Genomic DNA, 41,600 nt, shown 5'->3' on the forward strand with positions numbered 1-41,600 from the left:
CGATGATCACGAGCGCGGTCTCCTCGGTGACCGCGGCACGCAGGGCCTCCGCGTCGCCGTACGGGACGTGGGTCACGTCGCCGGGCAGCGGCAGGAAGGGGGTCTGCTTGCCGGGCTGGCCGGTGAGCGCGAGGGCGCCCATGGTCCGGCCGTGGAAACCGCCCTGGGTGGCGACCATGTGGGTGCGGCCGGTGAGCCGGCCGAGCTTGAACGCGGCCTCGTTGGCCTCGGCGCCCGAGTTGCAGAAGAAGACCCGGCCGGGGCGGCCGAAGTGGGAGAGCAGCCGCTCGGCGAGGGCGACGGGCGGCTCGGCGACGAAGAGGTTGGAGACGTGGCCGAGGCTGCGGACCTGGCGGCTCACGGCCTCGACGACCGCCGGGTGGGCGTGGCCGAGCGCGTTGACGGCGATGCCGCCGACGAAGTCCGCGTACTCCTTGCCGTCGGCGTCCCAGACCTTGGCGCCCTCACCGCGGACGAGCGGCAGCTTCGGGGTGCCGTAGTTGTCCATGAGGGAGCCCTGCCACCGCTGGGTCAGCTCCGCGTTGGTCGGGTTGTCGCTCATTTCGCCCCCTGGTCGTCCGGCACGACCATCGTGCCGATGCCCTCGTCGGTGAAGATCTCCAGCAGGATCGAGTGCTGGACGCGGCCGTCGATCACGCGGGCCGTGGTGACCCCGTTCCGTACGGCGTGCAGGCAGCCCTCCATCTTGGGGACCATGCCGCTGGAGAGCTCGGGCAGCAGCTTCTCCAGCTGGCTCGCGGTGAGCCGGCTGATGACCTCGTCGCTGTTCGGCCAGTCCTCGTAGAGGCCCTCGACGTCGGTCAGGACCATCAGCGTTTCGGCGCCCAGCGCCGCAGCGAGTGCCGCAGCCGCCGTATCAGCATTGACGTTGTAGACATGTCCGTCGTCCTGGGAGCGGGCGATGGAGGAGATGACCGGGATCCGGCCGTCCTCGAGGAGCGCCTCTATGGCGCCGGTGTCGATGGCGGTGATCTCGCCGACCCGGCCGATGTCGACCGTCTCGCCGTCGATGACCGGCTGGTGCTTGGTGGCGGTGATGGTGTGCGCGTCCTCGCCGGTGAGGCCGACGGCGAGCGGGCCGTGCTGGTTGAGCAGCCCGACGAGCTCGCGCTGCAGCTGGCCGGCGAGGACCATCCGTACGACGTCCATGGCGTCCTCGGTGGTGACCCGGAGGCCGGCCTTGAACTCGCTGACGATGCCGTGCCGGTCGAGCGCGGCGCTGATCTGCGGGCCGCCGCCGTGCACGACGACCGGCTTGAGGCCGGCGTGGCGCAGGAAGACGACGTCCTGGGCGAAGGCGGCCTTGAGGTCGTCGTCGATCATGGCGTTGCCGCCGAACTTGATGACGACCGTCTTGCCGTGGTGGCGGGTCAGCCAGGGCAGGGCCTCGATGAGGATCTGCGCCTTGGGGAGGGCGGTGTGCTTCCGCGCGGTGTTGGAGTTCGCCTTGTTGTCGGCGTCGTTGTCGTTGTCGTTGTCGCTCATGACGAGTACGCGCTGTTCTCGTGGACGTAGTCGGCGGTCAGGTCGTTCGCCCAGATGACGGCGGACTCGGTGCCGGCGGCGAGGTCGGCGGTGATGGTGACCTCCCGGTAGCGCATGTCGACGAGGTCGCGGTCCTCGCCGACCGAGCCGTTCTTGCAGACCCAGACGCCGTTGATGGCGACGTTGAGCCGGTCCGGCTCGAAGGCGGCCCGGGTGGTGCCGATGGCGGAGAGGACACGGCCCCAGTTGGGGTCCTCGCCGTGGATGGCGCACTTGAGGAGGTTGTTGCGGGCGATGGAGCGGCCCACCTCGACGGCGTCGTCCTCGGTCGCGGCGTTCACGACCTCGATGCGGATGTCCTTGCTGGCGCCCTCGGCGTCGCCGATGAGCTGGCGGGCGAGGTCGTCGCAGACGGCCCGCACGGCCTCGGTGAAGGCGTCCTGCGCGGGCGTGACGCCGGAGGCGCCGGAGGCGAGGAGCAGGACGGTGTCGTTGGTGGACATGCAGCCGTCGGAGTCGACCCGGTCGAAGGTGACGCGGGTGGCGCCCCGGAGCGCGCCGTCGAGGCCCTTGGCGTCGACGTCGGCGTCCGTGGTGAGGACGACGAGCATGGTGGCGAGGCCGGGGGCGAGCATGCCCGCGCCCTTCGCCATGCCGCCGACGGTCCAGCCGTCCCGGGAGACCACGGCGGTCTTGTGGACGGTGTCGGTGGTCTTGATGGCGATGGCGGCCTTCTCGCCGCCGTGCTCGGAGAGCTCGGCCCCGGCCTTCTCGACGCCGGGGAGGAGCTTGTCCATGGGGAGGAGGACGCCGATGAGGCCGGTGGAGGCGACGGCGATCTCGCCGGCGCCGACCTCCGTGCCCAGGCCGGTGAGGACCTCGGCGACCTTCTCGGCGGTGGCGTGGGTGTCCTGGAAGCCCTGCGGGCCGGTGCAGGCGTTGGCTCCGCCGGAGTTGAGGACGACGGCGGTCAGCTCGCCGTCGGCGAGGACCTGCTGGGACCAGACGACGGGGGCGGCCTTGACGCGGTTGGAGGTGAAGACTCCCGCGGCGGCGCGGCGGGGCCCGGTGTTGACCACGAGGGCCAGGTCCGGGTTGCCGTTCTGCTTGATCCCGGCGGCGATGCCCGCCGCCGTGAATCCCTTCGCTGCGGTCACGCTCACGGCGCAACTCCAATCGTGGAAAGTCCGGTGTCCTCAGGGAGGCCCAGGGCGATGTTCATGCTCTGCACCGCACCGCCGGCGGTGCCCTTGGTGAGGTTGTCGATGGCGCTGATGGCGATGATCCGGTTCGCGGCGGCGTCGTACGTGACCTGCACCTGAACGGCGTTGGAACCGTAGACGGACGCCGTCGCCGGCCACTGGCCCTCGGGCAGGAGGTGGACGAAGGGCTCGTCCGCGTACGCCTTCTCGTACGCCGCCCGTACGGCCTCGGCGGTGACGCCCGGCTTCGCGGAGGCGGTGCAGGTGGCGAGGATGCCGCGGGGCATCGGGGCCAGGGTCGGCGTGAAGGAGACGGTGACCCGCTCCCCCGCCGGACCGCTGAGGTTCTGGATCATCTCGGGGGTGTGGCGGTGGCCGCCGCCGACGCCGTACGGGGACATGTTGCCCATGACCTCGCTGCCGAGGAGGTGCGGCTTGGCGGCCTTGCCGGCGCCGGAGGTGCCGGAGGCTGCGACGATGACCGCCTCGGGCTGGGCGAGACCGCTCTCGTACGCCGGGAAGAGCGCGAGCGAGACGGCGGTCGGGTAGCAGCCGGGGACGGCGACGCGCTTGGAGCCCTCCAGGGCGGCGCGGGCGCCGGGCAGTTCGGGGAGGCCGTAGGGCCAGGTGCCGGCGTGCGGGGAGCCGTAGTACGTCTCCCAGTCGGCCGGGTCCTTGAGGCGGAAGTCGGCGCCCATGTCGACGACGAGCACGTCGGGGCCGAGCTGCTCGGCGACGGCGGCCGACTGGCCGTGCGGGAGCGCCAGGAAGACCACGTCGTGCCCCGCGAGCTCCTCGGCCTCGGTCGGCGCGAGGACGCGGTCGGCGAGCGGGAGCAGGTGCGGCTGGAGGGCACCGAGCTTCTGACCGGCGTTGGAGTGACCGGTCAGGGTGCCGATCTCGACGTGGGGGTGGGCGAGGAGCAGACGCAGCAGTTCCCCACCCGCGTACCCGCTCGCACCGGCGACCGCCGCTCGCACCTTCATCGCTTTCGTCTCCGCTGCCATCGAAACCCTCCTCATGGATGGCATGACTATACGTGCATCCGCAGTTTTATGCAACGAACCGTCGATGGCCGCGAAATATGGCCGGATACCCTCTCCGCCACGAAGGAAACGGTCCGGCCGAGGCTGGACCATGGGGAGGGAACAGCACATGTCGGTGACGACGGACGTCGCCCAGGGGGCCGGGAGACAGTGCCCGGAGTGCGGGACGGCGCTGACCGGAGGAGGGCGCTTCGTCGCCTGGTGCGCCTCGTGCGACTGGAACGTCGCCCCGGAGGAAGAGGGCGACGGCCCCGCCGGACGGATCGAACGGATACGACGGACTCTGGCGCGGCGCCACGGGGAGCAGCTCTTCCACGACCTGGGCGCGGGCGACAACGGGGGCACAGGACTCGGCGGAAGCACCGGGAAGCCGCCCCGCGACGTCTCCGGGATGCTCGCCGCCGCCCTCGCGGTCGGCGTGCACGGCGTCACCCTCGCCCTTTTCGCGGGCGGCCTCTGGCTGGCCGTCACGGGCTGGGGCAAGGGTGTCCAGCCCGTACTGGCGGCGTTCCTGCTCCTCCTGGGCTTCCTGCTACGACCCCGGTTCGCCCGCCTCGCGAAGGTCGAGGACCGGCTGCCCGTGCTGCGCCGGGGCGACGCTCCCCGGCTGTTCGCGCTGCTCGACGAGGTCGCCACGAGCGCCGGGACCACGGGCGTACGGGCGGTGGTGATCGACGCCGACGCCAACGCCTCGGTGACGACGTACGGCATCCGCCAGGACCGGGTGCTGCGCCTCGGTCTCGGCCTGTGGCAGACACTGTCCCCGCAGGAGCGGATCGCGCTCCTCGGCCACGAGTTCGGGCATTACGCCCACGGGGACACCCGGCACTCCCTGGTCGTCGGCAACGCCTTCCGCTCGCTGTCCACCTGGCGCTACGCCCTGGCCCCCGAGCACGCCGACAGCCTCATGGGGCACTTCGTGAACCTGATGACCGCGCTGCCCCGGCTCTTCGTGGAGGGCGTCCTCGTCCTCCTCGACCACCTGACCCTGCGGGCCTCGCAGCGCGCCGAGTACCTCGCCGACACGACCGCCGCGCACGCGGGCGGCTCGGAGGCGGCGGCCCGCCTGATGGACCGGCTGCTCGTCGCCGACAGCGTCATGGCGGAACTCCAGCGGGAGGCCGTGGCCGCGCGGACCCGGATCGGCGGGCGGCGCGGCGACGACCCCGCCGAGGGGCTGTGGGAGCGGCTCACCGCCCACGCCGCGTCCGTCCCGGAGAACGAGTACGAACGCCTGCGCCGCGTCGCCGAACTGCGCGGGCACAGCGTGGACTCCACCCACCCGCCCACCCACCTGCGCCACCGCCGCCTCGCCGGGGGAGAACCGCGCGAGGCCGGGATCGTCCTGGACGCGGCGCGGGCGGCGGAGATCGACACGGAACTCGCGGAGGCCCGTCGGGTCATCGCCCGCGAGGTCGTACGGGGATGAGCCGCGCCCCGCGAGGGCTCGTCAACCTGACGTGACGGGGGCGCCCTCGGGGTCGTGTCCGGGGCACGTAAGGGAGAAGCGAGGGTGATCCCCGAGGCGCGGGACGGGGCCGCTCCTCTACCGTCGAGACATGATCATCGATGCACGGAACCACGTACGGATCGCCCGCCCCTCGCGGGACCTCGCCGCCACCGAGCGGTTCTACGTCGACGGGCTCGGCCTCGACGTGCGGTGGCGGACGACGGCTCGGGAGCCGGGCAAGCACGACCTGCTCATGGTCGGGCCGGCGGGCGGCGGCTGGCACTTCGAGCTGACGCGGGATCCGGAGAATCCGGTGGAGCCGGCCCCAACCGTCGAAGACCTGTTCGTCGTCTATCTCGGCGCGCCTGTGGAGGAGGAGCAGGTCGAGAGACTGATAGCCGCCGGGGGGACCCGGGTGGCCGCGCACAACCCGTACTGGGACGAGTTCGGCGTCACCGTGGTCGATCCCGACGGCTATCAGCTCGTGCTCTGCTCGCGCAGCTGGGAGTGACGCCGCCTCGGCCTCAGCGGTCGCGGTCGCGGTCGGGCTGGCGTACGGCCCTGAGGACCACGAACTTCGCGTCGCTCGCCACCAGCTCGCTGTTGCCGAAGATCCGGCGCAGGGTCACGTGGTAGCCGAGGTGGCGGTTGCCGATGACCCAGAGCTCGCCGCCCGGTCGCAGCGCGCGGCGGGCGTCGGTGAACATCCGGCGGGCGGTGCGGTCGGTGGTGGCCTGGTGGCTGTGGAACGGCGGGTTGTTCAGCACCAGGTCGAAGGAGCCGGCGGGCAGCTCGGTGAGGCCGTCGCCGACGTGGAACTCGACGTCGCGGTCGGTGCCGACGTGGGTACGGAAGTTCTCCTTCGCCGAGGCGACCGCCGGGTAGGACTCGTCGGCGAGGACGAGCTCCGCGTCGGGCTCGGAGAGCGCGACGGCGAGGCCGACCACGCCGTTGCCGCAGCCGAGGTCAGCGACGCGGGCCCGGCCCAGGTCACCGGGGAGGTTCTTGAGGAAGAACCGGGTGCCGATGTCGAGGCGGTCGGCGCAGAAGACACCGGCGTGGTTGGTGACGCTCAGCCCGGGGAGGCCCGGCGCGGGGGTGTCCGCCGGCAGGTCGTACCGGTGCGGCCACGGGTTCGCGCCCGGAGTGAGGGCCGGGTCGGGGGTCGCGTGGATCAGCCGGGCCTTCTTCACCGCGAGCGAGGTGCGCGTGGGGCCGATGATCCGCTCGAAGAGGCGGAGGGTGGAGGTGTGGATCTCCTTGACCATGCCGGTGCCGATGACGACGGTGCCCTCGTGCACGGCGGGGGCGAGCCGGTGCAGCTGGTCCTCCAGGAGCGCGAGGCTCTTGGGGACGCGGACGAGGAGCACGTCGATCCGCTCGGGCGGCGGGTCCAACGTGGTCAGCAGGCGTACGGCCCCGGGGGCGGCGCCGGCGCGCGCGAGGTTGGCGCGGGTGGCCTGCTGGCCGAGGTACGAGTCGGTGATCTGGACGACCTCGGCCGGGCCCGCGGCCTGCAGGGCGGTGGCGAGGGCTCCCCAGCGGTCGCCGACGACGGCGACGGTGCCGGAGAGGTCGGTACCGCTCTCGGCCAGGTGGCCCAGGAGGTATTCGTCGGCCGCGTCCCAGGCGCGCAGCTGGTCGCGCGGGTCCTCGGGAAAGCGGGTCAGCGTGAAGGCGCCCCATGACGTGGTCAAACGGTTCATCGTGGTCTCAGGCTAGCCGGTCGCGGTCGGATCCACCGCCGCAGGCGACTCCCCCCGGACCCTCGGGGCGGCTCAGTGCGTGGCCGCGTCGAGCTGGAGGTGCCAGAGGCCCGGGCGGCCGGCGAGGGTGACGGTGGAGAGGGGGCGGACGTCGACGTTCCAGTAGGTGGCCGGCGGGGCCTTGAGGGCGTAGACGAGCGCGGCGCGGACGACGGACGGTTCGGCGACGGCGACGATGGCGCCGTCGTCGGCGGGGCGGGTGTCGAGCCAGTTCCCTATCCGCGTGATGAAGGCGAGGAGGGGTTCGCCGCCGTGCGGGGCGCTGCGGGCGTCGGTGAGCCAGGCGTCGACGGCGGCCGGTTCGAGGGCGGCGACCTCGGCGAGGGTGAGGCCGCGCCAGCGGCCCATGTCGCACTCGCGCAGCGCGGGCTGGACGAGGGGGGCGTAGCCGAGGGCGGTGCCGGTGGCGCGGGCGCGCGGGGTCGGGGAGCAGTAGCGGAGTTCGGCCGCGCCCAGCGGGATGAGCGCGGGCGCGGCGACCTGCACCTCGTACCAGCCGGCCTCGTCGAGCGGCCGGTCGTCGTCGAAGCGTTCGGCGAGCAGGGAGGAGCTGCGCGCCGCTGTGACGAGCGTCACTCGAAGACCCATGGCCGCGATCGTGAGGCCGGTGGCCCGTTCGGTCAAGAGGTCGATTTCCGTGACCGGAGGGGCCTCGGGTCACTGCTGCCCGAGAGCCATCCACTTGTCCGGATTCTGGAGTGGCGTGAAACCGACCTTCTCGTACACGCCGTGGGCGTCGGCGGTGGCGAGCATGATGCGGCGGAGCCCGTACGGCGCCAGGTGGTCGCGGACGGCGGCGACGAGGGCGGTGCCGAGTCCGGTGCCGCGCGCGGGCCGGTCGACGTAGACGTCGCAGAGCCAGGCGAAGGTGGCGTAGTCGGTGACGACCCGGGCGTAGGCGGCGATCTCGCCGGTGTCTTGGCGGTAGGCGCCGAAGTTGAGGGAGCCGGCCATGGCCGCCTCGTGCTTCGCGCGAGGTCGGCCGTGGGCCCAGTAGGAGTCGGTGGAGATCCAGTGGTGGACGCGGTCCACGTCGATCCGCGCGGGGTCGGCTGAGATCTCGTACGCCCCGTGCATGACGGGGCCGGCGGGGAGGGTGGGGGTCGCGGTGTCGCTCATGGCGGGAGGGTCGCAGGACGGCGGGGAGCGTGTCATGCGGTTTTGCCGGAGGCAGGGTCCGGCCGGTGTCGCGGCGGACTCCCGCCCCCGGACGGGGAGGGGCTCAGGCGGTGAGCTCGTCGGCGGCCGCCCGCAGGCGGCGCACGCCCTCCGCGATCTCGACGGGGCCCGCGACACCCGCGAAACTCAGCCGGATGTGCCCGGCGGGGGGTTCCGCGCAGAAGTAGGGGCGGCCGGGGGCCACCGAGACGCCGGTGCGCAGGGCGGCGGCGAGGAGCGCCGCCTCGGGCAGCGCGTCGGGCAGGCGCAGCCAGAGGTGGTACCCGCCGGAGGGCACGCGGGGCAGGGCGAACTCGGGGAGGTGGCGGGCGACGGCGGCCGTCATGACCTCCCGGCGGCTCCTGAGCTCCTGGGAGACGGCCCGCAGGTGGCGGGGCCAGGCCGGGGCGCCGACGAGTTCGAGCGCGGCCTCCTGGAGGGGGCGGGGGACGAAGAAGCTGTCGACGACCTGGATGGCGCGCAGCCGCTGCAGGACGGGACCCCGGGCGGCGAGGGCGCCGACGCGCAGGCTGGGTGAGGTGGGCTTGGTGAGCGAGCAGACGTGGACGACGACGCCGTCGGGGTCGTCGGCGGCGAGCGTCGGCGGCAGCGGTCCGGCGTCCTCGTGGGCCATGCGGCGGGCGAAGTCGTCCTCGACGACGAAGGCTCCGGCGGCCCGGGCGATGCGGACGACCTCGCGGCGCCGCTCGGGAGGGAGCGCGGTGCCCGTCGGGTTCTGGAAGAGCGGCTGGCAGACGAGGACCCGGGCGCCGGTGGCGCGGAAGGCGGCTTCGAGGAGGTCGGGGCGGACGCCGTCGGCGTCGGCCGGCACGGGGACGGGGCGGCAGCCGTGGGCACGGGCGACGGCGAGCATGCCGGGGTAGGTCGGCGACTCGACGAGGACGGGGGTGCCGGGCGGGGCGAGCGCGCGCAGGGCGGTGGTGAGGGCGGACTGCCCGCCCGCGGTGATCAGCACCTCGGCGGCGGTGACGCTGCCGCCGATCTCGCGGGCGAACCAGGCGCGCAGTTCGGGCAGGCCGTCGGCGGGCGGCCGGGTCCAGGCGCCCGGGCGGCGTCCGGCGCGGGCGAGGGCGGCGGCGAGGGCCTGCTCGGGCATGAGGGAGGGGTGCAGATAGCCGCCGTTGAACTCGATCACCCCGGGCGGCGGCGGGGCGAGGGTGACGAGGACGCCGGAGGCGTCGACGGAGCGCGGGACGATCTCGGTGGCGGTGTCGGCGCTGAGCGCCAGCTCCTGCCAGGAGGTGTCCCCGGTGACCGGGGTGGCCGTGCGCGGTTCGGCGCGGAAGGCGCCGGCGCCGGGGCGGGTGACGACGAGGCCCTCGGCGGAGAGCTGGGCGAGGGCCCGGCTGACCGTCACCGGCGAGACGCGGAAGCGCTCGACGAGGGCCCGGCTCGACGGCAGCTTTCCACCAGGAGAGTAGCGGTCGAGTTCCGACCTCAGGGATTCCGCCAATTCAGCGACACTGCTACGCTCATGCATGAGAGCACACGATAGCGCTACTGCCAGCCAGACGATAGCGGTCACCGCGAGCGAGCGAAGCGCCACCACCGCTACCGGGGCCGTCGCGACCGGGGCCGGCACCCCCTCCCGGACGCGCGGCACCCTGCTCGCCCTGCTCGGCGTGATCTCCTTCTCGCTGACCTTCCCGTCGACCGTCTGGGGCCTGGAGAGCTTCGGCCCCTGGTCCCTGGTCGCCGTGCGTTCCACCCTCGCCGCTCTCATCGCCGGCGCGTTCCTCCTCGCCGGCCGGGTGCCGCTGCCGGAGCGCCGCCACTGGGCCGGGCTCGCCGTGGTCGCCGGCGGCGTGGTCGTCGGCTTCCCCCTGCTGACGACCCTGGCGCTGCAGACCTCCACCACCTCCCACGCCGCCGTCGTCGTCGGCCTGCTGCCGCTCACCACGGCGACCCTCGCCGCGATCAGGACCGGCCGCCGCCCGTCCCGTACGTTCTGGTGCGCGGCCGTCGCCGGAGCCGTGGTGGTCATCGCCTTCACGCTCAAGGAGAGCGGCGGCGCGCTGTCCACGGGCGACCTGTACCTCTTCGGCGCGCTGCTCGTCTGCGCCGCCGGCTACACCGAGGGCGGGCGGCTGGCGGCCCTCATGCCGGGCTGGCAGGTCATCGGCTGGGCCCTGGTGTTCTGCCTGCCGCTGATGGTCGCCGCATCTGCGGTCGCACTGTCGGTCGAGCCGGTCCACCTCAACGCCCACGGCGTCATCGGCCTGATCTGGGTGGCCGCCGGTTCCACCTTCTTCGGCCTGTACGTCTGGTACCGGGGCATGGCGGAGATTGGCATCCCCAAGGCGAGCCAGCTCCAGCTGGCCCAGCCGCTCCTGACCCTGTTCTGGTCGGTGTTCCTGCTCGGCGAGACCCTGCCGCTGGCCGCCCCGCTCGCCGCCGTGAGCGTCCTGGTCTGCATCGCGGTCACCCAGCGGGCCAAGGGCTGACCCGCCGGGCGGAGGCCCGTCGCGAGGGCCACAATGGCAGTCAGGGGCCCCGATGAGGTCACGGCTCGTTCGCGAGGAGGTCATCCCGATGCAGGCGAGCGTGGGCGACAAGCTACTGGTGCACGGCCGGACCGTCGGTCACCACGACCGCACGGCGAAGGTCCTTCAGGTACTGGGGGACGACGGCGCTCCCCCGTACCGCGTGAAGTTCGAGGACGACGGTCACGAGGCCCTGATGTCGCCGGGCCCCGACACCGTCGTACGCCATCAGCCGGAGGCGGAGGCCCGCTGAGCCCGGAGACGGAGGCCCGCTGAGCCCGGAGACGGAGGCCGCCGGGCCTCCCCCGCCGGCACCCTCAGGCCCGCCGAGCCTCCCCCGCCGGCGCTCTCAGGCCCGCTGCGCCCTCGTCAACGGCGGACGGACCCTGGTCGCGTAGTGGTCGGCCACCACGGTGGCCATCGCCCCGGTCGTGTCCGCCGCGACCTCGCGCGCCGCGAAGAAGGCGTGCCCGCCGACCGACTGGTAGCGGTGGGCGAGCGCCAGGTGGCGTGACAGTTCCTTCGGGTCCTGCCAGGCCGCGGGCTGGGCGGGGTCGCCCGCCTTGTAGAGCGCCTCGCCGATGTAGAGGTTGACGCCGGTCCCCCGGACGACCGCGTCCCACCAGGGCAGCAGCTTGGCGTAGTCGGCGGCCTCCAGGCCGATGTTCCAGTACAGCTGCGGCACCACGTAGTCGATCCAGCCCCGCTGGATCCACTTCCGCGTGTCGGCGTACAGGTCGTCGTAGGTCTGCACCCCGGCCCGGGAGTCCGAGCCCAGCGGGTCGGTGGTCTTGTTCCGCCAGACACCGAAGGGGCTGATGCCGAAGGACACGCCCTTGCGGGTCGCCTTGATCCGGGTCGCCGTCTCGGAGACCAGCAGGTCGATGTTGTTCCGCCGCCAGGACGCCTTGTCGGGGAAGCCCGCGCCGTGCGCCGCGTAGGCGGCGTCGTCGTCGAAGACCTGGCCGGCGACCGGGTACGGGTAGAAGTAGTCGTCCCAGTGCACGGCGTCGATCGCGTAGCGCCGTACCGCGTCCAGCATCGCGTCCTGGACGAAGCGCCGGACCGCCGGGATGCCGGGGTTGTAGTACAGCTTCCCGCCGTAGGGCACGACCCACTCCGGGTGGAGCCGGGCCGGGTGGTTCGCGGCCAGCCGGGTCGGGTCGGCGTGGTTCGCCACCCGGTACGGGTTGAACCAGGCGTGCAGTTCGAGCCCGCGCGCGTGGGCCTCCGTGACGGCCGTGCTCAGCGGGTCCCAGCCCGGGTCGCGGCCCTGCGTGCCGGTCAAGCACTGCGCCCAGGGCTCGTACGGGGAGGGCCACAGCGCGTCGGCACTCGGCCGGACCTGGAGGATCACCGCGTTGAGCCGCCGCTTGACGGCCGTGTCGAGATGGGCGAGGAGTTCGGCGCGCTGCGCGGCGGCGGTCAGGCCGGGGGCGGAGGGCCAGTCGCGGTTCTGGATCGTGGCCACCCAGACCCCGCGGAAGTCGCCGTGCGGGTACGGTCCCTTCCTCGGCCGGACGCGGTGCGCCCCGTTCAGTGTCCGGGCCACGGTCTGGACGGCGGCAGGGGCCTCCGTCGCCATGGCGGTCGCGGCGAGCGCCACACCCGTGGCCCCCACAACGAATCCCCTTCTCCCGATATGTCCCACTTCGCGCCCTTCCCTGTCGGATACGTCACACGCACCCGGACAGCATGCACGCTCCGGACGATCGATCATCGGTTAATGAGCGGTAACGTCGTGGCGTCGAGGTGGGCGCACCGGAATCACACGGAGCCCGCCGCCAGAGAAGAGCGAAAGGCACGAGGTGACGGACTCCATGGCCGACATTGAGCGCGTCGGAGTGGTGGGCTGCGGCCAGATGGGTGCGGGCATCGCGGAGGTGTGTGCCCGGAGCGGTCTTGAGGTGAAGGTCGCCGAGACCACCGGCGAGGCCCTCGAATTCGGTCGCACCCGGCTCTACAACTCGCTGGCGAAGGCCGCCGAGCGCGGCAAGATCAGCGAGGAGGAGCGGGACGCGACGCTCGCCCGCCTCAGCTTCACGACCGACCTGGGCGAGTTCGCCGACCGCGACCTCGTCATCGAGGCCGTCGTGGAGAACGAGCAGGTCAAGACCGAGATCTTCCAGGTCCTCGACCAGGTGATCACCCGGCCGGACGCCATCCTGGCCTCGAACACCTCCTCCATCCCGCTGGTCAAGCTGGCCGTGGCGACCTCCCGCCCCGACCAGGTCATCGGCATCCACTTCTTCAACCCGGCCCCGGTGCAGAAGCTCGTCGAGCTGATCCCGGCCCTCACCACCTCCGAGGGCACGATCAGCCGCGCCCAGGCCTTCGCCGAGAAGGCCCTCGGCAAGCACGCCATCCGCGCGCAGGACCGCTCGGGCTTCGTCGTCAACGCGCTCCTCGTGCCGTACCTGCTCTCCGCGATCCGGATGTTCGAGTCGGGCATCGCGAGCCGCGAGGACATCGACAACGGCATGGAGTTCGGCTGCGCCCACCCGATGGGCCCGCTGAAGCTCTCGGACCTCATCGGTCTGGACACGATCGCCTCGATCGCCGACTCGATGTACGACGAGTTCAAGGAGCCGCTGTACGCCGCTCCCCCGCTGCTCCAGCGCATGGTGGACGCCGGCCGCCTCGGCCGGAAGACGGGCTCGGGCTTCTACCCGTACGCCTGATCCCTCTGATCCATCCCCCCTGGCCTCACGGCCACCGGACGGCCCGAACCACCGCACAGGTACGGGCCGTCCGGCCTTTCCACGCCCGCTTTCCGCGCCCGCCTTCCGCGCCCGGCTCAGCCGAGGCGCAGGTGGTGGAGCATCAGCAGCCCCGCGGCCATGTTCGCGGCCGGGATCTCGCCCCTGGCGATCATGTCGGGGACCTCTTCGAGCGGGATCCAGGCCCGCCGCGAGGACTCGAAGCCGTCCTGCGGCGGTCCGGTGTACGTGGCCCGCTCGGCCCAGTAGAGGTGGTGACGGGCGTCGGTGAGGCCGTTCGAGGGCTCGACGGTGAGGAGATGGCGCAGCGGCCCCGGCCGCCAGCCGGTCTCCTCCTCCATCTCGCGGGCGGCGGCGGTCTCGACGTCCTCCCCGTCCTCGACGACACCGGCGGCCAGCTCCCAGCCCCAGCTGTCGGTGATGAAGCGGTGGCGCCAGAGCATCAGGACCTCGTCGGCCTCGTTCACGGCCGTCGCGACGGCGACCGGGCGGAGCCGGATCAGATAGTGGTCGAGGTGGCGGCCGTCCGGGAGCTCGACGTCCGCGAGGTTCACCTGGAACCAGCGGTTCTCATAGACCGAGTGTTCACTCAGTTTCGTCCACTGCACGTTCTTGCCACCTTCCAGCTGGTCGGTGCTTGTTTGGTGGCAATATCGCAGCAGTTGGCGGTTCACAGGGGAACGCGGAGAGCCCCGTCCACGATCGTCGCCGCCTCCCTGGCGTCGGCCGACCCGCTCGCGAGGAGATCCTCCCGCACCTGACGCAGCCGGTCCCGCAGCCGCCGCGACTCCATCCCCCGCGCCCGCTCGGTCATCTCCACCGCCGTGCGCGCCGCCCCGTCGGCCTCCCCCTGCCGCAGCTCGACCTGGCACAGCATGGCCAGCCGGTGCACACGCCCCCGGTCGTGCGAGGGCGTCCCCACCGCCGCCGAGGCGTGCGCGTGGGCCGCCGGAAGATCACCCAGTCTGAGCAGGGCCTCCGCGACCTGGACGTTGACGAGGCCCGGCTGGACGTACCCCGTCTCGGCGGGTTCCGCGCCCGGGCTGATCCGTTCCGCCTCGGCCTCGGCCCGCCGGATGCAGGCCAGCGCGGCGGCGCCATCCCCCAGATGGGCGTACGCCTTCGCCTGCATCGCCGTCAGATCGGCGGCGAGCGCCGGGGTGATCCGCTGCCCGGCCGCCCGCAGCGCCGCCTCCGCGAAGGCGACCGCCTGCCGGTACTCCCCCAGGAACAGCGACTGGTTGACGAGCAGGGCGATCACATAGGCACCGAGCCCCCGGTCCCCGCTCGCCTTCGCGAGCCGCAGCGCCTGGTGGAAGTAGCGCTGGGCGAGGCCGTGCGCGTCGGCGTCGTAGGCGCAGATTCCGGCCACCGCCACGAGGCCGCCCGTGGCCCGGTGCAGGCTCCGGCCGAGGGCGTCGCTGTAGACGCCCCGGAGCAGCGGCGCGGTCTCGGCGGTGAGGAAGCCGACGATCCGCGCGCGCGTCGCGATGCCCCCGGCCTTGCGGTACATCTGCTCGTAGTGGGTCCTGGCGGCGCCGAGGACGGCGATGTCGGCGGCCGAGACCGTCGTCCCCCGGCCGTCCCGCGAGACGTCCACGTCCTCCGGAGGGTTCTCCCACTCCCAGACCGGCATCACCGCCGGCGTGCCCGTCACGGCCTGCGCGCCGACGAGATGCGGCCGTTGCTGCTGGTCGGAGCGCCACAGAGCGGCGGCCCGCTCGACGAACCCGGCCAGCGGCGTGCCGAAGGCGGGCGGCGCCCCGCCCGGTACGCCGAGGCCGATGTCGTCCAGGGTGACCTGCCGGCCCAGCCGGGCGGCGAGCACCTCGCAGATCAGGTCGGGCACCTGGCCGCGCGGCCGCTGCCCCTTCAACCAGCGGGCCACGGCGGTGTGTTCGTACCGCAGGGCGAGCCCGCGGGCCCGGCCGGCCCGGTTCACGCGCGCGGCGAGCCCGGCGTGCGAGACGCCCGCCTCGTCGAGCAGGGCGTCGAGCAGGGTGTTGGGCTGCATGCTCCCTCCTGGTGGTTCAGCCTAGGGAAACCGCGAGGCGCGCGTGGCCGAATCCGAGCGGTCGATTTCGCACGGGGTGTGAACGAAGTACCCGTTCCTCCGGTCCGCGTACGCTGCCGGCCCCGGCCCCGCGCCGGTTGACTGTGCTTCTCGCCGCAAGGCGACGGCCGGGCCGCCGGCTCCCCCTCGTACAGTGCGGCCGCCCGGCCCGCGTCGCCCGCCCCGCTGATCTGCCCGACACTCCGTGGCGGGGCGGGCGGCGCCGGCCCCGACCCCTCGCTCACCAGTGGGACGAGGGGGTGGGCCGGGGGCGGCGCAGCCCGGGTTCGGCGGGCTGCGCCGGTACCCGGACACGGTCGTTGCGTACGGCGAGGAGCGCGACGTCGTCCGCGAGGCGGCCGCGCGTGTGGTCGAGGACCGCCGCCTGGACCCGGCGGACCAGCTCCGCCGGAGGCTCGCCGACGGCACCGGTGAGGGCCGCGTCGAGCGCGAAGAACCGGCCGCGGTGGTCCCGGGCCTCCTCGGCGCCGTCGGTGTGGAGGACGAGGGTCTCGCCGGGGAACAGCCGCGACCCGGCGTACGGCGCGAGCACCGCCGGCAGGGGCAGGACCCCGAGCGGTGGCAGCGGGTCCCCGAGCGCGAGCCGCTCGACGCGGCGGCCGATGCGGTACGGGTTCGGGTGGCCGCAGTTGAGGACGGCGAGCCGTCCGTCGGCCGCGACCTCGATGAGGAGCAGGGTGACGAACTCCTCCGCCACCGGATGGTCCGGCGCGGCCCCGCCGAGCGCCGGGTGCTCGTCCCGCGCCCGCTCGCGCAGGTGCCGTTCGAGCGCGCGCTCCAAACGGCGCAGGACACCGCCGAGTTCCGGTTCGTCGTGAGCCGCCTCGCGGAAACTGCCGAGGACGGCGACGACGGCACCCAGCGCGGCGAGCCCGTGGCCCCGGACGTCCCCGACGACGATCCGCACGCCGTACGGGGTGGCCACCGCCTCGTACAGGTCGCCGCCCACGGAGGCGTCACGGGAGGCCGACAACTGCCCGGCGGCGAGCGCGAGTCCGTCGAGACGGGCCGACGGCGGCCGGAGCAGCACCTGCTGGGCGGCGTCCGCGACGGCCCGCACCCGGGCCAGCTCACGGGCGAGCCCCCGCCGCACCCCGAGGACGAGGCCGGTGCCGACGGTCAGGAAGACGACGCTGGTGGCGATCCGCATCGGCAGCCCCGGCTGCCGGGCCAGCGGACAGCCGAACTTCCACGCCACGGCCACCGCGCCCCACGCGGTGGGAAGAGCGAGCGGGGCCAGCCGGCGGAGCCGGGAGCCAGCGGAGACCAACGACCTGGTACGGATCATGCACGGCCCTTCCCGAGCCACCGACAGCGCCCGAGGGCCCTGCGGCCCACAGGTCCGCCCCTGCGGCCGCGTCGATTCTGCCGACCGTACGGGTCACGGGGGAACACCCCCCGGGGATCTCACCCGAAGGAGTGAGCGCCCCGGGCGCGCCGCCGTTCGCCAGGGCTCCGCCAGGCGTACACCAGAGGGGCACCCGCAAGCGTGTGCCCCTCTGGTCGCCGCACGGTCGGCATGACAACCGCTCCCCCGTCCGAGGAGGTCTCCGCCTCAGTCGACCGGTGTCACCCCGTCCATGCCTTCCGCATGTGCTCCCGCGTGTCCCTAGGAGCTGCGAGCCGTTCGAACTCGTTCGGCGCGCGGCGGTACAGGCAATCGATGCCGTAGCGGTGCAGCAGTGCGACGTCCTGATCAGCGGGCCGTTCGGGAAAGAGCCCGCTCAGCCGTTCCGGCGGCTGCGGGCTGTGCGGCGCGTAGTCCAGGAGCTGTCCCAACGCCAGTCGCACGTACTCGTGACCGCTACCGCTCTTGGCCTCGATGACCTCCGTGCCGTCCCCGCTCACGACGTGGAGATCGGTCATGCCGGACGGCGTCCGCAGTCGATCGATCTGCAGCCCCTCCAACGTCGCCCTGTACTCGGTGACCAGAAGGGCTTCGGTGCGCCGGAGCTCTATCTGTCGCTCCTCCCGCACGTACACCGTGGACGACGTGTGCACGCCCTCCACCGGCACGACACTCGTGCGTCGCGCGATGGCCCGCGCCACCTCCGCGTCCTTCGCGAGCTTGCGGCGGAACTCCGTGACGGTGCCGATCCCGAGGCCTTCGAGGATCTCCTCGGCCTTGGTTCCCTCAAGCACCCGCAATCCCATGAAGTTGTCCCCGTGGTTGAAGCTGGGAAGATCCCAGATCTCCTCGTACGGGATGTCCGTCGGCCGGAACGCGATAAGGCTGTAGACGTTCAGCCAGCTGCCCTTCAGCGGGTCGCGGCTCCACATGCTGTCAGCGAAATCGGCGTTCCTGAAGACGAACCCCACTTCTCCGATCCCTCGCACCCTCTTCTTTCCCGTGAACAGGACCACGTCGCCCGTGCGGAGTCGGGACACCTTCTCGTCCTGTACCGAGGTAGCACCCCAGAACCGTGCCTCGCCGGACCCATGAAGCCTCATGAGCTCCTCATACTCGCCAGGCTTCAGAGTGTCCCGGCGAGAACCCGACCCGAAGACGACGTTTTGATCGAGTGTGTCCTCCCAGTGGCGTCTCGCGATCGGATTCCCGTAGGACGGTTGAATCGCTACGCGCGGCATGTCGTCGCTCCCCCCATGAGCACTTCTCCGGCACGCGGACTTCTGCCGGTAGGGCGATGCTGCCACACCGGCCTACCCGATCGGCAGGCTGGACGGTTCGGGGAGGGCGCCCCCGCACCGCGAGTGCCGGAAACGGCGGAGGGCCGCCCCGGGACGGATCCCGGGGCGGCCCTCCTGTGGTGCCGGTGTCGGCGGCCTGGTCAGGCGCCGCGCAGGACGGCGCCCGTGTGCTCGGTGGCCAGGGCGACGGCCGCGTCGCGGGCCGCGGTGGCCTCGTCGACCGTCAGGGTGCGGTCCGTGGCGCGGAACTTCAGCGCGTACGCCAGGGACTTCTTGCCCTCGCCGACCTGGTCGCCGGTGTAGACGTCGAAGAGCCGGACGGACTCCAGGAGTTCACCCGCCCCGCCGGCCAGGTAGTACTCGACCATGGCGGCCGGGACGTCCTTGTCGACGACCAGGGCCACGTCCTGGGTGGCGACCGGGAAGGTGGAGATCCGGGGGGCCTTCACGGCGCCCTGGTTCGCCTGCTCCAGGAGGTCCAGGTCCAGCTCCATCGCGCAGGTGCGGGCCGGGAGGCCGTACGCCTTGACGACGCGCGGGTGGAGCTCGCCGGCGTGGCCGACGAGGACCTTCTCGCCGTCGATCACGACGTGGAACGCGGCGCAGCGGCCCGGGTGCCACGGGGCGTGCTGGTCGGCGTCGATCAGCAGCTCGACACCGGCCTCCGCGGCAATGGTCCGGCCGGCCTCGATCGCGTCCGCCCAGTCGGACGGACGGCCCTTGCCCCACCAGCCGGCCTGCTCGCGGGCACCGGTGAGGACGACGGCGGCGTGGCGCGGCTGCCGGGGCAGGACCGCGTCGAGCCCGGCGATCTGCTCGTCGGACGGACGGCCGTCGGCGGGCAGCCGCACGGCGACGCCCGGCTCGCCCTCGGGACGGAAGACCAGACCGGTCTCGAAGAGCGCCAGGTCGTGGCTGCCGCGGCTGTCGTTGCGACGGAGCGCGCCGAACAGACCGGGGAGCAGCGTCGTACGGAGCGAGGGCTCCTCGTCGGAGAGCGGGTTGACCAGGGTCACGACCCGACGGCGGTCGTCGTCCGCGTCGAGGCCGAGCTGGTCGAGCGCCTGGGCACCGATGAACGGGTAGTTCAGCGCCTCGACGTACCCGGCGCCGGCCAGGGCGCGGCCCACGCGACGGTGGGTGCGCTGGCGCTCGGTGAGGCCGCGGCCCGCCGGGGGCTTCGGCAGCGTGGAGGGCAGGTTCTCGTAGCCCTCCAGGCGGATGACCTCTTCGGCCAGGTCGTTCGGCTCGGAGAGGTCGGGGCGCCACGACGGCACGGTCACGACGAGCTCGTCCTGGCCGTAGACGTCGCAGCCGACCTCCTGGAGGCGGCGGACGACGGTCTCGCGGCCGTACTCCATGCCCGCGACCTTGTCGGGGTGGTTCGCCGGCATGGCGATGGTCCGGGGCGCGGACGGGGCCGCGACCTCGGTGACGCCGGCCTCGGCCGTGCCGCCCGCGAGCAGCACGAGCAGGTCGACCGTGCGCTGCGCGGCCGCCGCGGCGGCCTGCGGGTCGACACCGCGCTCGAAGCGCTTGGACGCCTCGGAGGACAGCTTGTGGCGGCGGGCGGTCCGCGCGATCGAGATCGCGTCGAAGTGCGCGGCCTCGATGACGACCTCGGAGGTGCCGGTGACGAAACCGGTCTCGGGGTCGGTCACCGGGTCGGCGATCTCCGTGTTGGCGCCGCCCATGACACCGGCGAGCCCGATGGGGCCGCGGCTGTCGGTGATGACGAGGTCGGCGGCGTCCAGGACGCGCACGGCACCGTCGAGGGTGGTGATCTTCTCGCCCGCCTCGGCGCGGCGGACCCCGATGGGGCCGTCGAGCCGGGTGCGGTCGTAGGCGTGCAGCGGCTGGCCGAGTTCGAGCATCACGTAGTTGGTGACGTCGACGGCGAGCGAGATCGGGCGCATGCCGGCCTTCTGGAGGCGGCGCTTGAGCCAGATCGGGGAGTGGGCCTCGGGAGCCAGGCCGACGACGGTGCGCGCGGTGAAGCGGTCGCAGCCGACGGGGTCGGAGATCTGGACCGGGTAGCCGTACGAGTTCGGCGCGGGCACGTCGAGGAGCGCCGGGTCGCGCAGGGGCAGCCCGTACGCGGTGGCGGCCTCGCGGGCCACACCGCGCATCGAGAGGCAGTAGCCGCGGTCCGGGGTGACGGCGATGTCGAGGACCTCGTCGTACAGCTCCAGGAGGACGGTGGCGTCGATGCCGATCTCGTGCTCCGGCGGGAGCACGATGATGCCGTGCGTGCCGTCGTCGCCCATGCCCAGCTCGTCGCCGGAGCAGATCATGCCGCGGGAGACGCGGCCGTACGTCTTGCGCTCGGCGATCCGGAAGTCACCGGGGAGGACGGCGCCGGGCAGGGCCACGACGACCTTGTCGCCGACGGCGAAGTTCCGCGCGCCGCAGATGATCTCCTGGGGCTCGCCGGTGCCGTTGGCCTGGCCGACGTCGACGGTGCAGAAGCGGATGGGCTTCTTGAACTCCGTCAGCTCCTCGATGGTGAGGACCTTGCCGACCACCAGCGGGCCGGTCAGGCCGGCACCGAGCTTCTCGACGGCCTCGACCTCGAGGCCGGCCGAAATGAGCTTGGCCTGGACGTCTCGGCCGGTCTCCGTCGCCGGCAGGTCGACGTACTCCCGCAGCCAAGAAAGCGGGACCCGCATCAGATCTCCATCCCGAACGGCCGGGTGAACCGGACGTCACCCTCGACCATGTCTCGCATGTCTTCCACGTTGTGGCGGAACATCAGCATCCGCTCGATGCCGAACCCGAAGGCGAATCCGCTGTACTTCTCGGGGTCCACGCCGCAGGCGATGAGCACCTTCGGGTTGACCATGCCGCAGCCGCCGAGCTCGATCCAGCCCTCGCTGCCGCAGGTGCGGCAGGGGCGGTCGGGGTTGCCGACGGACTCGCCGCGGCAGACGTAGCAGAGCATGTCCATCTCGGCGGACGGCTCGGTGAACGGGAAGAAGTTCGGACGGAGCCGGGTCTTCATGTCCGCGCCGAAGAGCGCCTGGACCATGTGGTCCAGGGTGCCCTTGAGGTCGGCCATGGTGAGGCCCTCGTCGACGGCGAGCAGCTCGATCTGGTGGAAGACCGGGGTGTGCGTGGCGTCGAGCTCGTCGGTCCGGTACACACGGCCGGGGCACACCACGTAGACCGGGGGCTCCCGGTCGATGAGGGTGCGGGCCTGGACCGGCGAGGTGTGCGTGCGGAGCACGACACCGGACTCGTCGCCCGTGGTGACCTTGCCGTCGGCGGTGGTGCCCTGGACGAAGAAGGTGTCCTGGGTCTGGCGCGCCGGGTGGTCGGGGACGAAGTTGAGGGCGTCGAAGTTGAACCACTCCGCCTCGACCTCGGGGCCCTCGGCGATCTCGTACCCCATGGAGACGAAGACGTCGGAGACGCGCTCCATGAGCGTGGTCAGCGGGTGCCGGGCGCCGGCCGGGACGCGGTCGTACGGCAGCGTGACGTCGACGGCCTCCTCGACGAGGACGCGGGCGTCCCGCTCGGCCTCCAGCTCGGTCTGGCGGGCGGCGAGCGCCTTCGAGACCGCGCCGCGGGCCTGGCCCACGATCTTTCCGGCGGCGGCCTTGGCCTGCGGGGGCAGGGCGCCGATCTCGCGGTTGGCGAGCGCCAGCGGCGAGGTTCCGCCGGTGTGCGCGGTCTTCGCGTGCGCGAGCGCGTCGAGGTCGCCCGCGGCGGCGAAGGCGGCGATCGCCTCGTCCCGCATGCGCTCGATCTCTTCCGGTTTCAAGGCCTCGACCTCGACCGGGTCGTACGACTTATTCGGTGCCGACATCTCTTCCCGTGCTTCCGTTGGGCTGGCTGGGCGCGGCCCCGCTCGACGACAAGGGCGCAAACGTGCCAAAGGTCGAGTCTAACGGGGCGCTCGGACGGTGATGAGCCCGTGGGCTGGCCGGGCGATCCCTGAGTCTCTTCCGGATCCGTTCGAAACGGGTCGTGGATCTCGTCAGATGAGATGGGCCGGGGTGCCGACGGGCAGGATAAATCGGAACTCGGCGCCGCCCCGGGGGCCGCGCCCGACGGTGATGGTGCCGCCGTGGGCCTCGACGATGCCCTTGACGATGTAGAGCCCGAGGCCGGTCCCGCCACGTTTGCTGCCCCGCCAGAAGCGGGTGAAGACGCGGCTCATCGACTCCTCGGGGATGCCGGGGCCCTCGTCGCTCACGGTGACCTCCGTCCCCTCTTCGCCGTCGCCGCACGCCGTGGTGGGTGCCACTTCGATGGTGACGGTTCCCTCGCCGTGGCGCACGGCGTTTTCCAGGAGGTTGCCGAGGATCTGGTCGATCTTGTCGGGGTCGGCCCAGAGCGCGGGCAGCTGCGGCCTGATCCGGACGAAGAACCGGTCGGGGGACTGTCCGGCGGTCGTGTGGACCTGGACGTGGCGGCCGACGGCGGCGGCGAGGTCGACGGGCTGGCGGCGTACCTCCAGCCGGCCCGAGTCGATGCGGGAGATGTCGAGGAGCTCGGCGATGAGCCGTTTGATGCGGCCGGCGTCGGCGTCGACGGTCTCCAGCATGAGCCGCTTCTGCTCGTCGTTGAACCGCTCCCACTTGTCGAGCAGCGTCTTGGTGAAGCCCTTGACGGAGGTCAGCGGGGAGCGCAGTTCGTGGGCGACGGTGGCGATGAGCTCGGCGTGGCTGCGCTCGGTGCGGCGGCGGGCCTCGGTGCCCCGCAGGGAGACGACGACGCGCCGGACGGGTCCGGTGGGGCGCTCGCGGACGTACCGGGCGGAGACGAGGACCTCGCGGCCGCCGGGGAGCAGCAGGTTGCGTTCGGGCTGTCCGCGGCGCGTGGCGAGTCCGCCGTACGGGTCGGTCAGCGGCCACCAGCGGCTGCCCTTGAGGTCTTCCAGGGGCAGGGCCTGGTCGAGCGGGAGGCCGAGGGCGCGGTCGCCGGGAACGGCGGTGATGCGGCTGGCGGCGGCGTTGAAGCAGACGACCCTGCCGGTCTCGTCGGCGATGACGAGACCGTCGGGCAGGTCGTCGGGGTGGACCCCGGCGAAGTCGTCCGGCCGGTCCGGGGCGGTGCTCCGTGCCTGTGCGGGACTGTCCGTGCCGAGCGTCATCCCCGTACCCCACCCCTCCGTGTAGCGCAGTGGGCCCCCGAGTGGGTCACTCTACTGGGCGGCGGCGCCGGAATGGGCCGTTCAGCCGGAGGTTCGGGGCCGCTGGGCGCGGGCGGAGGCGTACAGGCAGACGGCGGCCGCGGTGGCGAGGTTGAGGCTCTCGGCCTTGCCGTGGATGGGTACGCGGACGACGGCGTCGGCGAGCGCCCTGGTCTCCTCGGGGAGCCCCCAGGCCTCGTTGCCGAAGACCCAGGCGGTGGGGCCGCCCATGGTGCCGGCGTCCAGCTCGTCGTCCAGGTCGTCCTCGCCCGCCCCGTCGGCGGCGAGGATCCGTACGCCCGCGGCCTTGAGCCCGGCGACGGCCTGCTCCACGGGGACGCCGACGGCGACCGGCAGGTGGAAGAGGGAGCCGACGGAGGCGCGGACCGACTTGGGGTTGTAGAGGTCGACGGAGGCGTCGGTGAGGACGACGGCGTCGGCTCCGGCCGCGTCGGCGCAGCGCAGCACGGTCCCGGCGTTCCCGGGGTCGCGGACGTGGGCGAGGACGGCGACCAGCTTCGGCTTCGCCGCGACGATCTCCTCGAACGGCGAGTCCAGGAAGCGGCAGACGCCGACGATGCCCTGCGGGGTGACGGTCTGCGAGACCTCGGCGAGGACGGCGTCGGAGGCGTGGTGGACCCGGGCGCCGGAGGCGAGGGCGGCCTCGATGATCGGGGCGTACCGCTCGGCGGCCTCGACGGTGGTGAAGAGCTCGACGAGGGTGGGCTCTCCCCCGGCCCCGCGGTGCTCGACGGCCTCGCGCACGGCCTGCGGGCCCTCGGCGATGAAGAGGCGGTCCTTGCCCCGGAAGTTGCGCTTGGCGAGCCGCCGGGCGGCGACGACACGCGGCGAACGCGGGGAGATCAGCTCGGGGGTGACCATGAGGTGCGGCGGTTCTCTCTATCGAGGGGGACGGCGGCGTCGGGGGCGCTTCGGGGGCGGACGCACCCGGACCCGCAGGCGCACGCGCCTGCGGGTCCGGGCAGAAGACTTGCGGCCTGGAAGATCAGGCGGCGGCCTTCGGGGCGTTGACGTCGGCCGGGAGGGCCTTCTGCGCGACCTCGACCAGTGCGGCGAACGCGTTGATGTCGTTGACGGCCAGCTCGGCGAGGATCTTGCGGTCCACCTCGATGTTGGCGGCCTTCAGACCCTGGATGAGGCGGTTGTACGTCATGCCGTTCTGGCGGGCAGCGGCGTTGATGCGCTGGATCCACAGCTGACGGAAGTCGCCCTTGCGCTTCTTGCGGTCGTTGTAGTTGTAGACCAGCGAGTGGGTGACCTGCTCCTTGGCCTTGCGGTACAGGCGCGAACGCTGACCGCGGTAGCCGGAGGCCGCCTCGAGAATCGCCCGGCGCTTCTTGTGGGCGTTGACTGCCCGCTTGACGCGTGCCACTTTTAACTCCTTGTAGCGGGGTCGTGGTGGTCCTCACACGACCCGAAAAACGAATGGATCCCGGTTCTCAGCCGGATGCCCTCGTCAGCCGAGGGCGCGAGATCAAAATCAGATGCCCAGCATCTTCTTGATCTTGGCGCTGTCGCCGGGGGCCATCTCGGCGTTGCCGGTGAGGCGACGCGTCAGCTTGGACGACTTGTGCTCGAGCAGGTGGCGCTTGCCGGCGCGCTCGCGCAGGATCTTGCCGGAGCCGGTGACCTTGAAGCGCTTCTTGGCACCGGAGTGCGTCTTGTTCTTCGGCATCGCGCCGTATCTCCTCGTCAGTGGCGCTCCCGTCCGGTGCGGACACCGGACTTCCGGGAGCGTCAGTTCTTCGTTTGGTGGTTCCGGGCGGGTCCCGGGGCTGCCTGGATGGCAGCCCGTCGGGTCACGCCTCGGGGGTCTCGGCCGGAGCCTCGGGGGCCTCGACCTCGGCGGCCGCGGCCTCGGGGGCCTCGGCGGCCTCGTCGGAGGCGACACCCTGGCGCTCGGCCTTGCGGGCGGCCTGCGCCTCGCGAGCCTCGGCCATGGCCTCGGTCTTCTTCTTGTGCGGGCCGAGAACCATGATCATGTTCCGGCCGTCCTGCTTCGGGTTGGACTCGATGAAGCCAAGCTCCTCGACGTCCGACGCCAGCCGCTGAAGCAGCCGGAAACCAAGCTCGGGGCGGGACTGCTCACGACCACGGAACATGATCGTGATCTTGACCTTGTCGCCCTGCTTGAGGAACCGGACGACGTGACCCTTCTTGGTGTCGTAGTCGTGCGGGTCGATCTTCGGCCGGAGCTTCATCTCCTTGATGACCGTGTGCGCCTGGTTCTTGCGCGCCTCACGGGCCTTCATGGCCGACTCGTACTTGAACTTCCCGTAGTCCATGAGCTTGCACACGGGCGGACGGGCGTTCGCCGCGACCTCGACAAGGTCGAGGTCGTACTCCTGTGCGAGCTCCAGGGCCTTGGCAAGCGGAACAATCCCGACCTGCTCGCCGCTGGGTCCGACAAGTCGCACCTCGGGAACGCGAATCCTGTCGTTGATGCGGGGCTCGGCGCTGATGGATCCTCCTCGGTAGCACTACGCGACCGCCTGGCGGACGGACGCGCAACGTTTGTTCACTGAGACCAACCGCGCCGGAAAGCAGAAAAGCCCCGGACGGGACACAGGCGGGGCTCCACGGAAATACCGGAGCACCGCCGCGGTCAACCGCGGGGCGCACATCGGGCGGCTCCATCGTCCGTACGGAACGATGGTCGCCACCTGACCGGTGACCCGCCACCCGTAGGGTGGTCAGGTGGGAGTACGGAGCCTCCACTTGTGGGCCGGACACACAGATGCCCGGCCGGTCGTTGGTCACAGGTTAACAGGATTCGCCCCCCATACGCGAATGGGGACGGCGGCGACAGGGAGACGCGCCGATCGGCTTATCGTGTGAGGCATGAGCGAGACGCCCCAGAACGAGTCCGCGGACTCCCCCGAGAACCCCGACTTCGACGCCATGACCCGTGACATCGCGGAGGTCCCCGCCGTCGAGGTGATCGTGACGGTCGCCGTGAACCTGATGAGCGCCGCCGCGGTGAAGCTCGGGCTCACGGAGGACGGCGACAAGCACAAGGACCTCGACGAGGCCCGCAAGCTCGTGCACGCCCTCGCGGGTCTGCTCGACGCCGGCGCGACGGAGGTCTCCTCCTTCCACGCCGCTCCCCTGCGGGACGGCCTGAAGTCCCTCCAGCTCGCCTTCCGCGAGGCCTCCCTGATCCCGGACGAGCCGGGTCAGGGTCCGGGCGAGAAGTACACGGGACCCGTGTACGGCTAGTCGCCGGAAAAGCTAGGGCTTTACGTAGAAGGGCTCGCCCGGAGGGGTGGCCGAGGCCGGCAGCAGTGCCAGGTCGAGGCCCCGCACCAGGCGGGCCCTCAGTGTTTCGTCGGCGGCCAGGGCGCGGGCCACGCGCTGGGCGGCCTCCGCCGGGGCGGCGTCCCCGGCGAGGACCAGGGCGAGGGTGCCGTCGGCGGTGCCGGGGCCCAGGTGGGCGCGCAGGACGGCCGGCTCGGCGGCGACGGCCGCCCGTACCGCGTCCCGGACCGCCGGGTCGTCGAGCGGGTCGGCGCTGGACCGGCCCTCGGCGAGGGCGAGCAGCGCGGAACCGGTCACCTGGTACGGAACGGGTCCCGCCATGTCGAGGACGAGGGTGTCGGCCTTCTCGTGGACGAGGGCCGCGAGGGCCTGGTGGAGCGGGACGGCCACGGGGCGGGCCGCCGGGTCCCAGAGCGCCAGCGAGGCGATCGAGGTGAAGGCCGGCAGGGCGCGCCGGTCGCCGGCGGTCAGGGTGGGGACCGCCATGTCGCTGGTCTTCTCCTGCTTGAGCCCGGTCACCGGGTCGATCTCGACCTCGCCGAGGACGGCGACGACGGGGACGAGCAGCCGGGCGTCCTTGAGGGCTTCGAGGACCGGTCCGTGCGCGGTTCTGTCCTCCGCCCAGGCCGCGAGGGCCGCGGTGAGCCGCGGGTCGGCGGTGCCGTCGTCTTCGGAGAAACCGGGGTCCGGGATGTTCTTGAGCGCCACGCGTCGAGCCTAACGGGCGGTGGGGAGTGCCCTGCCCGTCGGGTCGTCAGCGGGCGCGCCGGGCGCGGTGGAGGGCGAGGGCGGCCAGCAGGAAAAGCGCGCCGAGGGCGCCCGCGGCGGGGGCGAGCAGGTCCAGGGGGCGGCTCTCCTCGACGGGCACGGTGGGGCCCTGGCCGAAGTACTGGCCCCGGTAGCCGGAGGTGGCGTTCTTCGGATCGCCGCCCTTGAGCTCCGCCCCGGCCTCGATCGCGGCGGCCGGGTCGACCGTCCCGTACCCCTTGGCGTCGCTGCGGCCGCCCTTCGGGCGGTTCCGCGCGGTGTCGACGAGGAGTCGCTTGACCTGCGCCGGGGTGAGGTCGGGGTGGGCGGAGCGGACGAGGGCGACGGCGCCGGAGACGAACGCGGCGGCGGCGCTGGTGCCCCAGCCCTCGTAGTACTTGCGGTCGGGGTCGGCGATGGCGATGTCGACTCCGGGGGCGCTCACGGTGGCGTACCAGCGGCGGGTGGAGAAGGAGGCGTGGGTGCCGTAGCGGTCGACGGCGGTGACGGCGATGACGCCGGGGTAGGCGGCCGGGTAGGAGATGTGGTCGCCCTTCTCGCCGCCGTTGCCCGCGGACGCGACGACGGAGACGCCCTTCGCGAGGGCGTACTGGACGGCGGCGTCCTCGCCCTCGTCGGGGTGGGCGGACTTGGAGTCGTCGCCGAGGGAGAGGTTGATGACGTCGGCGCCGTGGTCGGCGGCCCAGCGGATGCCCTGGGCGAGGGCGGTGCCGCGGGTCTTGCGGGCCTTGTCGCGGGCCTTGTCGGTGCCTTCGAGGATGACGCGTACGGGGAGGACGCGGGCGCCCGGGGCGATGCCGAGGACACCGCTCGCGTCGTCGGGGCCGTGGCCGTGCCCGGCGATGATCCCCGCCATGGCGGTGCCGTGCCGGGCCCAGGCGCGGTCTCCCGTCCCGGCGCCGAAGCCGATGAGGTCCTTGCCGGGGAGGACGGAACCGGCGAGGTCCGGGTGGTCGGCGTCGACGCCGGTGTCGAGGACGGCGACCGTGACGCCCTCGCCCTTCGTCGTACGCCAGGCCTCCGCCGTGTGCAGGGCCTCCAGGCCCCACTGGCGGTCACGGATGGTGTCGGCGTGGGCGGGGGCGGTGGTGGCGGGCAGGACGGAGAAGGCGGTGGCGAGGAGGACGGCGGCGGGCGCGCGGAGGGAGCGGCCCGGGCGGCCGGGTCGGGAGAGGCGGGCGGGGCGGGTCACCGGGCGGTCTCCTTCTCCTTCGCCGCGGCAGTGGCGGTCTTGCGGAGCAGCGCCGCCAGGCGCTCGGTGATGCCCCTGGCCTCGTGGCCCAGGCCGGACTGGGCGACGGCGTCGGTACGGCCGGCCGCCATGGCCCGGTCGGCGGGCTGCGGGCGGTCGACGACCCGGCCGTCGGCGAAGCCGGAGACGGCGGTGACGACGACCGGCAGGTCGGCGGGGGCGTTCAGCCACCAGCTCGCGCGCTGGCCCGCCCCGAACCGGGCGGCGACGGTGCCCGGGCCGGCGAGGGCCGGGGGAACGTCCGCGCCGAGACGACCGGTCAGTCCCGCGCCGAGGGTGGCCTGCGTGGCGGCGTCGGCGCGGGTGAACACGATCCCGACGGTGATCACGCTGCTGGCGGTGGCGTCGGTGTACGTGGCCCGCAGGACGCGCTCGCAGCCGAGCGGGGTCACGGCGGCGCGCAGGCCCGGGGCCAGGGCAGCGGGCGCACAGGGGGCGTCCGGGGCCACGACGATCCGCGTCCAGGTGCGGCCGGAGGCCCCGGGGCCGGCGTCGGGACCGGCGAGGGTACGGGGGAAGAGGGTGTCGACCGGCGCGTTGTGCCAGAGGTCCATCGCCTCGGTGTACCCCGGCGGCTCGGCGGGCTTCTCGGGCTCGGCGGACGTCAGCCACATCCCGGCGAGCGCCCCGCCGATGAGTCCGACGCCGAGGACGACGCAGGCGGTGACGGCGAACGTCCGCGCGGTACGGCGCTCGCGTCCGGATGCGGGCGGCGCGAACCCCTCGGCCGCGGGGCGGGCGATCCCGGGTGCGCCCGAGGGCGCCCGGATCACTCGGAGCTGTGCGGTGGTCTCGGCCGCGCCCGGCTCGGCTCCCGACCCGGCGGCGGCGCGTCCGCCGTCCCCGGCGAACGGGGGCGTCACGGCGCGCGCACCCCCGGCCTCCGGCCCTCCGGCCGAGCCCGCACCGCGAAGCGCCGAAGCACCGACCCCGGCGGGCCGGGCGACGGGAGGCCGCGCCGAGGACGCCGGCCCCACGGCACCGGAGGACGGCACCGCCGGACGGACGGCCTGGGGGCCGGGCAGCGCAGGCGTGCCGGACGCCATCGGCGCGGTGCCGGGCAGCGGCGGTGCCGGGCGGGCGGGCTCGGGGGCGGGCGCCGTCCCGGGGCGTGGTGGTGTCGTGGGGGGCGTGGGCGGCTGCTGGGGGCGGTGGGCCGGGGGCAGGAGCGCGTCCGTGATGCGGGACCCGGGGCGTGGGTGTTCCGCGGTCATCCCCGTTCCCCCGCTCGTGTCGACAATGCCCGTCACTCTACGGGCTGTTCTCCGCGTCACGGGACCCGGGCGGACACGCCTCGGGGGCTACCCACGCGTATACCTGTCTGGCAAGCTCGGGCCATGACTCCCCGCGCCGCTGACCGGGCCCGTTACGACCGCGCCACCGCCCACCTCGACGCCCCCGTGGCCATCGTCGATCTCCAGGCGTTCGACGACAACGCCGCGGATCTCGTCCGCCGGGCCGGCGGCAAGCCGATCCGGGTCGCGAGCAAGTCGGTGCGGTGCCGGGCCCTCCTGGAGCGCGTGCTCGCGCGGGAGGGGTTCGCCGGGATCATGTCGTTCACGCTCGACGAGTCGCTGTGGCTGGCCCGGGCCGGGTTCGAGGACGTGCTCCTCGCCTATCCGTCGGCCGACCGCTCCGGCTTCGCCGAGCTCGCGCGGGACCCGAAGCTCGCCGCCGCCGTGACCGTGATGGTCGACGACGTGGCGCAGCTGGAGCTGATCGACGCCGCCCGTGCCGGTGGGACCGAGGAGATCCGGATCTGTCTGGAGCTGGACACCTCGCTCCGGCTGCTCGGTGGCCGGATACGGGTCGGGGCGCGCCGCTCCCCGCTGCGCGAGCCCGCCGAGCTGGCCGAGCTGGCCCGTTCCGTGGTGCGGCGGCCGGGCTTCCGGCTCGTCGGGATCATGGCGTACGAGGGTCATGTCGCCGGTGTCGGCGACGCGGTCGCCGGCCGTCCGCTGCGTTCGCGCGCGATCCGGCTGATGCAGGCCGCCGCCCGCCGTGAGCTGGCCGAGCGCCGCGCGGCCGTCGTCAGGGCCGTACGGACGGTCGCTCCGGAGCTGGAGTTCGTGAACGGCGGCGGCACCGGCAGCGTGCAGCACACGGCCGCCGAGGACGCCGTGACCGAGATCGCGGCCGGGTCGGGCCTCTTCGTGCCGCGGCTCTTCGACAACTACACCTCGTTCACCGGCCGCCCGGCCGCGCTCTTCGCGCAGCCGGTGGTCCGGCGCCCGGGTGTGGGGGTCGTGACGGTCCTCGGCGGCGGGTACCCCGCCTCCGGTGCCGCCGGTGCCGACCGGCTGCCCGTCCCGTACCTGCCGGAGGGGCTGCGGTACGACCCCCAGGAGGGGCCCGGCGAGGTGCAGACCCCGCTGCTCGGCTCCCCCGCCGACGACCTGCGGATCGGCGACAAGGTGTGGTTCCGGCACGCGAAGGCCGGTGAGCTGTGCGAGCGGTTCGAGAATCTGCACCTCGTCGAGGGCGATCGCGTCACGGCGACCGTGCCCACGTACCGGGGTGAGGGGCGGACCTTCCTCTAGCCCCTCGGAGGCCTACAGCGGGGTCACGTACGCGCCCGAGATCCCGCCGTCCACGACGAAGTCCGCCGCGTTCACGAACGAGGAGTCGTCGCTCGCCAGGAAGGCGACGGCGGCGGCGATCTCCTCGGCCTCGGCGAAGCGGCCCACCGGGATGTGGACGAGGCGGCGCGCGGCCCGCTCCGGGTCCTTGGCGAAGAGCTCCTGGAGCAGCGGCGTGTTGACCGGGCCCGGGCAGAGCGCGTTGACGCGGATGCCCTCGCGGGCGAACTGGACGCCGAGCTCGCGGGACATGGCGAGGACGCCGCCCTTGGAGGCGGTGTACGAGATCTGGCTGGTGGCCGCGCCCATGAGGGCGACGAACGAGGCCGTGTTGATGATCGAGCCCTTGCCCTGGCGGCGCATGTACGGCAGGGCGGCCTTGCAGCAGAGGTAGACCGAGGTCAGGTTGACGTCCTGGACGCGCTTCCAGGCCTCCAGGCCGGTCTCCAGGATGGAGTCGTCGTCCGGCGGCGAGATGCCGGCGTTGTTGAAGGCGATGTCCACGGAGCCGTACGTCTCGAAGGCGGTGCGGAAGAGCGCCTCGACCTCGTCCGGGTCGGTGACGTCGACGCGGACGAAGGTGCCGCCGACCTCCTCGGCGGCGGCCTTCCCGGCCCGCTCGTCGATGTCGCCGCAGACGACGTTCGCGCCCTCGGAGGCGAGCCGGCGGGCGGTGGCGAGGCCGATGCCGCTGCCGGCGCCGGTGATGACGGCGGTGCGGCCGACGAGGCGGCGGCAGATGTTCTCATCGGTGCTGGTGCTGGTGCTGGTCATGGGTGCTCAGGCCTCCGTGCTGATGAAGACGTTCTTGGTCTCGGTGAAAGCGGTGAGGGCGTCGGGGCCGAGCTCGCGGCCGAGGCCCGACTGGCGGAAGCCGCCGAACGGGGTCCAGTAGCGGACGCTGGAGTGGGAGTTGACGGAGAGGTTGCCGGCGCGGACGGAACGGGCGGCGCGCAGGGCGCGGCCGACGTCCCGGGTCCAGATCGAGCCGGAGAGGCCGTACTCGGTGGCGTTGGCGAGGCGGATCGCGTCGGCCTCGTCCTCGAAGGGGAGGACGACGGCGACGGGGCCGAAGATCTCCTCGACGGCGCAGGGGGCGTCCTCGGGCACGTCGGTGAGGACGGTCGGGGGGAACCAGAAGCCGGGGCCTTCGGGGGCCTTGCCGCGGAGGGCGGGGAGGCCCTCGGGGACGTACGCGCGGACGCGGTCGAGCTGTGCGCGGGAGATGAGCGGGCCCATCTGGGTGCGCTCGTCGAGCGGGTCGCCGACGACGATCTCCTCGATCGCCGGGGCGAGGAGTCCGAGGAAGCGGTCGTACGCGCTCCGCTGGACGAGGATCCGCGTGCGGGCGCAACAGTCCTGGCCGCTGTTGTCGAGGAAGGACATCGGAGCCGCGGCGGCCGCCGCTTCGAGGTCGGCGTCGGCGAAGACGATGTTGGGGCTCTTGCCGCCGAGTTCGAGGGTGAGCCGCTTCACCTGGTCGGCGCACTTGGCCATGATCGCCTTGCCGACGCGGGTGGAGCCGGTGAAGACGATCTTCGCGACGCCGGGGTGTTCGACGAGGGCGTTGCCCGCGACGGGGCCGGTGCCCGGGAGGACCTGGAAGAGGCCCTCGGGGAGGCCGGCTTCGAGGGCCAGTTCGGCGAGGCGCAGGGCGGTGAGCGGGGTGGTCTCGGCGGGCTTGAGCACGACGGCGTTGCCCGCGGCGAGGGCGGGGGCGGTGGCCCAGGCGGCGATCGGCAGGGGGAAGTTCCAGGGGGCGATGACGCCGACGACCCCGAGGGGTTCGAGGATCGTGACGTCGAGGCCGCCGGCCACCGGGATCTGGCGGCCGTTCAGGCGCTCGACTCCCCCGGCGGCGAAGTCGAGCAGGTCGCGGACGTTCCCGGCCTCCCAGCGGGCGTTGCCGATCGTGTGGCCGGCCTCGCGGACCTCCAGGAGGGCGAGCTCCTCGACGTGCGCGTCGACGACGGAGGCGAAGCGGCGGAGGATCCGGGCCCGGTCGGCGGGGGCCGCGGTGGCCCAGCCGCGCTGCGCGGCGGCGGCCCGTGCCACGGCGGCGTCGACGTCGGCGGGGGTGGCGGCGGGGACGGTGGCGACCAGCTCCTCCGTCGCCGGGTTCAGTACCTGGAGCAACTCGTTCCTCTCGGAGGCGGTTCGGGGCGGTTCAGTGGCGTTCGAAGGAGCGGCGCAGTTCCCAGTCGGTGACGGCGGCCTCGAAGGCGGCGAGCTCGACGCGGGCCATGTTCCGGTAGTGGGCGACGACCTCCGCCCCGAAGGCGGCCTTGGCGATCTCGCTGGTCTCCCAGAGCTCGGCGGCCTCGCGGAGGGTCGTGGGGACGTGCGCGTAGTCGCCGGTGTAGGCGTTCCCGGTGCAGGGCGGCGGGAGTTCGAGGCGCTGCTCGATCCCGTGCAGACCCGCGGCGATCAGGCCCGCGACGGCGAGGTAGGGGTTGACGTCGCCGCCGGGGACGCGGTTCTCGAAGCGGGTGGAGCGGCCGTGGCCGACGATCCGCAGCGCGCAGGTGCGGTTGTCGTGGCCCCAGGCGACGGCGGTGGGGGCGAAGGAGCCGGGCTGGAACCGCTTGTACGAGTTGATGTTGGGCGCGTAGAGGAGGGAGAAGTCGCGGAGGGCGGCGAGCTGTCCGGCGAGGAAGTGGCGCATGGTCTCGGACATTCCGTGCGCGTCGTCGCCCGCCATCACGTTCCGCCCGTCCGCGTCCTGGAGGGAGAGGTGGATGTGGCAGGAGTTGCCCTCGCGCTCGTTGTACTTCGCCATGAAGGTGAGCGAGCAGCCCTCCTGGGCGGCGATCTCCTTGGCACCGGTCTTGTAGACGGCGTGCTGGTCGCAGGTGACGAGGGCCTCGTCGTACTTGAAGGCGATCTCGTGCTGACCGGGGTTGCACTCGCCCTTGGCGGACTCGACGGTGAGTCCGGCGCCGGTCATCTCGTTGCGGATGCGGCGCAGGAGGGGTTCGACGCGGGCGGAGCCGAGGACGGAGTAGTCGACGTTGTACTGGTTGGCGGGGGTGAGGCCGCGGTAGCCGGCGTCCCAGGCCCGCTCGTAGGTGTCCTTGAAGACGATGAACTCCAGCTCGGTGCCGACGTGGGCGGTGAGCCCGAGTTCGGCGAGGCGCTCCAGCTGGCGGCGGAGGATCTGGCGCGGGGCCGCGACGACGGGGGCGCCGTCGCCCCAGGCGAGGTCGGCGGTCACCATGGCGGTGCCCTCGTTCCAGGGAACGCGGCGGAGGGTGGTGAGGTCGGGGTGCATGGCGAAGTCGCCGTAGCCGCGCTCCCAGGAGGACATCTCGTATCCGTCGACCGTGTTCATCTCGGTGTCGACGGCGAGGAGGTAGTTGCAGCCCTCGGTGCCGTGGGCGAGGACCTCGTCCACGAAGAAGGGGGCCGCGAACCGCTTGCCCTGGAGTCGTCCCTGCATGTCGGGGAAGGCCAGGACGACGGTGTCGATCTCTCCGCTCGTGACGAGGGCGCGCAGCTCCTCGACGGTGAGCGGGGGTGTGCGGTCTGCCACGGGATTGCTCCTCTTTCGGCCTGCCGGAAGCCCTAAGGTATTGCGGAGGACCATTGCTTGGGAAGCGATCAGGGAAGGAAAGCGCGAACATGTCCCGTACGAGTGAACCGGTCGAACCGACCGAACCGGCCGGAACGGCCGACCGGTTGACGCCCGTGCTGCGGCCGGTGCGGGCGGGCAACGGCTTCGAGGAGGCCCTGGAGCAGATCCTCCGGGTCATACGGCTCGGCCTCGTACCGGGCGGGGAGCGGCTGCCGGCCGAGCGGGAGCTCGCCGAGCGGCTCGGCGTCAGCCGGGTGACGCTGCGCGAGGTCCTCAAGGTCCTCCAGGACCAGGGGCTGGTGGAGAGCAGGCGCGGCCGGTACGGCGGGACGTTCGTGCTGGCCCGCGCGCAGCGGGCCGACGAGGACGAACTGCGGCGCCGGATCGCCTCGGTCGACGTGGAGGACACCCTGCGCTTCCGGGAGGTCCTGGAGGTCGGCGCGGCCGGGCTGTGCGCGGCGCACGGGCTCGACGCCGCCGGGACGGAGCGGCTGCGGGCCGCGGTGACGGCGACCCACGACGCGCCGCTGGCCGACTACCGCCGCCAGGACACCCTGCTCCACCTCACGCTGGCCGAGCTCTCGGGATCGCCGACGCTGACCGCGCAGTACGCCGCCGTCCGCGCGACGGTGAACGAACTCCTGGACTGCATCCCGCTCCTCGTACGGAATCTGGAGCACTCCCAGCACCAGCACACGGCGCTCGCGGAGGCGGTCCTCGACGGGGACGCGGACGCGGCGCGCGAGGTGATGCGGGAGCACTGCGCGGGGACGGCGGCGCTGCTGAGGGGCTTCCTGGCCTGAGGCGGGGGCCGGTGCGGCGGGTCACCCGGGTGCGGGCGGGGACTTGCGCGCGGCCCGCCTCCCGACGTAAAGGTATGGCCGTAATCCATTGGATGGGCTCTTGGGGAGGCATCGCGTGTCCAAGCCGCTGATCGGCGTGACGACCTATCTGGACCAGGCGCGTTGGGGCGTGTGGGACACCGAGGCCGCGCTGCTCCCCGCGCAGTACCCGCGTCTCGTCCGGGAGGCCGGGGGGCTCGCCGTGATGCTGCCGCCCGACGAGCCGTCGGCCGCCGCGGAGGTCGTGGCGCGGCTCGACGGTCTCGTCGTCGCGGGCGGCGCGGACGTGGAGCCCGTACGGTACGGGGCCGAGACCGACCCGCGTACCGGCCCGCCGGCCAGGGCGCGGGACTCCTGGGAGCTGGCCCTGATCGATGCGGCGATCGCCTCCGGCACCCCCCTCCTCGGCATCTGCCGGGGGATGCAGCTCCTGAACGTGGCCCTCGGCGGGACGCTGGTCCAGCACCTCGACGGGCACACCGGGGGCGCCGCCGGGGTCTTCGGGCGGCACGCGGTGAAGCCGGTGCCGGGGAGCCTGTACGCGGACCTCGTTCCCGAACTCGCCGAGGTGCCGACCTACCACCACCAGGCCGTGGACCGGCTCGGCGCGGGGCTCGCGGCCACGGCGCACGCGGAGGACGGCACGGTGGAGGCGGTCGAACTGGCCGCCCCGGCCTGGGTCCTCGGGGTGCAGTGGCACCCGGAGATGGGCGAGGACCCGCGCGTGATGCGCGGTCTCGTCGGGGCGGCGGCGCGTCTCCTATGACGGGGGCGCGAGGCGGGTCCGGGTCGACGGAGGCGTGAGGCGGGCCCGGGTCGACGGAGGCGTGAGGCGGGTCCAGGTCGACGGGGTCGCCGAGCACGGCCCCCCGTCGTGGACCGCCAGGCTCCGCGCCGCCGGGTCGACGGCGACGGTGGCGAGCGTCGCCCACCGGCTGCCGAGCCTCCCGTCGGCCGGGGCGTGACAGCACACCTCGGCGCCGTCCTCCTGGTGGGCGGCGAGCAGTCCGGCGAGCGCCTCCGGGTCGAACGGTCCCGCCGCGGCCGACCGCGCGCCGACCCGGGCCGTCAGGAGGCGGTGCCGGTCGTACGTCTCCGGCTCCCGGCGCCCGCGCAGTTCGCCGGCGGCGAGGGCGGGGTCCAGGAAGTGGTTCGTGCGGACGAGCCGCCCCCGCTCGTCGGGGGCGACGACCGCCGAGCCGCCGGGGGCGAGCTCGACGGAGGCGGCGCGGTCCGCCGTCACCACGGTGATCACGGTGGACGCCGAGACGGGCGCGCCGGTGAGGATGCCGACGGCCTCCGCGAACGACCCGGCCGTGCCGAGCACCTGACGGGCCACGAGGTGGACCGGGACACCGGTGGCGGCGTCGTCGGTGTGGCCGAGGATGTTGAAGAGGACGCCCACGCCCGCGTCGTTGACGCCGATCTTCGCGAGGATGCCGTGCTCCGTGATGCCGGCGAAGGCCCGGAGGTCGCCGCCGACGGTCTGCGGGTGCCAGGCGTCGGCGAGTTCCTCGTGCCAGTCCCAGCACTGGCCGCCGAGGGCGGGCCCCGCAGCGGTGTCGACGAGCGTGGAGCACTCCCCCGCCCGGGGCGCTCCGGCCTCGGCGAGGATCTCGGTACGGGCGTTGAGCGCGGCGATCGTGGTGAACGGCACCCCGGCCCCCTCGGCGACCCCCTCCATCTCCTCGACGAGGTCGGGCGCCCAGGCGCGGGTGGCCTCGACGGTACGGAGGGCGAGGCGGGACACGTGGGCGGGGTCCGGGTCCCGGCCGTTCGCCGCCGCGACGGTCGCGAAGAGCTCCTCGTACACGCCCCAGGCACACCGGATCCCCTCGCGGGCCTGGCGGCCGCGGTCCTCGCCTCGCTTCCTCGGGGAGTCCCCGGCGATCCGGAGGACCGTGCGCGGGGCGTTCACGCCGCCTCCTTCGCGGCTTCGGCGGCGGCGCGGACGGTGGGGTCGCGGCGCATGAGGAGGGCGTAGAGGGTCGCGGCGACCGTCATGCCGACGGGGAGGGAGAGGTCGACGCCGTCGAGGGCGGTGGCGATCGGTCCCGTGTAGAGGGTGTTGGCGCAGAGGGCGGCCGAGGCGGTGCCCGTGAGGAGGGCGAGGGCGCCGGCGAGGTTGACGCCGCCGGTGTACCAGAAGGGGCCGCCGGGGGTCTCGTCGGAGAGCGCGCGGCCGTCGTAGCGGCAGCGGCGCAGGACGATGTCGGTGGCGTAGACGGCCATGAGGGGGCCGGTCAGGACCACGATCACCTGGAGCGCGTTGCTGACGGTGTCGAGGAAGTTCGAGACGAACAGGCCGTAGAGGGTGAGGGCCACGGCGACGGCGCCGTCGAAGAGGACGCTGACGGTACGGCGGATGCGCAGGCCGACGGCCTGGAGGGCGAGTCCGGCGCTGTACGCGGTCAGGGCGTTGAGGGAGATCGTGCCGAGGACGAGCGCGAGCAGGAAGAACGGGGTGAACCAGCCGGGCAGGATGGTCTGGAGGGCGCTCTGCGGGTCGGTCATGTCGACGGCGGTCGCGGCGAAGGCGCCGAGCGAGCAGACGATGACGCTGGGCAGGAAGGCGCCGAAGGCGGTCCAGCCGGTGATCGCCTTCTTCGAGGCCGTGCGGGGCAGGTAGCGGGAGAAGTCGGCGCTCGTCGTGTACGAGAGCGGGCCCGACGCGATCATCGTGGTGCCCGCGATGAGGACGGCCCAGAGGTCGATGCCGGTGAGGCGTTCGGCGGGGGCGTACGCGAAGTCGGCGTGCTTCATGACGAAGAGCGCGACGACGGTGAAGACGCCGCCGAGGGCGAGGGTGATCGGCAGGTACAGCTTGATGATCAGGCCGTGCCCGTAGACGCTGATGACGAGGGTGAGCGCGGCGATCACGACGATCACGGCGACCTTGACCGGGGTGGTCGCGCTGATGCCGGTCTTCTCGACGAGCGCGAAGGCGGCGGTCGCGGCGGCGGCCAGGTTGAGCGCGAAGTAGCAGACGGAGACGAGCCAGCCGCCGATCGCGTTGTTCACGCGGTTGCCGAGGACGCCGTAGAGAGCCCGGGTGATCACCTCGCTGGGGGCTCCGGCGGCCGGGCCCGAGGTGGCGAGCAGACCGGTGAACACCCAGAACAGGTTGCCGATGACGATCACGGCCACGGCCTGCCAGAGGGTGAGGCCCATGAGCACGAGGGCGCCGCCGATGACCAGGCTGAGGTAGTTGACGTTGGCGGCGGCCCAGACGGAGAAGAGCTCGCGGGGGTGCCCGTGGCGCTCGCTGTCGGGGATGTGGTCGATGCCGTGGGCCTCGACGCGGGTGGGCCGGTCGGCGGCGAGGGCCTTGTCGGAGGCCGAAGGGGTGGTGTGCGGGCCCTCTGTGGGCTCGGGTCCTCTGGAATGCGGCAGGGGGTCGGGAATCGTGGAAGCCATGCGGCCCTCCGGGTGCGGGTTCCGGTGCGGGATCCGGGTGCGGTTGATGCCCCTCAGGTGTCCGGTCGCCGACCGCCGTGCCCACCTGGTTGCTTATTGGTCGCACACTCAATAGCATCCGCCACATGTCGTCAAGCGTTGAGCGCAAGCGAGTTCGGAAATCCCCCGAGGCCCGGCGGGCCGAGATCGTGGAGGCCGCGGCCCGGGTCGCCCTCACCGAAGGGCTCGAATGCGTGACCCTCCGGCGGATCGCCGACGAGCTCGCCGTCAGGCCCGGCCTGATCAGCCACTACTTCCCCTCGGCGGAGGAACTCGTCGCCGAGGCGTTCGGCGTCGCCGCGACCGGCGAGCTCGACACCCTGCTCCCGGCGGAACGCCCGCACGGCACGCCGACCCAGTACCTCGCGCGCTACTTCGCCCTCTCGGAGGGCGACGCGTACGACGACATCAGCCGTCTCTGGATCAACGCACGGCACCTCAGCCGCTACCGCCCCGTCCTCCGCGACCGCGTCGCCGAACAGGAACGAACCAACGACGACCGCCTGGAGGACCTCATCCGCGAGGGCGTCGCACGGGGCGAGTTCCGCACGGACGACCCGCGCGCGGCCGGCATCCACATCCTCGTGGTCCTCGACGGCCTCGGCGTCCACGCGAACACGGACCACAGCAACCGGCCGGAGTCGGTCAGACGAATGGCGGTGACCATGGCGGAACGGGTGCTGGGGCTGGCGGACGGGGCGCTGACGGGGGTGGAACCGCCGTCGATACCGGAGGCGACGGAGACGCCCGACCCGTCGGTCGAACCGGCCTAGAACCCTCTCTCCCTGTCCCGTACCCCAAGCCCCCTGTCCGACCCTCCGGCTTCCTGCCTGCTCAACCCTCCCTTGGAGCCCTCGTGCGCACCCGTCTCGTCCTGCTCTCCGCCCGTCTGCTCGACCCCGACACGGGAGCGTTCCTGCCGTATACCGCGCTCGCCGTGTCCGAAGAGGGCCGGATCGCCGCCCTCGGTGACGACGCCGAGATCCGCGCGCTCGCCGGTCCCGGCACGACGGTCGTCGACCTCAAGGGCGCCGTCGTGACCCCCGGTCTCGTCGACGGTCACCTCCACCCCGTCTCCGGCGCCGAGCTGAGCGCCGGTCTCGACCTGTCGGGCTGCGCGGACGTCGAGGACGTACGAGAGGCGCTGGCCCGGGAGGTGCGCCGCCTCCGGCGCGGGGAGTGGCTGTTCGCATGGGGGCTCGACCCGAACGTGTTCGGGGACCGGCCGGTGGGCACCGCGCCGTTCGACTCCGTACTCGACGGGGTGCCGGCGTTCCTGCTGCTCTTCGACGCGCACTCGGCGCTGGCGAGCCGCCGGGCGCTCGAACTGGCCGGGATCGACGGACCGCGGACGTTCGCGCAGGCGTCGGCGGAGGTCGTCTGCGACGCGGACGGGCGGCCGACGGGCCTGCTCCTGGAAGACGCGGCCTGCGAGCTCGTCGAGCGGATCGCGCCGAAGCCGACGCCCGAGGAGCGCCGGGAGGGGCTCGCGGCGGCGCTGCGCGGGATGGCGGCGGCCGGGCTCACCGGCGGGCACGCGATGGACGCGAACGGCGAGAGCCTCGCGCTGTACGAGGAGCTGGACGCGGCCGGTGAGCTGCCACTGCGCCTGCGGGTGGCGCCGTGGTGCCAGCCGGGCACGGACGCGGACGGCGTGCGGGCGCTGATCGAGCAGCAGGGCAGGGGCGGCGCGCTGTGGCGGGTCGCGGGCGTGAAGCTGTTCATGGACGGGACGATCGACAACGGGACGGCGTGGCTCGAACGGCCCGACTGCCACGGGGAGTCGACGCACGCGTTCTGGCCGGATCCCGCCGCCTACACGCACATCATCGGGGAACTGCACCGGGCGGGCGTGCCGACGGCGACGCACGCGATCGGTGACGCGGCGGTACGGCACGTGCTCGACTCCGTCGAGAAGGCGCAGTCGGCCGGTGCGGCAGGGGTACGTCATCGGGTGGAGCACATCGAGACGGTGCCGGATGACACGCTGCGGCGGTTCGCGGAGCTCGGTGTGGTGGCGTCGATGCAGCCGACGCACTGCTGCGACTTCACGCGGGCGGACCACACGGACAACTGGTCCCGCCGCCTCGGCGAGGAGCGGGCGTCGCGGGCGTGGCGCTGCCGGGACCTGGTGGACTCCGGGGCGACGGTCGTCCTCGGCTCGGACTGGCCGATCGCGCCGTTCCCCCCGCTCGGGGTGATGGCCGGGGCGCGCCACCGTCGCCCGAGCCGCGACCTGGCGCAGGCGCCGCACGGGCCGGAGCAGGCGCTCACGGCGCTTGAGTCGCTGCGGGGGATGACGACGGGGGCGGCGTACGCGGCGGGCGAGGAGCGGGAGGCGGGCCGGATCGCGCTCGGCTACCGCGCGGACCTCACGGCGCTGGGAGCCGATCCCCTGACGACCGCGCCGACGGAACTGCCGGACGTCCCGGTCCGGCTGACGACGGTGGACGGGCGGGTCACGTTCCGCGCGACGGACGTCTGACGGGGGTGGGGGCGGGGTGGGGCGGGGCGCCTGCGGCGGGCCTCCACCCCCCCCCCCCCCCTGCCGCAACCGCGGGGCGGGCCCCGGCCCCCCGGGGCCCCACCCCCGGGGGGGGGGGTGAAACGGGGGGCGGCCCCCCGCCCCCCCCCGCGC

The 41,600-nt window shown here is 73.1% G+C and carries 39 protein-coding genes (1 of these 39 only partly in view); 11 read left to right on the plus strand and 28 right to left on the minus strand.

Features of this window, described 5'->3' with window-relative positions:
* The 4 genes in view from ACFC0Z_RS25945 to argC are tightly spaced (each overlapping or abutting the next) and all read right to left on the minus strand, a layout consistent with a single transcriptional unit that may run on beyond the window.
* Positions 1–562 carry the 5' portion of an acetylornithine transaminase gene (locus tag ACFC0Z_RS25945; RefSeq protein ID WP_376442391.1) on the minus strand. It extends 647 nt beyond the left edge of the window, so only the first 562 of its 1,209 coding nucleotides appear in the window; it begins with the start codon at positions 560–562; its stop codon lies beyond the left edge, outside the window.
* Positions 559–1,506, minus strand: a complete 948-nt coding sequence (argB, locus tag ACFC0Z_RS25950; protein WP_376442394.1) for an acetylglutamate kinase — start codon at positions 1,504–1,506, stop codon at positions 559–561. Before argB ends, ACFC0Z_RS25945 begins: the two co-directional genes overlap by 4 nt.
* Complete coding sequence (gene argJ / locus ACFC0Z_RS25955) at positions 1,503–2,669, minus strand: bifunctional glutamate N-acetyltransferase/amino-acid acetyltransferase ArgJ (RefSeq protein ID WP_376442396.1); 1,167 nt, start codon at positions 2,667–2,669, stop codon at positions 1,503–1,505. Before argJ ends, argB begins: the two co-directional genes overlap by 4 nt.
* Entirely contained in the window at positions 2,666–3,694 is a 1,029-nt protein-coding gene (gene argC / locus ACFC0Z_RS25960) for an N-acetyl-gamma-glutamyl-phosphate reductase (protein WP_376442511.1), read from the minus strand. The genes argJ and argC overlap by 4 nt, the downstream gene beginning before the upstream one ends.
* Positions 3,695–3,863: 169 nt before the next feature.
* On the opposite strand from argC, the gene ACFC0Z_RS25965 reads away from it, so the two are divergent.
* Together ACFC0Z_RS25965 and ACFC0Z_RS25970 are read left to right on the plus strand one after the other, a co-directional pair.
* Positions 3,864–5,183, plus strand: a complete 1,320-nt coding sequence (locus ACFC0Z_RS25965; protein WP_376442399.1) for a M48 family metalloprotease — start codon at positions 3,864–3,866, stop codon at positions 5,181–5,183.
* Positions 5,184–5,313: 130 nt separating this feature from the next.
* Entirely contained in the window at positions 5,314–5,715 is a 402-nt protein-coding gene (locus ACFC0Z_RS25970) for a VOC family protein (RefSeq protein WP_376442402.1), read from the plus strand.
* Between the two features lie 13 nt (positions 5,716–5,728).
* Here ACFC0Z_RS25970 and ACFC0Z_RS25975 read toward each other — a convergent pair whose 3' ends face one another.
* From ACFC0Z_RS25975 to ACFC0Z_RS25990, 4 genes are all read right to left on the minus strand, one after another.
* Positions 5,729–6,910, minus strand: a complete 1,182-nt coding sequence (locus ACFC0Z_RS25975; RefSeq protein WP_376442405.1) for a methyltransferase — start codon at positions 6,908–6,910, stop codon at positions 5,729–5,731.
* Positions 6,911–6,982: 72 nt separating this feature from the next.
* On the minus strand, positions 6,983–7,558 hold the full coding sequence (locus ACFC0Z_RS25980; protein WP_376442408.1) for a histidine phosphatase family protein: 576 nt from the start codon (positions 7,556–7,558) through the stop codon (positions 6,983–6,985).
* Positions 7,559–7,627: 69 nt separating this feature from the next.
* Positions 7,628–8,089 carry a GNAT family N-acetyltransferase gene (locus ACFC0Z_RS25985; protein WP_376442411.1) on the minus strand — a complete coding sequence of 154 codons (462 nt, stop codon included), beginning with the start codon at positions 8,087–8,089 and terminating at the stop codon, positions 7,628–7,630.
* Positions 8,090–8,192: 103 nt separating this feature from the next.
* On the minus strand, positions 8,193–9,629 hold the full coding sequence (locus ACFC0Z_RS25990; protein ID WP_376442414.1) for a PLP-dependent aminotransferase family protein: 1,437 nt from the start codon (positions 9,627–9,629) through the stop codon (positions 8,193–8,195).
* Here ACFC0Z_RS25990 and ACFC0Z_RS25995 point away from each other — a divergent pair.
* A complete protein-coding gene (locus tag ACFC0Z_RS25995; RefSeq protein ID WP_376442416.1) occupies positions 9,628–10,593 on the plus strand; it encodes a DMT family transporter in 966 nt (321 codons plus the stop codon). The two genes, ACFC0Z_RS25990 and ACFC0Z_RS25995, sit on opposite strands and share 2 nt — an antisense overlap.
* Positions 10,594–10,681: 88 nt before the next feature.
* Positions 10,682–10,885, plus strand: coding sequence for a DUF1918 domain-containing protein (locus ACFC0Z_RS26000; RefSeq protein WP_376442419.1), 204 nt, complete (start codon positions 10,682–10,684; stop codon positions 10,883–10,885).
* 96 nt (positions 10,886–10,981) lie between these two features.
* On the opposite strand, the gene ACFC0Z_RS26005 is transcribed toward ACFC0Z_RS26000, so the two are convergent.
* Positions 10,982–12,253, minus strand: coding sequence for a glycoside hydrolase family 10 protein (locus ACFC0Z_RS26005; protein WP_376442422.1), 1,272 nt, complete (start codon positions 12,251–12,253; stop codon positions 10,982–10,984).
* Between the two features lie 199 nt (positions 12,254–12,452).
* Between ACFC0Z_RS26005 and ACFC0Z_RS26010 the strand changes: the two genes are divergently transcribed.
* Positions 12,453–13,313, plus strand: a complete 861-nt coding sequence (locus tag ACFC0Z_RS26010; RefSeq protein WP_376442425.1) for a 3-hydroxybutyryl-CoA dehydrogenase — start codon at positions 12,453–12,455, stop codon at positions 13,311–13,313.
* A 116-nt stretch (positions 13,314–13,429) separates the two neighbouring features.
* Here ACFC0Z_RS26010 and ACFC0Z_RS26015 read toward each other — a convergent pair whose 3' ends face one another.
* The 11 genes from ACFC0Z_RS26015 to infC all read right to left on the minus strand — a co-directional run bounded on the left by ACFC0Z_RS26015 (position 13,430) and on the right by infC (position 25,695).
* On the minus strand, positions 13,430–13,960 hold the full coding sequence (locus ACFC0Z_RS26015) for an NUDIX hydrolase (RefSeq protein ID WP_376442514.1): 531 nt from the start codon (positions 13,958–13,960) through the stop codon (positions 13,430–13,432).
* A 62-nt stretch (positions 13,961–14,022) separates the two neighbouring features.
* Entirely contained in the window at positions 14,023–15,366 is a 1,344-nt protein-coding gene (locus tag ACFC0Z_RS26020) for a transcriptional regulator (protein WP_376442428.1), read from the minus strand.
* 280 nt (positions 15,367–15,646) lie between these two features.
* Complete coding sequence (locus tag ACFC0Z_RS26025; protein ID WP_376442431.1) at positions 15,647–16,714, minus strand: PP2C family protein-serine/threonine phosphatase; 1,068 nt, start codon at positions 16,712–16,714, stop codon at positions 15,647–15,649.
* A 281-nt stretch (positions 16,715–16,995) separates the two neighbouring features.
* Positions 16,996–18,015, minus strand: a complete 1,020-nt coding sequence (locus tag ACFC0Z_RS26030) for a hypothetical protein (RefSeq protein WP_376442434.1) — start codon at positions 18,013–18,015, stop codon at positions 16,996–16,998.
* A gap of 200 nt (positions 18,016–18,215) precedes the next feature.
* Positions 18,216–20,744 (minus strand): phenylalanine--tRNA ligase subunit beta, encoded by a 2,529-nt coding sequence (pheT, locus tag ACFC0Z_RS26035; RefSeq protein ID WP_376442436.1) that lies wholly within the window; start codon positions 20,742–20,744, stop codon positions 18,216–18,218.
* The gene (pheS, locus tag ACFC0Z_RS26040; RefSeq protein ID WP_376442439.1) at positions 20,744–21,883 is read right to left on the minus strand and encodes a phenylalanine--tRNA ligase subunit alpha; all 1,140 of its coding nucleotides are present in this window, start codon (positions 21,881–21,883) and stop codon (positions 20,744–20,746) included. The genes pheT and pheS overlap by 1 nt, the downstream gene beginning before the upstream one ends.
* Before the next feature lie 171 nt (positions 21,884–22,054).
* On the minus strand, positions 22,055–23,173 hold the full coding sequence (locus tag ACFC0Z_RS26045; RefSeq protein ID WP_376442442.1) for an ATP-binding protein: 1,119 nt from the start codon (positions 23,171–23,173) through the stop codon (positions 22,055–22,057).
* 81 nt (positions 23,174–23,254) lie between these two features.
* A complete protein-coding gene (locus ACFC0Z_RS26050) occupies positions 23,255–24,094 on the minus strand; it encodes a TrmH family RNA methyltransferase (RefSeq protein WP_376442445.1) in 840 nt (279 codons plus the stop codon).
* 124 nt (positions 24,095–24,218) lie between these two features.
* Positions 24,219–24,605: a 50S ribosomal protein L20 gene (gene rplT / locus ACFC0Z_RS26055; protein WP_017241732.1), complete on the minus strand. Its 387-nt coding sequence runs from the start codon at positions 24,603–24,605 to the stop codon at positions 24,219–24,221.
* Positions 24,606–24,713: 108 nt separating this feature from the next.
* On the minus strand, positions 24,714–24,908 hold the full coding sequence (rpmI, locus tag ACFC0Z_RS26060) for a 50S ribosomal protein L35 (RefSeq protein ID WP_041128339.1): 195 nt from the start codon (positions 24,906–24,908) through the stop codon (positions 24,714–24,716).
* 124 nt (positions 24,909–25,032) lie between these two features.
* Positions 25,033–25,695, minus strand: a complete 663-nt coding sequence (gene infC, locus ACFC0Z_RS26065; protein ID WP_376442517.1) for a translation initiation factor IF-3 — start codon at positions 25,693–25,695, stop codon at positions 25,033–25,035.
* A 379-nt stretch (positions 25,696–26,074) separates the two neighbouring features.
* Here infC and ACFC0Z_RS26070 point away from each other — a divergent pair, with 379 nt between their 5' ends.
* Positions 26,075–26,452 carry a DUF1844 domain-containing protein gene (locus ACFC0Z_RS26070; RefSeq protein ID WP_360810741.1) on the plus strand — a complete coding sequence of 126 codons (378 nt, stop codon included), beginning with the start codon at positions 26,075–26,077 and terminating at the stop codon, positions 26,450–26,452.
* Between the two features lie 12 nt (positions 26,453–26,464).
* On the opposite strand, the gene ACFC0Z_RS26075 is transcribed toward ACFC0Z_RS26070, so the two are convergent.
* Genes ACFC0Z_RS26075 through ACFC0Z_RS26085 form a run of 3 tightly spaced genes read right to left on the minus strand, consistent with a single transcriptional unit; the run spans position 26,465 to position 29,725 of the window.
* The gene (locus tag ACFC0Z_RS26075) at positions 26,465–27,199 is read right to left on the minus strand and encodes an SseB family protein (protein ID WP_376442449.1); all 735 of its coding nucleotides are present in this window, start codon (positions 27,197–27,199) and stop codon (positions 26,465–26,467) included.
* 46 nt (positions 27,200–27,245) lie between these two features.
* Positions 27,246–28,451: a type VII secretion-associated serine protease mycosin gene (mycP, locus tag ACFC0Z_RS26080; RefSeq protein ID WP_376442452.1), complete on the minus strand. Its 1,206-nt coding sequence runs from the start codon at positions 28,449–28,451 to the stop codon at positions 27,246–27,248.
* Positions 28,448–29,725: a hypothetical protein gene (locus tag ACFC0Z_RS26085; protein WP_376442455.1), complete on the minus strand. Its 1,278-nt coding sequence runs from the start codon at positions 29,723–29,725 to the stop codon at positions 28,448–28,450. The genes mycP and ACFC0Z_RS26085 overlap by 4 nt, the downstream gene beginning before the upstream one ends.
* Before the next feature lie 123 nt (positions 29,726–29,848).
* Between ACFC0Z_RS26085 and ACFC0Z_RS26090 the strand changes: the two genes are divergently transcribed.
* Entirely contained in the window at positions 29,849–31,051 is a 1,203-nt protein-coding gene (locus tag ACFC0Z_RS26090) for an amino acid deaminase/aldolase (protein ID WP_376442458.1), read from the plus strand.
* Between the two features lie 12 nt (positions 31,052–31,063).
* On the opposite strand, the gene ACFC0Z_RS26095 is transcribed toward ACFC0Z_RS26090, so the two are convergent.
* From ACFC0Z_RS26095 to ACFC0Z_RS26105, 3 genes are read right to left on the minus strand one after another with little or no spacing between them, the layout of a single operon-like run.
* Entirely contained in the window at positions 31,064–31,864 is an 801-nt protein-coding gene (locus ACFC0Z_RS26095) for a 3-oxoacyl-ACP reductase (RefSeq protein WP_376442460.1), read from the minus strand.
* Positions 31,865–31,870: 6 nt separating this feature from the next.
* A complete protein-coding gene (locus ACFC0Z_RS26100) occupies positions 31,871–33,226 on the minus strand; it encodes an aldehyde dehydrogenase family protein (RefSeq protein ID WP_376442462.1) in 1,356 nt (451 codons plus the stop codon).
* Positions 33,227–33,257: 31 nt separating this feature from the next.
* Positions 33,258–34,622, minus strand: coding sequence for a glutamine synthetase family protein (locus ACFC0Z_RS26105; RefSeq protein ID WP_376442465.1), 1,365 nt, complete (start codon positions 34,620–34,622; stop codon positions 33,258–33,260).
* 89 nt (positions 34,623–34,711) lie between these two features.
* Here ACFC0Z_RS26105 and ACFC0Z_RS26110 point away from each other — a divergent pair, with 89 nt between their 5' ends.
* Positions 34,712–35,467: a FadR/GntR family transcriptional regulator gene (locus ACFC0Z_RS26110; RefSeq protein ID WP_376442468.1), complete on the plus strand. Its 756-nt coding sequence runs from the start codon at positions 34,712–34,714 to the stop codon at positions 35,465–35,467.
* Between the two features lie 115 nt (positions 35,468–35,582).
* Entirely contained in the window at positions 35,583–36,272 is a 690-nt protein-coding gene (locus ACFC0Z_RS26115; protein ID WP_376442470.1) for a gamma-glutamyl-gamma-aminobutyrate hydrolase family protein, read from the plus strand.
* Here ACFC0Z_RS26115 and ACFC0Z_RS26120 read toward each other — a convergent pair.
* Both ACFC0Z_RS26120 and ACFC0Z_RS26125 read right to left on the minus strand, forming a co-directional pair.
* A complete protein-coding gene (locus ACFC0Z_RS26120) occupies positions 36,267–37,424 on the minus strand; it encodes a C45 family autoproteolytic acyltransferase/hydolase (RefSeq protein ID WP_376442474.1) in 1,158 nt (385 codons plus the stop codon). The genes ACFC0Z_RS26115 and ACFC0Z_RS26120 overlap by 6 nt on opposite strands.
* Positions 37,421–38,923 carry a purine-cytosine permease family protein gene (locus ACFC0Z_RS26125; protein ID WP_376442477.1) on the minus strand — a complete coding sequence of 501 codons (1,503 nt, stop codon included), beginning with the start codon at positions 38,921–38,923 and terminating at the stop codon, positions 37,421–37,423. Before ACFC0Z_RS26125 ends, ACFC0Z_RS26120 begins: the two co-directional genes overlap by 4 nt.
* A gap of 125 nt (positions 38,924–39,048) precedes the next feature.
* Between ACFC0Z_RS26125 and ACFC0Z_RS26130 the strand changes: the two genes are divergently transcribed.
* Positions 39,049–39,735 carry a TetR/AcrR family transcriptional regulator gene (locus ACFC0Z_RS26130; protein ID WP_376442480.1) on the plus strand — a complete coding sequence of 229 codons (687 nt, stop codon included), beginning with the start codon at positions 39,049–39,051 and terminating at the stop codon, positions 39,733–39,735.
* An 83-nt stretch (positions 39,736–39,818) separates the two neighbouring features.
* Positions 39,819–41,447, plus strand: a complete 1,629-nt coding sequence (locus tag ACFC0Z_RS26135) for an amidohydrolase (RefSeq protein ID WP_376442483.1) — start codon at positions 39,819–39,821, stop codon at positions 41,445–41,447.
* Positions 41,448–41,600: the final 153 nt, after the last annotated feature.

The sequence above is a fragment of the Streptomyces sp. NPDC056144 genome (assembly GCF_042264145.1).
Classification (GTDB): Bacteria; Actinomycetota; Actinomycetes; order Streptomycetales; family Streptomycetaceae; genus Streptomyces.

Coding starts and splice junctions, on each gene's coding strand:
- argB (WP_376442394.1), bottom strand. CDS start 1,506: ATGAGCGACAACGACAACGACAACGACGCCGACAACAAGGCGAACTCC.
- argC (WP_376442511.1), bottom strand. CDS start 3,694: ATGAAGGTGCGAGCGGCGGTCGCCGGTGCGAGCGGGTACGCGGGTGGG.
- ACFC0Z_RS25965 (WP_376442399.1), top strand. CDS start 3,864: ATGTCGGTGACGACGGACGTCGCCCAGGGGGCCGGGAGACAGTGCCCG.
- ACFC0Z_RS25970 (WP_376442402.1), top strand. CDS start 5,314: ATGATCATCGATGCACGGAACCACGTACGGATCGCCCGCCCCTCGCGG.
- ACFC0Z_RS25975 (WP_376442405.1), bottom strand. CDS start 6,910: ATGAACCGTTTGACCACGTCATGGGGCGCCTTCACGCTGACCCGCTTT.
- ACFC0Z_RS25980 (WP_376442408.1), bottom strand. CDS start 7,558: ATGGGTCTTCGAGTGACGCTCGTCACAGCGGCGCGCAGCTCCTCCCTG.
- ACFC0Z_RS25985 (WP_376442411.1), bottom strand. CDS start 8,089: ATGAGCGACACCGCGACCCCCACCCTCCCCGCCGGCCCCGTCATGCAC.
- ACFC0Z_RS25995 (WP_376442416.1), top strand. CDS start 9,628: ATGAGAGCACACGATAGCGCTACTGCCAGCCAGACGATAGCGGTCACC.
- ACFC0Z_RS25990 (WP_376442414.1), bottom strand. CDS start 9,629: ATGCATGAGCGTAGCAGTGTCGCTGAATTGGCGGAATCCCTGAGGTCG.
- ACFC0Z_RS26000 (WP_376442419.1), top strand. CDS start 10,682: ATGCAGGCGAGCGTGGGCGACAAGCTACTGGTGCACGGCCGGACCGTC.
- ACFC0Z_RS26010 (WP_376442425.1), top strand. CDS start 12,453: ATGGCCGACATTGAGCGCGTCGGAGTGGTGGGCTGCGGCCAGATGGGT.
- ACFC0Z_RS26020 (WP_376442428.1), bottom strand. CDS start 15,366: ATGCAGCCCAACACCCTGCTCGACGCCCTGCTCGACGAGGCGGGCGTC.
- ACFC0Z_RS26025 (WP_376442431.1), bottom strand. CDS start 16,714: ATGATCCGTACCAGGTCGTTGGTCTCCGCTGGCTCCCGGCTCCGCCGG.
- ACFC0Z_RS26030 (WP_376442434.1), bottom strand. CDS start 18,015: ATGCCGCGCGTAGCGATTCAACCGTCCTACGGGAATCCGATCGCGAGA.
- pheT (WP_376442436.1), bottom strand. CDS start 20,744: ATGCGGGTCCCGCTTTCTTGGCTGCGGGAGTACGTCGACCTGCCGGCG.
- pheS (WP_376442439.1), bottom strand. CDS start 21,883: ATGTCGGCACCGAATAAGTCGTACGACCCGGTCGAGGTCGAGGCCTTG.
- ACFC0Z_RS26045 (WP_376442442.1), bottom strand. CDS start 23,173: ATGACGCTCGGCACGGACAGTCCCGCACAGGCACGGAGCACCGCCCCG.
- ACFC0Z_RS26050 (WP_376442445.1), bottom strand. CDS start 24,094: ATGGTCACCCCCGAGCTGATCTCCCCGCGTTCGCCGCGTGTCGTCGCC.
- rpmI (WP_041128339.1), bottom strand. CDS start 24,908: ATGCCGAAGAACAAGACGCACTCCGGTGCCAAGAAGCGCTTCAAGGTC.
- ACFC0Z_RS26070 (WP_360810741.1), top strand. CDS start 26,075: ATGAGCGAGACGCCCCAGAACGAGTCCGCGGACTCCCCCGAGAACCCC.
- ACFC0Z_RS26085 (WP_376442455.1), bottom strand. CDS start 29,725: ATGACCGCGGAACACCCACGCCCCGGGTCCCGCATCACGGACGCGCTC.
- ACFC0Z_RS26090 (WP_376442458.1), top strand. CDS start 29,849: ATGACTCCCCGCGCCGCTGACCGGGCCCGTTACGACCGCGCCACCGCC.
- ACFC0Z_RS26095 (WP_376442460.1), bottom strand. CDS start 31,864: ATGACCAGCACCAGCACCAGCACCGATGAGAACATCTGCCGCCGCCTC.
- ACFC0Z_RS26110 (WP_376442468.1), top strand. CDS start 34,712: ATGTCCCGTACGAGTGAACCGGTCGAACCGACCGAACCGGCCGGAACG.
- ACFC0Z_RS26125 (WP_376442477.1), bottom strand. CDS start 38,923: ATGGCTTCCACGATTCCCGACCCCCTGCCGCATTCCAGAGGACCCGAG.
- ACFC0Z_RS26130 (WP_376442480.1), top strand. CDS start 39,049: ATGTCGTCAAGCGTTGAGCGCAAGCGAGTTCGGAAATCCCCCGAGGCC.